General features: G+C 36.7%; 55 protein-coding genes, 2 pseudogenes and 1 other annotated feature (1 of these 58 running past the window's edge). Of the genes and pseudogenes, 47 read left to right on the forward strand and 10 right to left on the reverse strand.

Going from position 1 to position 57,671, the window contains the following annotated elements; translation table 11 throughout:
• The 7 genes and pseudogenes from tnpC to qoxA all read right to left on the reverse strand — a co-directional run.
• Positions 1-764, reverse strand: a pseudogene (tnpC, locus tag ACY9Z2_RS14585) (IS66 family transposase); the annotation flags it as partial.
• 6 nt (positions 765-770) lie between these two features.
• The gene (gene tnpB / locus ACY9Z2_RS14590; RefSeq protein ID WP_463610388.1) at positions 771-980 is read right to left on the reverse strand and encodes an IS66 family insertion sequence element accessory protein TnpB; all 210 of its coding nucleotides are present in this window, start codon (positions 978-980) and stop codon (positions 771-773) included.
• A complete protein-coding gene (gene tnpA, locus ACY9Z2_RS14595) occupies positions 974-1,297 on the reverse strand; it encodes an IS66 family insertion sequence element accessory protein TnpA (protein WP_463610389.1) in 324 nt (107 codons plus the stop codon). The genes tnpB and tnpA overlap by 7 nt, the downstream gene beginning before the upstream one ends.
• A gap of 285 nt (positions 1,298-1,582) precedes the next feature.
• A complete protein-coding gene (qoxD, locus tag ACY9Z2_RS14600; protein ID WP_463610390.1) occupies positions 1,583-1,864 on the reverse strand; it encodes a cytochrome aa3 quinol oxidase subunit IV in 282 nt (93 codons plus the stop codon).
• A gap of 1 nt (position 1,865) precedes the next feature.
• A complete protein-coding gene (gene qoxC / locus ACY9Z2_RS14605; protein WP_463610391.1) occupies positions 1,866-2,462 on the reverse strand; it encodes a cytochrome aa3 quinol oxidase subunit III in 597 nt (198 codons plus the stop codon).
• Entirely contained in the window at positions 2,459-4,408 is a 1,950-nt protein-coding gene (gene qoxB, locus ACY9Z2_RS14610) for a cytochrome aa3 quinol oxidase subunit I (protein WP_463610392.1), read from the reverse strand. Before qoxB ends, qoxC begins: the two co-directional genes overlap by 4 nt.
• Positions 4,409-4,499: 91 nt before the next feature.
• Complete coding sequence (gene qoxA, locus ACY9Z2_RS14615) at positions 4,500-5,372, reverse strand: cytochrome aa3 quinol oxidase subunit II (RefSeq protein ID WP_463610393.1); 873 nt, start codon at positions 5,370-5,372, stop codon at positions 4,500-4,502.
• A 496-nt stretch (positions 5,373-5,868) separates the two neighbouring features.
• On the opposite strand from qoxA, the pseudogene ACY9Z2_RS14620 reads away from it, so the two are divergent.
• The 10 genes and pseudogenes from ACY9Z2_RS14620 (at position 5,869) to coaD (ending at position 13,468) form a co-directional block, all read left to right on the forward strand.
• A pseudogene (locus ACY9Z2_RS14620) lies at positions 5,869-7,310 on the forward strand (NAD-dependent succinate-semialdehyde dehydrogenase).
• 176 nt (positions 7,311-7,486) lie between these two features.
• Complete coding sequence (locus ACY9Z2_RS14625) at positions 7,487-8,554, forward strand: CAP domain-containing protein (RefSeq protein WP_463610394.1); 1,068 nt, start codon at positions 7,487-7,489, stop codon at positions 8,552-8,554.
• A 117-nt stretch (positions 8,555-8,671) separates the two neighbouring features.
• Positions 8,672-8,803 (forward strand): hypothetical protein, encoded by a 132-nt coding sequence (locus ACY9Z2_RS14630; protein ID WP_463610395.1) that lies wholly within the window; start codon positions 8,672-8,674, stop codon positions 8,801-8,803.
• Between the two features lie 220 nt (positions 8,804-9,023).
• On the forward strand, positions 9,024-10,262 hold the full coding sequence (locus tag ACY9Z2_RS14635) for an IS4 family transposase (protein ID WP_463610396.1): 1,239 nt from the start codon (positions 9,024-9,026) through the stop codon (positions 10,260-10,262).
• A 378-nt stretch (positions 10,263-10,640) separates the two neighbouring features.
• Complete coding sequence (gene ylbD, locus ACY9Z2_RS14640) at positions 10,641-11,015, forward strand: spore coat protein YlbD (RefSeq protein WP_463610397.1); 375 nt, start codon at positions 10,641-10,643, stop codon at positions 11,013-11,015.
• 11 nt (positions 11,016-11,026) lie between these two features.
• Complete coding sequence (locus ACY9Z2_RS14645) at positions 11,027-11,257, forward strand: YlbE-like family protein (RefSeq protein WP_463610398.1); 231 nt, start codon at positions 11,027-11,029, stop codon at positions 11,255-11,257.
• Between the two features lie 59 nt (positions 11,258-11,316).
• Positions 11,317-11,760 (forward strand): YlbF/YmcA family competence regulator, encoded by a 444-nt coding sequence (locus tag ACY9Z2_RS14650; protein ID WP_463610399.1) that lies wholly within the window; start codon positions 11,317-11,319, stop codon positions 11,758-11,760.
• A 66-nt stretch (positions 11,761-11,826) separates the two neighbouring features.
• On the forward strand, positions 11,827-12,102 hold the full coding sequence (locus ACY9Z2_RS14655; RefSeq protein ID WP_463610400.1) for a YlbG family protein: 276 nt from the start codon (positions 11,827-11,829) through the stop codon (positions 12,100-12,102).
• Positions 12,103-12,419: 317 nt separating this feature from the next.
• Positions 12,420-12,992, forward strand: coding sequence for a 16S rRNA (guanine(966)-N(2))-methyltransferase RsmD (gene rsmD / locus ACY9Z2_RS14660; RefSeq protein WP_463610401.1), 573 nt, complete (start codon positions 12,420-12,422; stop codon positions 12,990-12,992).
• Complete coding sequence (coaD, locus tag ACY9Z2_RS14665; RefSeq protein WP_463610402.1) at positions 12,989-13,468, forward strand: pantetheine-phosphate adenylyltransferase; 480 nt, start codon at positions 12,989-12,991, stop codon at positions 13,466-13,468. Before rsmD ends, coaD begins: the two co-directional genes overlap by 4 nt.
• 161 nt (positions 13,469-13,629) lie before the next feature.
• On the opposite strand, the gene ylbJ is transcribed toward coaD, so the two are convergent.
• Positions 13,630-14,835, reverse strand: a complete 1,206-nt coding sequence (gene ylbJ / locus ACY9Z2_RS14670) for a sporulation integral membrane protein YlbJ (RefSeq protein WP_463610403.1) — start codon at positions 14,833-14,835, stop codon at positions 13,630-13,632.
• Positions 14,836-15,214: 379 nt separating this feature from the next.
• Here ylbJ and ACY9Z2_RS14675 point away from each other — a divergent pair, with 379 nt between their 5' ends.
• On the forward strand, positions 15,215-16,240 hold the full coding sequence (locus ACY9Z2_RS14675; protein WP_463610404.1) for a SepM family pheromone-processing serine protease: 1,026 nt from the start codon (positions 15,215-15,217) through the stop codon (positions 16,238-16,240).
• Between the two features lie 154 nt (positions 16,241-16,394).
• Here the strand turns inward: ACY9Z2_RS14675 and ACY9Z2_RS14680 are convergent, their stop codons facing one another.
• Positions 16,395-17,621 (reverse strand): nucleotidyltransferase, encoded by a 1,227-nt coding sequence (locus ACY9Z2_RS14680; protein WP_463610405.1) that lies wholly within the window; start codon positions 17,619-17,621, stop codon positions 16,395-16,397.
• 206 nt (positions 17,622-17,827) lie between these two features.
• Between ACY9Z2_RS14680 and ACY9Z2_RS14685 the strand changes: the two genes are divergently transcribed.
• The 4 genes from ACY9Z2_RS14685 (at position 17,828) to ACY9Z2_RS14700 (ending at position 19,996) form a co-directional block, all read left to right on the forward strand.
• Entirely contained in the window at positions 17,828-18,358 is a 531-nt protein-coding gene (locus ACY9Z2_RS14685) for a YceD family protein (RefSeq protein WP_463610406.1), read from the forward strand.
• A gap of 51 nt (positions 18,359-18,409) precedes the next feature.
• Positions 18,410-18,583 (forward strand): 50S ribosomal protein L32, encoded by a 174-nt coding sequence (gene rpmF, locus ACY9Z2_RS14690; RefSeq protein ID WP_463610407.1) that lies wholly within the window; start codon positions 18,410-18,412, stop codon positions 18,581-18,583.
• A gap of 74 nt (positions 18,584-18,657) precedes the next feature.
• Complete coding sequence (locus tag ACY9Z2_RS14695; RefSeq protein ID WP_463610408.1) at positions 18,658-19,419, forward strand: enoyl-CoA hydratase/isomerase family protein; 762 nt, start codon at positions 18,658-18,660, stop codon at positions 19,417-19,419.
• Positions 19,420-19,513: 94 nt separating this feature from the next.
• The gene (locus ACY9Z2_RS14700) at positions 19,514-19,996 is read left to right on the forward strand and encodes an RsfA family transcriptional regulator (RefSeq protein ID WP_463610409.1); all 483 of its coding nucleotides are present in this window, start codon (positions 19,514-19,516) and stop codon (positions 19,994-19,996) included.
• 422 nt (positions 19,997-20,418) lie between these two features.
• Here the strand turns inward: ACY9Z2_RS14700 and ACY9Z2_RS14705 are convergent, their stop codons facing one another.
• Complete coding sequence (locus ACY9Z2_RS14705) at positions 20,419-20,895, reverse strand: N-acetyltransferase (RefSeq protein WP_463610410.1); 477 nt, start codon at positions 20,893-20,895, stop codon at positions 20,419-20,421.
• 166 nt (positions 20,896-21,061) lie between these two features.
• Here ACY9Z2_RS14705 and ACY9Z2_RS14710 point away from each other — a divergent pair, with 166 nt between their 5' ends.
• The 32 genes from ACY9Z2_RS14710 to pyrC form a co-directional block, all read left to right on the forward strand.
• Entirely contained in the window at positions 21,062-21,946 is an 885-nt protein-coding gene (locus ACY9Z2_RS14710) for a 2-dehydropantoate 2-reductase (protein WP_463610411.1), read from the forward strand.
• Between the two features lies 1 nt (position 21,947).
• Positions 21,948-22,322: a DUF3397 domain-containing protein gene (locus ACY9Z2_RS14715; protein WP_463610412.1), complete on the forward strand. Its 375-nt coding sequence runs from the start codon at positions 21,948-21,950 to the stop codon at positions 22,320-22,322.
• Positions 22,323-22,486: 164 nt separating this feature from the next.
• Positions 22,487-24,112, forward strand: coding sequence for a bacillithiol biosynthesis cysteine-adding enzyme BshC (gene bshC, locus ACY9Z2_RS14720; protein WP_463610413.1), 1,626 nt, complete (start codon positions 22,487-22,489; stop codon positions 24,110-24,112).
• Between the two features lie 559 nt (positions 24,113-24,671).
• The gene (mraZ, locus tag ACY9Z2_RS14725) at positions 24,672-25,103 is read left to right on the forward strand and encodes a division/cell wall cluster transcriptional repressor MraZ (RefSeq protein ID WP_463610414.1); all 432 of its coding nucleotides are present in this window, start codon (positions 24,672-24,674) and stop codon (positions 25,101-25,103) included.
• A 34-nt stretch (positions 25,104-25,137) separates the two neighbouring features.
• Positions 25,138-26,115 (forward strand): 16S rRNA (cytosine(1402)-N(4))-methyltransferase RsmH, encoded by a 978-nt coding sequence (gene rsmH, locus ACY9Z2_RS14730; RefSeq protein ID WP_463610415.1) that lies wholly within the window; start codon positions 25,138-25,140, stop codon positions 26,113-26,115.
• Positions 26,115-26,486 (forward strand): cell division protein FtsL, encoded by a 372-nt coding sequence (ftsL, locus tag ACY9Z2_RS14735; RefSeq protein ID WP_463610416.1) that lies wholly within the window; start codon positions 26,115-26,117, stop codon positions 26,484-26,486. Before rsmH ends, ftsL begins: the two co-directional genes overlap by 1 nt.
• 16 nt (positions 26,487-26,502) lie before the next feature.
• A complete protein-coding gene (locus tag ACY9Z2_RS14740; protein ID WP_463610417.1) occupies positions 26,503-28,731 on the forward strand; it encodes a penicillin-binding protein in 2,229 nt (742 codons plus the stop codon).
• 111 nt (positions 28,732-28,842) lie between these two features.
• Positions 28,843-30,771 carry a stage V sporulation protein D gene (locus ACY9Z2_RS14745; protein WP_463610418.1) on the forward strand — a complete coding sequence of 643 codons (1,929 nt, stop codon included), beginning with the start codon at positions 28,843-28,845 and terminating at the stop codon, positions 30,769-30,771.
• A gap of 372 nt (positions 30,772-31,143) precedes the next feature.
• Positions 31,144-32,613 (forward strand): UDP-N-acetylmuramoyl-L-alanyl-D-glutamate--2,6-diaminopimelate ligase, encoded by a 1,470-nt coding sequence (locus tag ACY9Z2_RS14750; protein ID WP_463610419.1) that lies wholly within the window; start codon positions 31,144-31,146, stop codon positions 32,611-32,613.
• Positions 32,614-32,615: 2 nt separating this feature from the next.
• The gene (locus ACY9Z2_RS14755) at positions 32,616-33,974 is read left to right on the forward strand and encodes a UDP-N-acetylmuramoyl-tripeptide--D-alanyl-D-alanine ligase (RefSeq protein ID WP_463610420.1); all 1,359 of its coding nucleotides are present in this window, start codon (positions 32,616-32,618) and stop codon (positions 33,972-33,974) included.
• A gap of 37 nt (positions 33,975-34,011) precedes the next feature.
• The gene (mraY, locus tag ACY9Z2_RS14760) at positions 34,012-34,998 is read left to right on the forward strand and encodes a phospho-N-acetylmuramoyl-pentapeptide-transferase (protein ID WP_463610421.1); all 987 of its coding nucleotides are present in this window, start codon (positions 34,012-34,014) and stop codon (positions 34,996-34,998) included.
• Positions 34,995-36,344 carry a UDP-N-acetylmuramoyl-L-alanine--D-glutamate ligase gene (gene murD / locus ACY9Z2_RS14765; protein WP_463610422.1) on the forward strand — a complete coding sequence of 450 codons (1,350 nt, stop codon included), beginning with the start codon at positions 34,995-34,997 and terminating at the stop codon, positions 36,342-36,344. Before mraY ends, murD begins: the two co-directional genes overlap by 4 nt.
• A 128-nt stretch (positions 36,345-36,472) precedes the next feature.
• Complete coding sequence (gene spoVE, locus ACY9Z2_RS14770; RefSeq protein WP_463610479.1) at positions 36,473-37,540, forward strand: stage V sporulation protein E; 1,068 nt, start codon at positions 36,473-36,475, stop codon at positions 37,538-37,540.
• A 402-nt stretch (positions 37,541-37,942) separates the two neighbouring features.
• Positions 37,943-38,731 (forward strand): cell division protein FtsQ/DivIB, encoded by a 789-nt coding sequence (locus tag ACY9Z2_RS14775; RefSeq protein WP_463610423.1) that lies wholly within the window; start codon positions 37,943-37,945, stop codon positions 38,729-38,731.
• Between the two features lie 384 nt (positions 38,732-39,115).
• Positions 39,116-40,396, forward strand: coding sequence for a cell division protein FtsA (ftsA, locus tag ACY9Z2_RS14780; RefSeq protein ID WP_463610424.1), 1,281 nt, complete (start codon positions 39,116-39,118; stop codon positions 40,394-40,396).
• 62 nt (positions 40,397-40,458) lie between these two features.
• The gene (gene ftsZ / locus ACY9Z2_RS14785) at positions 40,459-41,616 is read left to right on the forward strand and encodes a cell division protein FtsZ (RefSeq protein ID WP_463610425.1); all 1,158 of its coding nucleotides are present in this window, start codon (positions 40,459-40,461) and stop codon (positions 41,614-41,616) included.
• A 688-nt stretch (positions 41,617-42,304) separates the two neighbouring features.
• A complete protein-coding gene (gene spoIIGA / locus ACY9Z2_RS14790) occupies positions 42,305-43,225 on the forward strand; it encodes a sigma-E processing peptidase SpoIIGA (protein ID WP_463610426.1) in 921 nt (306 codons plus the stop codon).
• A 41-nt stretch (positions 43,226-43,266) separates the two neighbouring features.
• Positions 43,267-43,986, forward strand: coding sequence for an RNA polymerase sporulation sigma factor SigE (gene sigE / locus ACY9Z2_RS14795; RefSeq protein WP_463610427.1), 720 nt, complete (start codon positions 43,267-43,269; stop codon positions 43,984-43,986).
• A gap of 125 nt (positions 43,987-44,111) precedes the next feature.
• The gene (sigG, locus tag ACY9Z2_RS14800) at positions 44,112-44,891 is read left to right on the forward strand and encodes an RNA polymerase sporulation sigma factor SigG (RefSeq protein ID WP_463610428.1); all 780 of its coding nucleotides are present in this window, start codon (positions 44,112-44,114) and stop codon (positions 44,889-44,891) included.
• A 568-nt stretch (positions 44,892-45,459) separates the two neighbouring features.
• Complete coding sequence (locus ACY9Z2_RS14805) at positions 45,460-45,732, forward strand: YlmC/YmxH family sporulation protein (RefSeq protein WP_463610429.1); 273 nt, start codon at positions 45,460-45,462, stop codon at positions 45,730-45,732.
• Between the two features lie 54 nt (positions 45,733-45,786).
• Positions 45,787-46,593: a peptidoglycan editing factor PgeF gene (pgeF, locus tag ACY9Z2_RS14810; RefSeq protein WP_463610430.1), complete on the forward strand. Its 807-nt coding sequence runs from the start codon at positions 45,787-45,789 to the stop codon at positions 46,591-46,593.
• Between the two features lie 27 nt (positions 46,594-46,620).
• Positions 46,621-47,307 (forward strand): YggS family pyridoxal phosphate-dependent enzyme, encoded by a 687-nt coding sequence (locus ACY9Z2_RS14815; RefSeq protein WP_463610431.1) that lies wholly within the window; start codon positions 46,621-46,623, stop codon positions 47,305-47,307.
• A gap of 2 nt (positions 47,308-47,309) precedes the next feature.
• The gene (locus tag ACY9Z2_RS14820) at positions 47,310-47,744 is read left to right on the forward strand and encodes a cell division protein SepF (RefSeq protein WP_463610432.1); all 435 of its coding nucleotides are present in this window, start codon (positions 47,310-47,312) and stop codon (positions 47,742-47,744) included.
• A gap of 6 nt (positions 47,745-47,750) precedes the next feature.
• The gene (locus tag ACY9Z2_RS14825) at positions 47,751-48,026 is read left to right on the forward strand and encodes a YggT family protein (RefSeq protein WP_463610433.1); all 276 of its coding nucleotides are present in this window, start codon (positions 47,751-47,753) and stop codon (positions 48,024-48,026) included.
• Positions 48,027-48,029: 3 nt separating this feature from the next.
• Positions 48,030-48,806: a YlmH family RNA-binding protein gene (locus ACY9Z2_RS14830; RefSeq protein WP_463610434.1), complete on the forward strand. Its 777-nt coding sequence runs from the start codon at positions 48,030-48,032 to the stop codon at positions 48,804-48,806.
• Positions 48,807-48,906: 100 nt separating this feature from the next.
• Positions 48,907-49,425 (forward strand): DivIVA domain-containing protein, encoded by a 519-nt coding sequence (locus tag ACY9Z2_RS14835; RefSeq protein ID WP_463610435.1) that lies wholly within the window; start codon positions 48,907-48,909, stop codon positions 49,423-49,425.
• A gap of 65 nt (positions 49,426-49,490) precedes the next feature.
• Positions 49,491-49,714, forward strand: a binding site (T-box leader).
• Positions 49,715-50,488: 774 nt separating this feature from the next.
• The gene (gene ileS, locus ACY9Z2_RS14840) at positions 50,489-53,245 is read left to right on the forward strand and encodes an isoleucine--tRNA ligase (protein WP_463610436.1); all 2,757 of its coding nucleotides are present in this window, start codon (positions 50,489-50,491) and stop codon (positions 53,243-53,245) included.
• A gap of 198 nt (positions 53,246-53,443) precedes the next feature.
• Complete coding sequence (lspA, locus tag ACY9Z2_RS14845) at positions 53,444-53,917, forward strand: signal peptidase II (protein WP_463610437.1); 474 nt, start codon at positions 53,444-53,446, stop codon at positions 53,915-53,917.
• The gene (locus ACY9Z2_RS14850) at positions 53,914-54,822 is read left to right on the forward strand and encodes an RluA family pseudouridine synthase (protein WP_463610438.1); all 909 of its coding nucleotides are present in this window, start codon (positions 53,914-53,916) and stop codon (positions 54,820-54,822) included. The genes lspA and ACY9Z2_RS14850 overlap by 4 nt, the downstream gene beginning before the upstream one ends.
• Before the next feature lie 606 nt (positions 54,823-55,428).
• Positions 55,429-55,971 (forward strand): bifunctional pyr operon transcriptional regulator/uracil phosphoribosyltransferase PyrR, encoded by a 543-nt coding sequence (gene pyrR, locus ACY9Z2_RS14855; protein ID WP_463610439.1) that lies wholly within the window; start codon positions 55,429-55,431, stop codon positions 55,969-55,971.
• Between the two features lie 248 nt (positions 55,972-56,219).
• Positions 56,220-57,119, forward strand: coding sequence for an aspartate carbamoyltransferase catalytic subunit (locus ACY9Z2_RS14860; RefSeq protein ID WP_463610440.1), 900 nt, complete (start codon positions 56,220-56,222; stop codon positions 57,117-57,119).
• Positions 57,103-57,671, forward strand: the 5' portion of a protein-coding gene (gene pyrC, locus ACY9Z2_RS14865; protein WP_463610441.1) for a dihydroorotase. The gene runs 736 nt beyond the window's last position; only the first 569 of its 1,305 coding nucleotides appear in the window; it begins with the start codon at positions 57,103-57,105; its stop codon lies beyond the right edge, outside the window. Before ACY9Z2_RS14860 ends, pyrC begins: the two co-directional genes overlap by 17 nt.

Below are 57,671 nucleotides of genomic sequence, written 5' to 3' on the forward strand. Positions count from 1 at the left end.
GCTAAAAAACGGCGGACATGTTTATTCGCACGGGTTTGCTGATAATCATACAGAATGACTGGCGAGCTTTCTCGTCTTGTACGATACAACCACATATAAGAAGTAGATGTAGCTGGACGCTCTGGTTCGGAAAGAACCTGTAACGTAGTCTCATCCGCATGTAGTATATCTTGATTGAGAAGGTGGGTAGATAGCTCATCGTAAATGATGTTTAGCTAATTGTTCGCACCATACATCATCCAATTGGCCAAGGTTTGTCGTGGTATAGAAAAACCAAATCGCTCTAGGTGCTTCTCCTGACGATACAGCGGCATACTCTCCACGTATTTTTGTGTCATCGTATAAGCCATTGCAGAAGAGGAAGCGAGGCTTCCTGGATAAACCGGTGCTGGCATCGGCGCTGTCACAATTGGGGTTTCGATCCCATTGCGCTCGCAATGACGGCAGCTATACACATAGCGAATATGTTTCTTTACCTTCGCTTGTGCTGGAATAATGTCAATTTCCCGACGCACTTCCGTGCTCATCTCATGTAGGGTCCCAGCGCAACACGAACAGACCTGTTCCTCGGCTGACAAACGATATTCGATCGTTTCCGTAGGCAGGTTTTCCAGCATCTGATCTCGTTGTCCACTCTTTTTCTTGCGTTGATAGGTAATGGTCTCGACAGTCGGTTCCTCAACCGTTGGATCTGTCGTAACCTCAGTTTCATTAAAAATGGATAATTGATCCGGGTGGATTTTCTCACTGGAGGAACCGAATCGTTCCAATCAACGATAATGTAACCAGAATCCGTTGTGTTCCCATTGAAGGATTTTTAACTTATCCCGTTTTCGATTACAGAATACGAATAAACAAGGGGAAAAAGGATCAAGTTGAAAACACTCTTTTACAATAACGGCGAGTCCATCAATGGACTTGCGGAGATCTGTGCTGCCACGTGCTAGGTAAACCCGTTCATAGTGAAAATTGGTCAGCATGGATTTTGTAGCACATGGATCACATCGGATAAAAGTGTACGGTCGGTACCAGAGCGTACCTCGACAGAAATAAATCCAACGTGAATAAAAATAGGATCCTGTCTAGAAAAGGAGTTTGTCAATCGATCTTCTACATTCACTGTCAACCATTGTGTACTAGATGAGGAAGTCTCATCTCCTTCAAATCGCTTGATCCAGTAGTACATTTGATGAGCCTTTATTTCATGTACACGACACCAGGCAGCTACATTTTCACCACTGGCTTTCCATGCATCATAACGATTTTTCCATTCTATTCTTTTGTCTTCTTTGGTCATCTACTAACCTCCCAATTAACTTCTAGGAAGATTATCGCATGGATGGCCAAGTATTAAAATGTGGGAAGTATTTGACGCTTACAGATAAATGACATGTCTATATAATATATTGCAACGGAAAGCCCTTTCTATAAGTTCATTCTTTTCATATGGTTACGGTTATACCATTTAAATTTAGAACATGAGAAAAGTCGAATATTAAGTCCGGTAATATGTATGAGCATTGACGTAATGAAGCGGTTATAATCAAAAAAAGAGAACGTCAAACGACGCTCTCCTGGATATTTAATAGCCCCAAACTAATGTTAATAAAGATCCGAAGATGGTTACTAGAGCAATAAACAAACCAAAATATACGTTCGTATAGATGGGATGTTTGTCCATTGATTCACTTGTGTGCATAAATACAGTTAGTTGCACTCCAGCTTGTGAGAATGCTGTAACTAAAAGTATAGTTATGCCCATCTCAAATGACAAGTCAATGAAATATATGGATAGAGCAACTGCTGTAAGAAGCAATGAGAAAACATACCCCATTACTTGTTTAAAAGGGAATAATTCTTTCATATTACATCATTCCTTTCAAGTAGACGAAACTGAAGATGAATATCCAAATTACATCTAAGAAATGCCAGTAAAGAGAAAAGATAAATGACTTATTACAGGTTTCGGGTGTTAACCCACGCTTTTTTATTTGAATGATTATAGAAGTGCCCCAGAATAACCCAAATCCAACGTGCGCACCATGTGTACCTAATAGCGTAAAGAGTGCAGCTGAAAAGCCACTAGTTTGAAGAGATAGCCCTTCATGCACATATTGGGTAAATTCATATATTTCAACCCCTAAAAATCCAAGCCCAAGTATAAGCGTAATGAGAAAGAAATTAATCATCGCTTTCTTCCTACCAAGCCTCATTGCGTTTACCCCCAACCCAATCGTAAAACTACTGGTTAAAAGTAATAATGTTTGGGCGATAAGCGTGTCAACTATAAAAACTTCACTACCTGCTGGGCCATTCCCAATTCCCTTAAGTAGTATAAAATATGTTGCAAAAAGTGTAGCAAAGAGCGCGATTTCAGCTCCTAAAAAAATCCAAAAGCCTAGTATATTAAACTCATTTTGTTTTGTACTATATTCTAGAGGTTGAGAATGATCTATTTTCATTTTCTTACACCTCCTGATTTTTCTTCCGTTTTTTTAATTTCTTCGACGGATATATGATACCCATGATCTATTTCAAATGAACGATAAGCCATGCAAGCGAAGATGCCTATTGTAGCGATTATAGCAACGGCCCATAAACTAAAGACAAAAGCAAATCCTAATACGAAGAAGAAACAACACATTACAAATGGCATACCACTATTATTTGGCATGTGTATTTCTTTATATTTACCTCTAAATAGCTGATAGCTTTTTTTCTTCGAATCCCAGAAAGCTTCTGATGAATTAACTTGTGGCGTAATAGCAAAGTTATATTCTGGTACTGGACTATGTGTAGCCCATTCAAGAGAGCGTGCATCCCATGGATCTGAACTATTGTCTCTTGATGCATAGCGAGTGCTATAGTAAATGTTATAAACAATTAAAATAAATCCAACCGCTAGCATTAATGCTCCAATAAATGAAAGCATATTCCAAATACCGAAACCAGTCGATTCAGAATATGTGTACATTCGGCGAACTTGACCATCTAAACCTGAGATGAACATTGGAAAGAAGGCAAGACATACACCAATTGCGATGAACCAGAAGGAAGATTTTCCAAGTCTTTCATTTAACATGAAACCAAACATTTTCGGCCACCAGTAAAAGAGACCGGCAATCATAGCGAAAACAACTCCAGGTATAATAACTAAGTGAAAGTGTGCTACCAAGAACATCGTATTCGTATATTGGTAGTCTGCACTTGCCATAGCAAGCATTACTCCTGTAACTCCTCCAATGGTGAATATTGGAATGAAACCGACCGAATAGAGCATTGGGGTGGTAAATGTAATTTTACCTTTCCAAAGCGTGAGTAACCAATTGAAAATTTTCACCCCAGTTGGAATTGCGATAGCCATTGTTGCAATTGAGTAAATACTATTCACTAATGCTCCTTGTCCCATTGTATAAAAATGGTGAACCCAAACTAAAAATGAGAGTGCAGAGATCGATACTATGGAAACTACCATTGATTTATAGCCATATAGGTTACGACGAGCAAATGTTGGAATAATCTCACTATAAATACCGAACGCTGGCAAAATTAAGATATATACCTCTGGGTGTCCCCAAACCCAGAAAAAGTTTACCCAAAGCATATCCATACCACCATTAGTTGTTGCAAAAAAGTGTGTTCCAAAAAGGCGATCCATTGTTCCCATTGCAAGTGCAACTGTTAATACAGGGAATGCAAAAACAATGATTAGATTCGTAATTAGGGCTGACCATGTAAACATGGGCATTTTCATTAATTTCATACCAGGTGCTCTCATTTTAAGAATCGTAACAATAAAGTTAATTCCAGTAATTAAAGTACCAAGACCCGATATTTGTATCGCTAACATGTAATAATTCGTTCCTGCTGATGGACTGAATTCATTTCCAGCAAGCGGAAAATAAGAAGACCACCCTGAATCGGGAGAACCTCCTAACACAAACGAGATGTTAAACAACATTGCTCCCATAAAATATAACCAAAAACTGACTGCATTTAAACGCGGAAATGCAACATCGCGTGCGCCTATTTGAAGGGGAACAACGAAATTCATTAAGGCCATTATGAATGCCATAGCCATAAAGATAATCATCACTACTCCATGAGTAGTAAAAATTTCATTGTATTCCTGAGCATTTAAAAATGTGTTCTCAGGTATTGCGGTTTGGGCACGCATCATTATCGCGTCTACACCACCACGAAATAGCATTAATAAAGCAGAAAATAGATACATAATACCTATTCGTTTGTGGTCAACAGTTGTTAGCCATTCACGCCATAAATATCCCCACTTTTTTAGATAAGTTAAACAAAAGATTATTCCTGCAATAGTTAAGGCAATAGCAACCATTGAGGCATATATCGTAAATGTAGGATTTGGTACGGCAAATCTTTCAAAGAAATCCATTTTTTGGCTCCTTTCGCTAGATACATTGATTAATAGGAAACTTCGGTATAAAACTTATAAACAATTAATTACTATTTTTCTCTGAATTCATTTACTCCATTTTTTGCTCCGTCTGTATATTTGATTTGCCTGCTCCATGATGTCCACTTGGAGGTGGGGAAAACCCTAAATGTGTGCCATTAAATGTTAACTGTCCAAGGTGCCCAGGCTCTAACAACTTATCAAACTTTTCTTCTGTGAGAGATTCGGCAGTAGCTTTTATCTCTTCAACCCATGTTTTATACTCGTCTTTGGGAAGTGCCTTTACATTAAATGTTTGTTTGGCAAATCCTTCACCAGTGAACATTGCATTCCTACCCATATATTCTCCAGGGGTTGTAGCTGCCAAATTCAATGTATTAACCATAGATTCCATCCCGTATTTCTGTCCTGCAAGCTGTGGAATCCAGAAACTAGACATTGGTCCATAGGCGTAGATTTTAAATTGTATTGGACGGTTTGTTGGAATAAACACATAGTTAACCGTTTCAATGTTTTCCTCAGGATAACTAAAGTGCCACTTCCAGTTAGATGATGCAGCATAAATAACCAATGGTTCTTTGTCTTCGAAACCTTTTGGTTTACCTTCTACTTCATATGTGCTTTGTACAGTTACTACTGATAGGAAAATGACAATTAGAATTGGAATCCCGACACATATACTTTCTACAATTTTGCTTCCTTCAATATGAGGAGGTTTATAATCCTTACTTTGTTTAGAAGCACGGTATTTTGTAAGCATAACGATCAAGAGTACGAAAACTGCTACTACAATTATCAACATTGTCCAAATAGATATCATAATGACATCTGATATTGTTGCAGCTTGTGGGCCTTTTGGATTTAAGATAGTTAATGGTTCACAACCAGTTAGCAGTACTAAACCAGTAATAAATAAACTTACTAAACCCCATTTTGTTTTCATATGTAGTCCCCTTTCTTTTATCCATATATTTATAGAATTGAATAGTTTGTGTTTATTTACACCCAAGGTACAAATCTATAGGTAATCATAAGGGAGCATATAATGTAATTCAATATAATGTGAAATACTTCACATATTGTTCAAAAGTAATTAACTAATCTGTGACAGCTTTTTAGACATTTGTTGAACAAATGATGCGAATAATTGAAGGAACCCATATCATGTTTACGATCTTTCAACTTGTGTGTTGGAGAGAACGAAAATTATAAGAATCCTCATGAAATGTGTAGTTTAAATTACGAATAAACCGATCTTTTTGTGTGTTAAAATTTAGATGTTTATGTTTAATTTTCTATAAAACTTTTCATTTAAGTTCCAAAAATCACGGTTCAGTATAATGCTGCCGTATGTTCCGCTAAGAAAAAAAGCCATAAACTGCATAGAAAAAACTTATATATGGAAAAATAAAAAAGGATAATCCAAAGGAGGGGTTTTAATGGTACAACAATTCGACTATTTAAACTATATTAATGGGGAATGGGTTGGCGATAGTTATAATAAGATTAAAGTGTTCAACCCTGCAACTGGAGAGAACATCGGATCGATCCCTGACGCTGATGAAGAACATGCAAAACAAGCAATTGAAGCGGCGTCTCAAGCGCTTCTTGAATGGTCCAAGAAGTCAGCAGCTGACCGTAGTGATGTGCTAAGAAAATATTTTGATCTCATCATGGCGCATGAAATTGAGATTGCCGAAATCATTACAAAAGAAAATGGTAAGCCATTAAAAGAATCTAAAGGTGAGGTGCAATATGCCGCATCGTTTATAGAGTGGTATGCCGAAGAAGGTAAGCGAGTCTATGGACGTACGATTCCTGGTAAGAGAGAAAATCATCGTATTAAGGTGATTAAACAACCTGTTGGTGTTGTTGCAGCAATTACCCCATGGAATTTTCCAGCAGCTATGGTTACAAGAAAACTTGGCCCTGCGCTAGCAGCGGGCTGTACATTTATCGTGAAACCATCTGAAGAAACACCTTTAACGTGTATGAGACTAGCAGAATTAGCTGAGGAAGCAGGTATTCCAAAGGGTGTTTTCAATGTCGTGAATGGTAATCCAGAAAAATTCTCAGAAACAGTTATGACCGATATGCGCGTTCGAAAATTAACGTTCACTGGTTCAACACCCGTCGGAAAATTGTTAATGAAGCAGGGGGCTGAGCAAGTTATGAAACTTTCCCTTGAACTTGGTGGGCATGCACCAGTAATTGTATGTGATGATGCTGATCTTGAACAAACCGTTGAGATGTTAATAGCCGCTAAGTTTAGAAATAGCGGACAAACCTGTATCGCAGCTAACCGCGTTTATGCTCAATCAAGTATTTACGACGAACTTGTTAGACGAATGACCGCTGAGGTTGAAAAACTTAACATTGGTAATGGATTGGAAGAAGGTGTTGATGTTGGTCCCCTAATCAATAAAGAAGGTTTGGAGAAAGTAGGACGTCATGTCAAGGATGCACAGGAAAAGGGAGCAAAGGTAACTACTGGTGGTGAAGGCAAAGCAGATCCTCATAAAGATACTTACTTTTATAAGCCGACTTTATTAGCTGATGCAAATCATGACATGGTTATTATGAACGAAGAGACTTTGGACCGGTTCTTCCTATTGCAAAATATGACCATGATGATGAAGCAATAAAAGCAGCAAACGATACATCGTTTGGTCTAGCTGCTTATTTCTTTACACAAAACATATCAAGGGGGACCCGTATCTCAGAAGGACTTGAATATGGCATTATTGGATGGAATGATGGTATTCCATCAGCAGCACAAGCTCCGTTTGGTGGTACCAAACAAAGTGGGTTTGGTCGTGAAGGTGGGCAAGAGGGTATTGAGGAATATCTAGAGGTGAAATATATATCTCTTAGTATCTAATTATGATGAGCTAAATAGGATTTCCCCATTACCAATTTTATATTTCGTGTACCTTATCCTATAATCATAATAGTAGTTTATATCTTATGTAATTTCATGCTGTGCATGTTTTACTATATTGGACATATAGTTAATGTATACATACTCTAGATAAAATACGAGAAGGAGAAGTAGACATGCGACTATTCCGAACGATATATATGCTTTTACTATTAGTTTTTAGTGGATACTTTATATTAAATATTTATGATGTCACTCCTAAAGAAGCTGTAATGGACATTGGTGAAAAACTAAATAACAAAACAAGCTTATTGAAGTCGAAGTCGGTACCAGAAAGAAACCCATTTTCGATTGAATTAGAAGGTGAATTATATCACTGGATAGGTAAAAACACTGATCAATTAACGAAAGAGTTGGGGGAGCCCGTTCGGAGAGATTTAAGTGCTTATGGTTATGAATGGTGGGTATATACAGACGAAACAAAGCAACATGTTCAATTCGGTGTAAAAGATAATACCATAACAACTCTGTATGCAACGGGAAGTAACTTATCTTTATCGCCCATACAGATTGGACAATCATATAACGAGGTGGCCAAACAATTCTCTTTTAACAGTGAAGTAACATTACACCAAGGAATTTCATCTTTTACGTTTAAATTAGATGATAAAGAGATGAGCATGCGTCCGTTAGTAAAGTTAACGGATAACGTTTTTTTGCAATGTTATTTTGATACATTTACTTCAACCTTATCGTCGATTAGGGTGATGACTGGAGATGTATTGTTAAAGCAGCGTCCTTATGCCATTGAATACCGTGGAGAGCTACCTGAAGCACCTACTCCCACTGATAAGGAGTGGGAAAAGATTGAAAGTGGTATGGAACAACAAATTTTTTCCATTACCAATGTAATGCGAACCCAGCATCAAAAATCCCAGTTAAAGTGGGGAGAAGCAGTTAGTGAAGTAGCCTTTCTCCACAGTAAAGATATGGCTGTCAACAACTATTTTTCCCACTATGGATTAAATGGAGACGGTTTAAAAGAACGCTTAGCGGCCAAAGAAGTATTTTATCTTGCTGCAGGTGAAAATATTGCAGCGCAATATCCAGACGCTCCAGCTGCGATGCAAGGCTGGTTAAATAGTAAAGGACACCGAGAAGCGTTGTTAGATGAAAAATATACACATTTAGGTGTTGGAGTTTATCACTTCTATTACACACAAAACTTTTTACAGAAGCCATAAAAAACCTGAAGGGTTAAATTATCCTTCAGGATTTTAAATTTTTGGTGAGAGTTAACAATATCTTTAGATATATTAATTGATTCGCAGTTGAAGTAAACTGCGAACTAATGAAAATTTATGATTAGTGTAACAGCAACGTTGATTTCTACTGCGGACAAGGCTAGTGAAGTAACATTTTCGAGCGTACTGGAAAGGATGCATGCAGGATGGCAGCTAGCGGACACACGATCCCTTATTTGTGAAAAATAAGGGTAAATGCGGTTGTTATCGGACACAGGATACCTTATTTAGTAAAAAAGCCTGATTTCAACCTGTTTTTGCCTAAATAAGGTATCCTGAGTCACTAGCCTTGCAAATGTATCCACAGGCCGTATATTCATGAAAATATAATCTAGACAAACCAAAAAAAATCTCCTATTGTAGAAGCTAAGCCCACGTTATCCGTGACTTCTACAAAAAGGAGATTCTTATGGATAACATTAGTATATCAAATCAATCCGTATTAAGTAAATGTTTATCTTTATTACCTATTAATACATTATCAACGGCTTTTCTAGATTTGGGAGTGAAAAAGCTGACCACCCCTAATCTAATGAGAATTTTCATCGCTGCTCAGCTAGGGAATTGGGCTTCCTACACGGAAATGGAGGAACAAATACGGGCAAGAAGAGATTCCGAAGATCTTTTTGGGCTTTCTGACATAAGCGGTTCTCAGCTTTCTCGACGGATGAACACTTTACCTACCACGTATACGCAGCAATTATTTTTCATGGCCGTAAAGAAACTTTACGAACTTACTGCCCATAAAAAAGGGCACCCTACATTTGGGAAGCTGCATGTCATTGATTCGTCTTCCCTTCACCTTGGTGGCATACTCGGAAAATGGGCTTATGTCACGTATAACCGAAGTCAGGTTAAGTTTCACACTCGATTAGTTGTTGCGTCCCTTGATGAATCTTTTCCCGATCGTGTTATTCCATCTACTGGAAATGTGGATGACCGGGAGGTCGTCACGTCGTTGGTGACCGATCCAAATGCCACCTATTTATTTGATAGAGGGTATGTAGATTATACGAAAATGGACGAATGGATAGATCAGAATTTTTGCTTCGCGATGCGTATTAATGACAAAAATAAAGCAACGACACTAGAAACCTTTGAGGCAGATAGCGAAAAAGTAACGATGGACGCAAAAGTGATACTAGGGAGTAAAAGCATTCAGATGAGGAATGCCATCCGTTTAGTTGAATTTACAGATGAAGAAGGTCGTTTTTACCGAATCGCTACAAATCGTTGGGACCTAAAAGCAGAAGAAATTGCAGCATTATATAAATGTCGCTGGATGGTCGAACTCTTCTTCAAATGGTTGAAGCAACACGTACGTGTTACCAAACTTCAAAGTACCAAACCGCAAGGTATTTGGAACCAAATTTTCTTTGCCATGACTGCATATTGTCTCGCTTTGTATGTTCGAACCATAGAAAAGACCAAGAAAACCACGTGGCGTGTGCTAGAGCTCCTCCGAATTTACGGAGAACAGTCATGGCATGCGTTTTGGAACGTATTACATCGAAACCCAAAACGACCCTCAAAGGGTAGACAAAAAAGCAATAAACCTAGAAGTCCAGTAAAATTGGATGATGGTGGCGTGGCTTTTGTAAAACAAGTTGGAGAAAGACGTTCGAAAACAGTAAAATATAATAAATAAACTACCAAAAAATGGATAACTGGGCTGATTTACTGCACCCAATCCGCTTTTTGGGTTTTTATCAGAAAAAAGAGAATGGTAAATTTTTACATAACATATTATAAAAGGGATATCGGTAAGATACCCCCTTTTTGTTAGATATGTGGATACATTTGCAAGGCTAGTGATCCTGAGTCCGGTTAACCCATGAAACATACCCGAAAAGTAAAAATAAGGGCTTCTGTGTCCGCTACCTGAGAAATGCCTGGTCAACATGTCTAGTTCGCAGATTACTTTTAACATACATGCAGTAACTTCTAGATTTATGTTAATTAGCACAAATACTTTTGGTGGGCATAAACTATTAACAACAGTAATTCAAACCTGAGGTGACCTGAGATGAGTGATAAAGAATTAGATTCATCTATAGTAGAATTCCGTAAATTTTTGAACGATCATCCTAAACTTATCCAAGAAGTCAGAAAGAGTGATAAGTCCTGGCAACCATATTATGAAAAATGGGTTTTACTCGGTGAATCAGACCCTTATTGGGATAAATATAAATCCACGAACAAAAAAGAAAGCAATACTTCCGGTATTATCGAGAAGCTTCAAAAATGGACGGAAAACAAAGATATCGATCAAATACAAGAAAAGGTTAAAGACTGGAATCAAACCATTACCGTTATTCAAGGGATGCTCAATCAATTTCAAGACAATAATCAGGGGAATTATTATCAGCAACGCTTTAATGAAAATAAGTACAGAGATTGAGATGTGATGTTATGGATCGAAACAGCTATCATTATTTAAAATCACAACCTGCGTTACGAAACTTTATTAGACATAACCCTGAATGGTATAGATACCTTTCAAGAGAACCAAACAGAATAAACGAAATTGAAAAGGAAGCGAAAAAGTTTTATGGTAAATCATTACCCCAGCAAATTGAAAAAGCTAGCAATCACATTTCTATGATTAAGATGTTAATCCAATTAGCAGCAATGGATGATTAAGTCGTTTTAGCATTTTCATTACAGTAGGAAAGTGATAAGATGGTAGTGGGGGTGAAGATATGCTAGGAACAATGGAGATTGTTGATATACTTGATCGATCAGAGGCTCTTGGTAAAATGATTTTACAGTCAGATGTAATGGAAGCATACAACAATTCTCAAAAAGCTTTACAAGAAGACGACGAATCCCAAAAGCTTATTAAAGCTTTTACAGATATAAAAGACCAATATGAGGATGTCCAACGATTTGGTAGGTATCATCCAGATTATAGTACCATCATGAAGAAAGTTCGCTCCACCAAACGTGAAATGGATATGAATGATAAAGTGGCAGCATTTAAAATAGCTGAACGTAATCTTCAAAAATTACTAGATGAAATTAGTAAAAATGTTGCGATGAGCGTAGGGGATATGATTAAGGCTCCAAAGGATGGTGCAGCACTCTCGGATGGCGGATGTGGATGCGGTTCGGGTAGCAGTGGTTGCGGCTGCAAGGCTTCCTAACTATTGATGTAGCAACTATTATCTGATACACTAATTTTCAAATCATGATGTGAGCGAGGAAATGGTATGAGAACAGAACGACAGGGTTTAATTGTTTGGTTTCAACATATGAAGAACCTTAAACAGATAAGAAGATATGGTCATCTATTGTATTCATCAAAAAAGCTTAAATACGCTGTAATTTATGTAAATAAAGATGAGATGGATGATATAGAACATAAGCTATTAAAATTGCCATTTGTATCAAAAATTGATCGTTCCTATAAACCATTTATTCGTACAGATTATGAAAATGCTAAACCAGATAAGGCAAAAGAGTACGATTATAAAATGGGAATTTAATATAACGGATTCTATGTCCGTTTATGCATGTACAAGTCAGCTATACAATCAGTGCAAAGAAAAAACCTGCAGACAACAGATCTGCAGGTCTTTTTGTTTATTAAAAACAAAAAGTAAAGGGAGAGGAGAAATCAGAAGAAGAACTTATGGGGAAGTAAGTCTTCTTCTCACCGTGAAACAACCAAGCAAAGCGTTTGCTGTTTCATTTTTCTAGTATGTACACGATGAAAAAATATATACAAATCAACCATAATTTTTCTAAAAAACTTTTTTGTGGTAGGATTAATGTCGAACAATGTCTTTTTGAGGTGATTATAATGCGGGTAATTGCGGGTACATATAAAGGTAGACAACTTAAAGCTGTCCCGGGAAAACAAACTAGACCTACAACGGATAAAGTAAAAGAAGCGATCTTTCAAGTACTTGGTCCTTTTTTTGATGGGGGTGTATGTCTAGACTTGTTTGCTGGAAGTGGATCATTGGGAATTGAAGCTTTGAGCCGTGGAATGAACCAGGCAATTTTTGTAGATAAAAACGCGAAAGCTATTTCTACTATTCATGAGAATATTCGAGAGTTGCAGTTGGAAAATGTAACGGAAGTTTTTCGTACCGATGCTAATCGGGCGCTTCAAGCTGCAGCTAAAAGGGATTTGAAATTTGATCTAATCCTGCTCGATCCACCATATAAAAAAGCTAGCTATGAAGAATTATTAAATGAAATTGCAATGCATAATCTTTTAAATGAAAACGGACACATTTATTGTGAGCATGATAAAGGTGACGTTTTACCAGACAATCATCCTGCTTTCTCGATGGTGAAACAAGCTACATATGGAGGAACAATTGGAGTAAGTCTATATAAACACAATTTGAAAGGAGAGTTAGTATGAGCAGTTTAGCGGTTTGTCCAGGTAGTTTTGATCCGGTAACTTTCGGTCATCTAGACATTATTCAACGAGGTGCAAGTATTTTTGATGAGGTGATTGTGGCGGTATTTAATAATCAATCAAAAAATCCATTATTCTCTGTTGAAGAAAGAGTATATTTGTTACAGGAATCAACAAAGCATCTTCCGAATGTCACCGTAGATGCTTGTGATGGACTTTTAATTGATTATGCTAAGGAAGTAAAGGCTAATGCAATCTTACGAGGTTTGCGAGCTGTCAGTGATTTTGAATATGAAATGCAAATTACCTCGATGAATCGAAAACTAGAAGAAACGATTGAGACATTTTTTATGATGACAAATAATCAATATTCATTCTTAAGTTCAAGCATTGTAAAAGAAGTAGCGAAGTATAAGGCAAACGTCACCGATTTGGTGCCTGAAATTGTAGCACAAGAATTACATAAAAAATATAAATAAAAAATGTTGTAGGAGAAGCTAAATTATTTCGCTCTCTTACAACATTTTTTTGCACTGATAGGAGTATAAGTTTTTATGGTTAGCAGTATAAGGGCAACTAAGGTTTTCGCCATAAATCTTGGCGATAAGCAAAGATTTCTAAGTCTATAAATTAAACTTTTCTAAGAATACCTACGTTGAAATAATATAATACACATAAATGCTATGGAAACAATGGTTATGATAGGTCCGTATGTTTCTAAGTTGTTTAATGCAATCTGCCAAAAACTTTGGTGGATATTCCCCGAAACCGGCATATCATCAGTATTAATTGTTTTTTGATTAATGTATAACGGTTTGTACAATAGGAAAGCAATAATACTTGCAAAAAATCCATGTAAAATCCTCGCAAAAAAGTAAGGGGAGAATCGTAAATCTGATTTTGCTAGAATACTGGCTACTTGTGCTTGTACCGAGAAACCGTTAAAGCCTAATATAAAACTAACTGCGATAACTTGAGCAAATAATGCATCTACATTAGCTTCCGTTATCAGGTCGGAACCGATTGTAATCTCGAATAAACCGGAAAATATTGGGGTAGCTAATTCCATGGGCATAGAAAGTATATGTAGGATTACTTTTAATCCACTAGCAATTATTGGGGAGAGTCCAATAATATATAATAATTTAATAAAAACGGAAAAAATAATGATGAAACCACCTACCATCACCAGGGTTTTAATGGAGGTTATCACAGCATCACCAAATATTTCACCAAATGGTCTGGAATCGGAAAGTCTGGTTTCGTGCATTTCTTTAAATGCTCGAATGAGTGATACTTTCTTTTTTTCAGGTTTTTGTTCTACCTCTGAATCTTTTCTGCCATAGAAACGCATACATATACCTACAAGGGCGTTTCCTCCGTAGTGGGCAATTGCTAGTAAAATTCCTAGTTTTGCGTCATAAAAAAATCCTACCGCAATCACTCCAAAAATGAATAAAGGACTGGAAGCATTTGTAAACGAAACCAATCGTTCCCCTTCTAATCTCGTTAATTGCTTTTCTTCACGTAGACGAACAGTAATCTTAGCTCCTGTTGGGTAACCACTGGCCATGCCCATTGCCCAAGCAAAACTTCCTACTCCTGGTACGTTAAATAGAGGCCGCATAATTGGTTCACACAATACCCCAATAAATCGCACAACGCCAAAAGCTATAAGTAATTCAGCTGTGATAAAAAAAGGTAGTAATGATGGGAACACTTTTTCAAACCATACATTCAATCCCCGTAAGCTTGCTTCAAAGGCTTGATCCGGAAAAGTGATTAATGCAAATGTCATAAATAAGGTTGTCCCAGCAAGCAATATAGTGATCATCGTTTGTTTCAATTTAAAGCCCCCTATAAATTGAGCTCATCCTGTACATATTTTTTTGATAGTAGTAGAATGATTTTAGCTTGTTTCTGAATACACATGATTAGGTAAGTCCAGTAGTTTTTGTTAGTCTAATAACAAATAATGGATACAAGCTACTAACACTATACGCTTTCGGTACTCACATTTATGCTAATATTTTTGAATGAAATGGTTTAATTTGCATAAACGGGCAGTATTCCTATATTTCCAAAAAAGAGTATTTGAATTTTATATGGGGAATATAACCTACCCTTAAAAGTCCGATTCGTTCAACTATCATTTAGTTATGTGAGGTAAAAACCTCCACTGAATGAAGGTTTACTTTATCGTTTGGTAGAAAAGGAGTTTTTTAATGAAATTTACAAAACGACATTTGGTTTACTTAATAATAGTAGTTGTAATTGCTTTTTTCCTATCAACCTATAAGCTTCCATATTATATTTATAAGCCGGGAGATGCTGGTGCATTAAATCCAATTGTAGAAGTTGAAGGTGGATATGCGAGTGAGGGCGATATGCATTTAGTTACGGTTAGGGGTGGTCAAGCGACTCCAATACAATATGCTATGGCAAAAGTTTTACCACACCATGAGCTTCATCCAATTGAAGAGATTAGACCAGAAGGGATTTCTGAGAAAGAGTATTTTCATTTTCAACTTCAAATGATGGAAAGCTCACAGGAAGCTGCGATAGTTGTTGCATACACTGCGGCAAATGAAGGCATTGATATCCAATATAATGGTGTTTATGTTGTTTCCGTTATAGAGGGAATGCCGGCAGAGAAAAAACTTAAAATTGGGGATCGTATCGTTGGAATTGATGGTAATTCAATTGAAAAATCAGAAGACCTAATTAAGTATGTCGAGGGTAAAAAAGCAGGAGATACGTTAACATTAGAAATTGTGCGTGGCGAGGAAAAGATTACCAAAGAAATAGAGCTTCAGGAATTTGAAAAATTAGAAGACAAAGTAGGAATCGGGATTCAATTAGTTACAGATCGAGGAGTTGAAGTTGATCCTGACGTAACTTTTTCAAGTGGAAACATTGGTGGACCAAGTGCTGGTTTAATGTTTTCCCTAGAAATTTACGATCAACTAAAGAAAGAGGATTTAACGAAAGGGTACCAAATTTGTGGCACTGGTGAAATTGATTATGAGGGAAATGTGCAGCGAATTGGAGGAATTGATAAAAAAGTGATTGCAGCTGATGATGAAGGGTGCAGTGTATTCTTTGCACCGAATGAAAATGGAGCTGAAGATTCTAATTATGAGGTAGCCAAAAAAACTGCTGAGGAAATTGGAACAGATATGAAAATAGTTCCAGTAGACACGTTTAAAGATGCCTTACAATACTTACAAGAATTAGAACCAAAAAACTAGTTGGGACACTCCCAACTAGTTTTTATTCAAAAGATAAGAATGTATAAAATCTGTCCAGCGCAAGCGGACTAGACACTCGAGACATAAGCAGTCTACTTCTCGGTGTGGTAAAAATCACCACACTGTAGCGTAACGCTTATGCTTGTCGTGTCTTTCAAGGCGCTTCCGCTTTTCTTATTATAGGTGGACTAATTTCCTGAGTGACAAAATCCCGTTGCATTGATGGTTGTAATACACTGTAATAGGCGTTACTTGCTTTTTCTTCGTTAACTAGCAAGGGGTTGCTTAGCCGAGTCAATTGCGAAATAAGTGGAACATTCATTTCTTTTTTTTGTTGATTTAAGTACGCTTGTCCTTGGCTTGTCATTCCTAGTAAACGAACGTATGGGACAGATTCTTGACCTTTTATATAATCGATGTCAGTCTTTTTTGTATTGCATAGTATATGAACAAAAATACGTTGAATTCTTGTCCATGTATATCGCTTTGTTTTAATAGCATCAATCCACTCCTGTATCGTTTGAACATGCTTAGCGTTTTTTTTAATACGGAACTCTAGACCTTCGTCTACGCCGTGAATAGCAGCAAGCTCTGTAAGGTCCATGGTCATTACACGGTAATGAAGTAAAGCAAAATAGTTTTCCCAATTATGCCATAGAGTGGTTTTATTACGATAGGAGTCTAATTGTTCTAAAGTTCCAATCGGCATTGTTGATGAGCTATTATCAGCAATGTGATTATCTTGAAATAACTGCTTCCGTATGCTCGTTGCGCTTGCAATCGAACTTGAAATGGTTTGATCATGATAACCACTTTTCGTCCGTTTAACAGTGAATGGTTTAATGGAAAGATTATGATCTAGTATTGTTTTTACATAGCTAAATCCAAGTATATTATTTGGTTGTGACAAATCAATCGTATCAGTAGCTAAGCCAATGGAAGAGTATGCATAACGACTAGCTTCCGGGAAAGAAAGTCCGTCCGCTAAGTATCTTTGTAAGGTATCCTGGAAAATAGTTTCTTTTTCTTTAAAAATTTCATAGCTTTCCATAAAATTAGTGGTAGTTCCAGATTCACTTCCAAAACAAATAGACGATACGCCAATTTCGTTTAATGTATGTATGGAACCCTTGGCGAATAAGTCACTGCTTTGTACGGCGTAAACAAATGGAAGTTCAAGCACGATGTCAATACCGCTTGCTAGTGCTGCTTTTGTACGATGAAATTTATCTATTATTGCTGGTTCACCGCGTTGCAAAAAATTTCCGCTCATCACAGCAATCATACAGGTTGCATTTGATTCTTTTTTTGCCTCGCGTAAATGGTGTAGATGGCCATTATGAAATGGATTATATTCTACTACTAAACCACATGCATCCATTTAAACATCTCCTAAGTATTGATTAGCTAACATTGTACCAAAATTTAGGTTGAATCGCACTTAAAAATTAGAGTTGATTAGTTGGACCATAAAGTGGAATAATAGGTAAGAAGAATAGTAAAAGTTTTTTAAGTGTGTAAAGAAAACATGTTGACAAAAGTGTATTTTCCTTTTAAAATAACTCTTGTTGCCTAGAGGTGATAATTATGCAAATTGCTATAGGAAAAATTAAACAAACTTCTTATAATGAACCCTATCACTTTGAAAGTGAAGAGGATGTTTCGGAGTTAGAAACATTAAATAATGACATACGTGAAATTGGAAATGTTCACGTAGAGGGTGATTGTTATATACAAGGAAATAAAATTATCTCTAACTTCACCATTAAGGGAGAGATGATTTTACCATGTGCGAGAACACTAGTGGATGTTCCTTTTCCTTTTGCTATAAAAGCAGAAGAAGTATTTAGTTTATCTACTTACTATGGAGACGAGGAAAAAGAACAAGAAATTCATCCGATTAGTGGAGAAACACTTGACTTAATGCCATATATAAAGGAAAATATTTTATTAGAGGTTCCTTTTCGAGTATTTTCTAATGATAAGGAAGCACAAGAAAACGCTCCTTTTAAAGGTAATGGCTGGGAGCTTGTATCTCCTGATGAAAAGAAGGAAACAATTGATCCTCGTTTTAAAAAATTGGAGCACTTATTTAATGATAACGACAAAGAAAAATAAGAATAGGATTCGTTCAAGTTTTGCTTTCGTCATTTGAAGGAGGTGTAAGTCATGGCAGTACCTAAAAGAAGAACGTCTAAAAAAGTGAAAAACCAACGTCGTACTCATAAAAAATTACACGTACCTGGCATGGTAGAATGTTCAAATTGTGGTGAATTAACAAAATCTCACCACGTATGTAAGTCTTGTGGACATTACGACGGGAAAGAAGTTAAAGAAGCTTAAATGATGAAACAGACCGCGAATATAGTGGTCTGTTTTTTTACACTATAAGAAAGTATTTAAAAGTAGGGATTATTGTGTATAATACGATAAGCTATGAAACATTTGCAGAAGGATATAGTAAAATTACGTTGAACCGACCGAAAAAGCGTAATGCTGTTTCAATCGAAATGGCAAAGGAATTAAGAGAAGTACTAACACAAGCTAGAGAGACATCAATCAAATTTTTAGTCATTACTGGGGCAGGGGACCAAACGTTTTGTGCTGGAGGAGATTTGCATGATTTGCATGGAGATTTGACACCTGCCGATGCCTTTCACCATTTATATGCAATGAAAGAAGTTCTTTATGATATTGTATCATTTCCGGTTCCAACAGTTTGTTTATTAAATGGGGATGCAGTTGGAGGCGGATGTGAAATCGCTACAGCCTGTGACTTTCGTATTGCTAAATCAGGTACATCATTTGGTTTTGTTCAAACAAAATTAGGAATTACACCAGGATGGGGCGGTGGTGCTCTTTTATATGAAAAAGTTCATCCTAGCTTTGCCTATTCATGGTTAATGGAAGCAGAAAAATATGATGCAAACTACTTAGTAAATAAAGGATGGATACACAAAATCGTCCCTTCAGAAGATTGGAATGAACAATCATTCTTATCACCATATACTTCAAAATCATTAGAACAAATGCAAGCATTGGATAAACAATATAAGAAAAAAGTCGGTATACTTGGGTTATCCGCATTGATGGATGATGAAGTGAGGAATTGTGCAAAACTATGGGATTCAAAAGAACATATCGAAGCGGTTAATCATTTTTTAAATAAAAAAGAATAGAATAACTAAAGATTCTTATTGAAAATAGTAAACGTTTAGTCTATCATCGCTATCTTTCGCATACATTTATAGCAAATAGTTAAGGAGTGATGGTATGAATCGTACGCGTCAGGATGCTTGGTCGAGCGATGAAGACGTAATATTAGCTGATACGGTACTAAAGTATATTCGTGAAGGAAAAACACAACTAGAAGCATTTAAGGATGTGGCAAATCAATTAAACCGTACTTCAGCTGCATGCGGATTTCGATGGAATGCGACCATTCGGAAAAACTACCAAGATGTAGTGAATAGTGCAAAAGAAGAACGAAAGAACAGAACACATAGTAATGTAAGAGGTTTGAGCGAAGGACTTGAACAGAATAAAGATACCATAGAAACAGCAATCTTATTGTTGGAAAATATGAAATCATCCTATTCCAAAGAGAATAGCAACCAGTTCAAGGAACAAGCAAATGCTCTGAAGAGATTAGAGGAAGAAAACCTTCGATTGAAAACGAAATTACATCGGTATGATGAGGCATGGAAAGAAATGGGTAATCTTTGGAGCTGGGTAAGCACTACTGTGAAAAAATAAATGAAGCTAATGTAAAAAGCATGACTGATGAACAACCATCAATCATGCTTTTCGTTCTCTAACTGCGGTCCTAGTAGCTGCCATCATAAACAATGAACACTTCACGTGTCAAAACATGCACGCTTCAGTTTTTTGCTTATGCATCCGCTTCTAAGCAGTCGCCTTCGCTTTTCTTTGTCTAGCTACGGCTCCTAGCGCCTAGCAAATAGCTAGTCAGGATGAACGTAGGGGGAGAACACCCTACTTTTCACCTACCTATCTATTTGTACGCAGCTAAGCAGTCGCCTGCGCTTTTCTTTGTCTAGCTACGGCTCCTAGCGCCTAGCAAATAGCTAGTCAGGATGAACGTAGGGGGAGAACACCCTACTTTTCACCTACCTATCTATTTGTACGCCACTAAGCAGTCGCCTTCGCTTTTCTTCTTAATTTTTCTTTTCTTCTACTCCTGCTGGCATCCAAATGTATGGATTTTCACCAAAATCTCTTTCCATTTCATATTTAGCCTTTTGGAATCCCATTTCTTCCCAAAAACCTTGCGAGTTAATTCTAGGATTTGTTTTAATTGGTAAATTATCATTTTTTGCAAAATCCACTAATGCTTTACCGTAGCCTCTACCACGATAGTCAGGAAGAACTTCTAATTTCCACAGCTCTAAATAGTCTTGCGGTGGGTTAAAGTATGCATCATACTTCGCTTTTACTTCATATAAGCTCATTCTTGCGACAAGGTTGTTACCAAAGTAGATACCGTAAAATGGTGTCTCACTGTCATTCTCTACGATGTTACTTTCTAAATCTTCAAGCATAGAAAGTTCCTGGTTTCCATATGCTTTAAACTGCTTAAACTTTTCAAGTGTTTTATAATTAATTAATAACTTTTCAACCTTTACATGCTCCATTGTCCATCCCCCTTACATATCAAAAAATTACTATATATAATCTAATTATAATATAAACAATTTCATAATGAAATGAACAACACGAAAAGAATATATATTTTCGTTACAAGACAGCATTTGTTTGCTACAATTATTTGATAGAAGCCTTGGATGGGAGAAATATTATATGAAAATTGGAATTATTGGTGGAGGCTCGATTGGACTGTTGGCTGCAGGATATTTGTGTGCATATCATGATATAACAATCTACGTTAGGAGACATATACAAAAACAAAGATTACTTGATCATGGTTTATTTCTAGCAAATCAAAAAAACTCCTGTCACGTCACTGCAAAACTGTCTACTGCATTAGGCGAAACTGAAGAAGATTGTATAATTGTTTGTGTTAAACAACCCGAACTGGCTACGATACTCCCCATGCTCTCCCAAATAAACGATAAAACCCCAATAATATTTTTGCAAAATGGTATGGGGCACATTGATTTATTGGGTGATCTCACTCAACCTACCTATATCGGTATAGTTACGCACGGTGCCTTGCGGAAGTCGGATCATATTGTGGCACATACAGGTAAGGGAATGATTAGACTAGCAGGTTACAGTGGTCAACGTTATCAATTAACAGAATTAATTCAGTCATTAGATAATGAGAAATTTCCATTTCATGAAGCGGATAACTGGTATAAAATTTTATCAGAAAAGCTTGTCATCAACGCAGTTATTAATCCTTTAACTGCAATATTCGCTGTACCTAATGGTGACATTATTCGGAATAAGCATTTAACTATGTTAGCAAAGGAATTATGTCAGGAAGCTTGCTCGGTACTCCAGCTAGATTATATGGAACAATGGAATCATGTAAGAACTGTCGCAACAAATACAAAAGAAAATGTCAGTTCCATGTGGAAAGACCTTAAAGAATATAAAAAAACTGAGAATGAAGCTATTTCCGGCTTTTTAATGAAAAAAACAACAAAATCAATTCCATATACAGCATTTGTTTATCACAGCATGAAAGCATTGGAGGTAAAAAAGGGGATTTCAGAGTAAAATGTGGAGTGTTATTACATATTTGATAGCGATTGCTGTGATGATTCCATTTTTCATCACTTGGCTAATTTATAAAATTAATCGGATGATGCGAAAACCTAGATTGTATGCATTCCATAAAGCAGTTAACTGGTCTACTTTTCTTTATGTTGTTTCAGTCATGATGATGAGTAAAGTAATTTTTAATCATTACTATATAGGCTATATTATTGTTTTTTATTTAATTTGTTTAATCATAATCATTGTAGTGCAACGTGTTAATTATACAGAAGTAGATATAGCTAAAGCGTTTAAAATTGTATGGCGATTTAGCTTTCTTTTATTTTCCTTCTTGTATATAATTCTGATTTTAGTAGGCATCATTAATCAACTGTAAGTTAAATAAGAAGTGTTAATTCTTTATTCTTTTTTCGATAGAAAAGTTAACCTTATGAAAAGACCACAACGATCAATTTAAAACAGATTTAATGAAATCCTGTTGAAGTTTAGGTAGAATACAAAGTGCACGAATTTGATTAACTTTAAAGGAGCATGTACTTTATGCGCATTGAATCAATTAATATACCTAATCCAAATAAATTAGTGGCTGATTATAGATCTTCAAATGAAACGATTATGCAGTATTTTGATTATAATCCATTCGAGTCAGATGTATTTCAGGATCGTGTGAACGATATAGATCAAAAACATGTTAATCGAAATGAACTAGCAGATATACTACATAAAATGAATAAAAAGTGGAATGCTCCTTCCAGTTCTTTAGCTAGAATAGAACAGTTAAGAGATGATCATAGTTTGGTTGTCATCGGTGGACAACAGGCAGGATTATTAACAGGACCAATGTACACGATTAATAAAGTGATCTCCATTATTCACCTGGCACGGCAACAGGAAGAACTGCTACAAGTACCAGTTATACCAGTTTTTTGGATTGCTGGTGAAGATCACGACTTTGACGAAATTAACCACGTCTTCCTTTCTGATGCATCAAGAATGAGAAAGCATAAGCTTGCGCAATATATTACGGAAAAGAAAGCTGTTTCGAACATTGCGCTTGACAAAGAGCTTGCGATAAAGTGGGTTGATCAACTTTTTGGTACGCTAGATGAAACGGTTTATACAAAGGATCTCTACAACCGTATAACAGAATATGTGGAGACGTCAGAAACATATGTAGACTTCTTTGCACAATTAATCTTTGATTTGTTCGATCAAGAAGGCATTATTCTGGTAAACTCCAATGACAGTGAATTGAGAAAATTGGAGAGTAGTTACTTTGTTAATCTTATTGAAAATCAAGAAGAAACGACTAAAGCAATCAATGATAATGTGGATGAAATAACAAAGCTTGGTTATTCGCTATCGATTGATACAGATTCTCGGGACACGAATATCTTCTATCAGAATGGTGAGGAGCGTGTTTTGTTAGTTGTTGATAAAGACGGAAACTGGATTGGTAAAAATCAAGAAGTCTTATTAACAAAAGAAGAAATACTTTCCATAGCTAAAAACAACCCTGAGCTATTGAGTAATAATGTAATGACGCGTCCACTTATGCAAGAAATGGTTTTCCCTACATTAGCCTTTATCGGTGGACCAGGAGAGCTGAGTTATTGGTCAGTGCTTCGTGATGCATTTCATATACACAATTTAAAAATGCCACCAGTTATACCGAGACTTTCATTTACGTTTATTGAACGTCAAATTGATAAGTTGTTGCATAATTACGATATTTCACCTGAATTTGCAATAAAAAATGGCATAGAGGAAGTAAAACAGTCCTGGCTTGCCTCGAAAAGCAATCCGCCTATCGAGAAATTAACCGAGGAACTTAGACAAACCATTACTGAAGCACATCAACCAATACGTGATTTAGCAAAAACAATTCGATCAGATATCGGCGATTTAGCTGATAAAAATTTGGAGTTCTTGCTTCGGGATGTAACGTTTATCGAAAAAAGAATGGGAAAAGCAATAAATGATAAGTTCACTAAAGAGATAGGTGAGTTTGATCGATTACAACTTGCTTTACATCCACACGATGGGTTGCAGGAGAGAGTTTGGAATCCATTGCCATGGATAAACAGATATGGAAAAGACTTTATTACAAAGCTGTCTAAACAATCATGTTCCTATGAAAATGTGCACTTTATCGTTTACCTGTAGACCGCATATAAGTTATATGAAACTAAAAGCCAGCTACAACTGATTTTGCCGGACTTCAGTTCTGTTTGCTTCATCTTTATCGTTGCGGACACAAGAGCCTTTATTTTGGAAAAACAATGACTTTCATTGAATTTTTTCGTAAATTAAGCCTTTTGTGTCCGCTTTTTATTTGATTTAGGCGGCCAATTATAAATTACGTCTTCTCCATTCACGTAGAATTTGAAATTTAATTTTCGTAACGAGCATATTTTACCAACCGAAATTACTCCTAATTAAGGTTTCTGTCACTATGAAAACACCTACTAAAACTTCCCACCACTTTCTACCACCTTTATTAATATAAACCGAAAATTGGTTATGGATATTTCTATATACCGTTGATTTCATAGGGTTCATCAACGAGGTATAGGGATATTTTTTGTTTAAAAAATCGGCAAAAACACATGTTTGCGGAGACTTTTTTACCATTTTAACGATTAATTGAAAAAAAGTTAAAAAATAGAGTGGTGAATAGTGGGGGGATGTGGTAACATGTTTATATGAAAGTGGGGAGAACCATATGTTCATGGGAGAATTTCAACATAACATAGATACAAAAGGACGTATCATTGTGCCTGCCAAGTTCCGTGAAGAGCTTGGGGAGCGTTTTGTTGTGACCCGAGGATTAGATAAATGTTTATTTGCCTATCCGATGAATGAATGGAAGCTTCTTGAAGAAAAACTAAAGAAACTCCCACTAACAAAAAAAGATGCTAGAGCATTCACTCGATTTTTCTTTTCTGGAGCAATTGAGTGTGAAGTGGACAATCAGGGTAGAATAAATATTCCACAACCACTTCGAAATTATGCGGTATTAAGTAAGGAATGTGTGGTAATTGGTGTCTCAAACAGAATTGAATTCTGGGCTAGCGAAAATTGGGATGATTACTTTAATGACTCCGAGGAATCGTTCGCTGAGATTGCTGAGAATCTCATGGATTTCGATATTTAATACGTAAATTTATGGAACAAAAGCAGGTGTATTCATGTTCAACCATTACAGTGTATTAAAAGAAGAAACGATTAACGGATTAAATATCTTTCCTGATGGTACATATGTAGACTGTACGGTTGGTGGTGGAGGACACGCTGAACAGATTGCAAGTAGACTTTCTGATAGCGGATTATTAGTTGCCTTCGACCAAGACAAAGACGCTTTATACGCTGCTAAAGAAAAACTTCTAGCATATCAAGACAGAATAACTTTTATCCACAGTAATTTTAAACATGTAGAAGAAGAACTTATGAAAAACGACATTACAAAAATTGATGGCATTCTTTTTGATCTAGGAGTATCGTCTCCACAGCTTGATCGTGGAGAAAGAGGATTTAGTTATCAGCATGATGCACATCTAGACATGCGAATGAACCAAGAACAATCATTAAACGCTCACGAAATTGTTAACACATGGCCATATGAGCAACTTGTTAAAATATTTTTTGCTTATGGTGAAGAGAAATTTTCGAAGCAAATTGCTCGGAAGATAGAGTCATCTCGTGAGAAAGATTCGATTGAAACAACACATCAATTGGTTGACATAATTAAGGATGCAATTCCAGCTGCTGCTAGGCGAACAGGGGGGCATCCGGCAAAAAGAATTTTTCAGGCATTACGGGTTGCTGTTAATGATGAATTGGCTGTTTTCAATGACGCTTTGCATCAAGCAGCACGAATGGTTGATGAGGGAGGTAGAATCGTTGTAATTACCTTCCAGTCACTTGAAGATAGAATTTGTAAACAAGCATTTAAGAAATGGAGTACAACAAAGCCATTTCCAAAAAACTTACCGATTATCCCAGAAACACACGAAGCACCTTTTAAATTGATTACAAGAAAACCAATTATTGCAAACGATGAAGAACTGGAAGAAAATCGCAGATCACGTTCTGCCAAACTGAGAATTGTTGAAAAAGTGAAGCCATGGAATGAAGAATTTGCATATAAGGAAGGGTGGAAAAAATAATGAGCGCAAGTCATGCCCGCAGTTGGGAAACACAAACTACTACAGCACCAAAAAGAGACAAACAAGTTGTAATTAAGGTAAGAAAACAGAGTTGGATTACAAAAGGTGAAAAAATTTTATATTCACTAGTCGGAACATGTTTGATTATTGCTGCTATGTATATGGTTTATTTTGCCTCTTCCACTGATTCCATTAACAGAGAATTACAAGCACTTGAAAACCAGGTACAGAAGCAACAAGTTTTAAATGAAGGACTAGTTTTTGAGAAAAAAGAGTTGAGTAGACCAGAAAGAATCGTTAAAATAGCTAAAGAGAATGGATTGCAAATTCAGGATGCAGAGGTAAGACAAGTTAGTGCACTAAACAATTAAGCAGGGTGGATTTGTTATGAGAAAAAATAAGACGACACACTTTATGGCAGGAATTTTAATTCTTTTTTTCGTTGGAATTTTTCTTACATTAACTGGTAGATTTATGTACATACAAGCTACTGGAGAAGTAAATGGTGTTTCATTAGAAGAATGGGCGGATCGGAAGCGAACAACAGCTTATCCTCTTGATGCTGAACGGGGAAAGATTTTAGATAGCAATGGCATGACACTTGCTTATGATCGACCTACATTTAAAATATATGCGATAGTAGATGAATCCTACTCAGAACACCTAGAGGAGCCACAGCATGTCAAAAACCCAGAAAAAACTGCGGACAAGCTGGCTCCTCTATTAGATATGGAGGAAGCTGAAATCCTTGATAGACTTAAACATGGGATTAAGGAAGGTTTATTTCAGGTAGAATTTGGTTCAAATGGAAAAGAACTATCACAGGATTTAAAGGAAAAGATTGAGAAGCTTGATCTACCAGGGATAAAGTTTGAACAAAGTTCTAATCGGTACTATCCGAATGGAATGTTTGCATCACACATTATCGGATTTGCCCAAAAGAAGGATGGGAAAATTACTGGAATAGCAGGAATGGAACGGCAAATGAATGACGTTCTAAGTGGAAAAGATGGTCACATTTCCTATAAACGCGATAAATTTGGAGCGAAACTATTAAACCCAGATCAAGTGATAGACGAGCCTGAAGATGGTGACAATGTCTATCTAACTATTAATCAAAAAATACAAACACTGCTAGAGGATACGTTAACACAGGTAGTTGAAGAATATAATCCAGAACGTATTACTGCAATTGTCATGGACCCTAAAACGGGTGAAATTGTAGCCATGAGTAACCGACCAAGCTACAATCCAAATAACCCAGCAAACGTTGAAAACTGGTATAACGATGCAATTTCAACTCCATTTGAACCTGGATCAACCATGAAAATTTTTACGTGGGCAGCTGCTATTAATTCAGGAAATTATGATGGCGATGCATGGTATAAATCTGGTTGCTATCGAGCACTTTCAAATATCAAATCTATTTGTGATTACAACAATGGTGAGGGTTGGGGCACAATTACATTTAATGATGGCTTTAGACATTCTTCCAACGTTGCAGCAGCAAAACTTTTATGGAAACATATGGGCCCAGAGACATATTTAGACTATTATCGAAAATTTGAATTTGACGAAAAAACCGGAATTGATCTTCCTGGTGAAGTGACTGGTCGACTAGTTTATGATTATCCAATTGAAAAAATTACAACCTCATTTGGACAGGGTACTACTGTTACACCAATTCAACAAATGAAGGCTGCATCAGCAATTGCCAATGACGGTAAAATGGTGAAGCCATATGTAATTAAAAAAATAGTAGATTCAAGTACTGAAAATATAATTAAAGAAAAGTCAGCAGAAATTGTTGGACAACCAATTTCAAAAGAAACAGCCGATAGGGTAAAAGAGTTAATGGGTACGGTTGTTACGGATGGTACTGGTCAAAATTTTAAATTAGAAGATTATACGGTGGCTGGTAAGACTGGTACAGCACAAATTCCTAACCCTGATGGACCTGGGTATATGACAGGTCATGACAATTACATCTTTTCATTCTTAGGGATGGCACCAAAGGATGATCCTGAATTAATGATGTATGTATCTGTTAAGCAGCCTGAACTTGAAGGTCAGGTTGGATCTGTTCCTGTATCGTTTATCTTTAAAAACGTTATGAAGAATGGATTACATTATTTGAATATTAATCCGGATAAAGAAGTTACCGATCAAGTAAAAACGGTAAAAATGCCTGACGTCATTGGTAAAAGTACATCCGACGTGAAAAGTACATTAACAGAGCTCGGACTTAGCAATGTTCAAATAATCGGTAACGGAAATGAAATAGTAAAATCGAGTGCGCAAAATGATGAGAAAGTATTAGAGAATGATCAAATACTATTAATTACTGATAAACCTACGATGCCAGATATTACGGGCTGGTCTATGCGAGAGGTTTATAATCTAGCAGATTTAATTGGACTTAAACTCGAAACGATGGGTAATGGTTATGTTGTAAAACAAAGCATTAAGAAGGGTACTGCTCTTAAGAAAGATGCTTACTTAGGTGTTGAATTAAAAGTACCTGAGTTTGACCAAAAAGAACCCAAAGCTGAGAAAGAAAGTATACAAGAGGAGCAAATGGAAGAAAATGCTACCGACGAAACAACTGAAGAATGATAGTGATCGATAGTCTCCGTAAACAATTATAAGAGCCATTAGACAGTGTTCTATTTCGTTTTTTCTAATCATATAGTGGATACAAGCCTACCTACGAGAAGGGGATGTAGTATGAAACGTGTATCTACTGTATTAGTGAGAAAACGAATAGTCGCTGTCTTTTTAATTGGTTTGCTTGTTTTTTTAGCAATTAATATTCGACTTGGGTATGTGCAATTTATACTTGCCGATAAGCTGATTGATAAGGCAAATGAATCGTGGAGTAGAGACATAACTTTTGAAGCGGAACGAGGGAAAATTTTAGATGTAAATGGTGAGGTTCTAACAAAAAATGTATCAGCCCCAACTGTAGTTCTTGTACCAAGCCAAATACAGGATAAAGAAGATACAGCTGAAAAGTTAGCAAAGGTGTTAGATATTTCGACCAAAGAGGCGTATGAATATGTAACAAAGAAAGAAAGTAAAGTTAATATTCGACCCGCAGGAATAACAATTAGTAAAAAACAAGCGAAAGCATTACAAACCTATAATATGGAAGGAGTATACCTTGCAAAAGACTCTGAGCGATATTATCCGCAGGGTGCTTATTTATCACATGTTTTAGGATTTACAGGGATTGATAACCAAGGATTAATGGGGCTTGAGCTTTATTATGATGAAAAGCTTAGCGGGACACCTGGAAGTCTTTCCTATTATTCAACTGGAAAAGGGAAAAGATTGGATGAACCTGCTGATGTTTATGATCCTCCAGTTGATGGATTAAATTTAAAAACAACAATCAATTCAAAGGTCCAAACAATTATGGAGCGGGAACTTGATTTAGCAGTAGCAAAATATTCTCCTGATAGTGCAATGGCTATTGCTGTGAATCCAGATACAGGTGGAATAATGGGGATGGCTTCACGTCCGAATTTTAAACCAGGTAAATATAAACAGTTTGACCCGACTATTTACAGTCGTAACCTGCCAATATGGAGCACATATGAACCTGGGTCCACATTTAAAATCATTACATTAGCAGCCGCTTTAGAAGAAAATGCAGTTGACTTAAAAGAAGATACATTTCACGATGATGGCGATATTTCAGTTGATGGTACCGAGCTTCACTGTTGGAAAGCAGGTGGTCATGGCCATCAAACATATCTAGAAGTAGTACAGAATTCATGTAACCCTGGTTTTGTAAGTCTTGGTTTGAAGCTAGGTGAAGATAAATTGTTTTCGTATATTAAGGATTTTGGGTTTGGTCAAGAAACAGGTATAGACCTACAAGGAGAAAGTAGTGGAATACTATTTAAACCAGAGCAAATCGGTCCTGTGGAACTAGCAACAACAGCATTTGGTCAAGGAGTTTCCGTTACGCCTATTCAGCAAGTAATGGCGGTCTCAGCAGCTGTTAATGGTGGGGATTTATATGAACCACATATCGCGAAAGCGTGGATCGATCCTGTCACTAAAGAGGTTGTAGAAGTGATTGAACCAAATCTGAAGGAAAGTGTCATTTCTGAATCAACTTCAGAAGAAGTTCGCCACGCATTAGAAAGTGTTGTTGCTAAGGGGACTGGTCGTCCAGCTTATGTGGAAGGTTATCGTGTAGGTGGAAAAACTGGTACTGCACAAAAAGTAGGGCCAGATGGAAGATACATGCAAAACAATTATATTTTATCATTCATCGGCTTTGCACCTGCAGATGATCCAGAAATTGTTGTTTATGTTGCAATCGATAATCCAAAAAATACTGTTCAATTTGGTGGTGTAGTTGCAGCACCAATTGTTGGTAACATTATCGGTGACAGTTTAAGTGCAATGGGAGTCGAAAAACGTACGGATGGTTTAGCTAAGAAGTATCAGTGGCCTGATGAACCAAAAGTATCTGTTCCAGATTTAATAGGGTTAGAAAAAAGTGAGCTAGCGACGTACCAAACGAATTTAGCAATCAATACAAGTGGTTCGGGAAAATATATTGTAGACCAAGAGCCGAGCGCTGGTACAAAAGTAGAAAAAGGATCCGAAATTAGGATATATTTATCAGATGAAAAATAAAGAAAAACTGGTATAATGAATAAGTATGTAAAAAATAACTTTGAAAATAAATGCTAAATTTTAAAGTAATGCCAAATACTTTTATCAACAATCTAAAAAGTAGTAAAAGTAATGAGGTTCCTAAGCTAACACTAGCGGAAGAAATACACGAAGACTCCATGAAAAAGAAAAGCACTTTTTCTGCGTGCGATGCCTTTCAGGGAAGCATTCCTTGTCCTGTGGGAAAGCGAAGTGTATTTCTGAAGCGATATTACGTCGCATCTAACTTAAATGCGACACTGACAGTGTTAACTTTTCGAAATTAATAAGAGGGTGTAACCACCCTCTTAAATATTGTTAGCTATTAGAATACATATGAATAGGATGAATGCGATGAAACTGAGAGAAGTCATTTCCATCTTACCATTCTATAAAGCTATGTATCTAGCCAACGACATAACATTCAATGAAATAAAAATGGATTCACGTGAAGTAAATGAGGGAGACCTTTTTGTTTGTATCAGTGGTTTCACTGTTGACGGACATGATTTTGTTGATGATGCAATTGCTAATGGAGCTATTGCATGTATCACGGAAAAAGAGATTTATCGATCAATCACTACAATAATCGTTCCTGATACCTTACGAGCACTCGCTATAATTGCTGCACACTATTATGATTATCCGACTACGAAAATCCCACTCGTTGGGATAACAGGAACAAACGGTAAAACAACGATAACGTATCTGATTGAAAAAATTTTCAATGAATACAACATGAAAACTGGAGTCATCGGAACAATTCAGATGAAAATTGGCGATGATATTTTTCCCGTTGCCAATACAACTCCAGACGCATTATTTTTGCAAAAAAGCTTTCAGAAAATGCAAGATTGTAATGTAGATGCAGGTATTATGGAAGTATCTTCACATGCATTGGATTTAGGAAGAGTATATGGATGTGACTTTGATATTGCTGTTTTCAGCAACTTGTCGCAGGACCACCTCGATTATCATAAAGATATGGACGATTATTTACGTGCAAAAAGTCTTTTGTTTGCTCAATTAGGGAATACTTATGATAAGAGCCAACAAAAGTTTGCTGTTATTAATATAGACGATTCTAACCACGATATAATTAAACGAAGTACTGCACAACCTATAATTACATACGCCTGTAAGAACGATGCAACGATAACTGCAACAAATATTTGCTTGGAAGCGAGCGGCACCTCATTTTCACTAAATACACCAATTGGCCAGATCACAATTAACAGTATGCTAATCGGTATGTTTAATGTATACAACATGCTTGCTGCTGCGGGAGTAGCCCTTGCATTCCATATACCATTACATATAATAAAAACTGCGTTGGAAAAGATTACTGGAGTTAGTGGTCGCTTTGAGGCGGTACAGAGTGATCAACCCTTTACAACTATCGTTGATTACGCACATACACCAGATTCGTTAGAGAATGTATTGCAGATAATTACCGAAATCGCAAAAAATAATGTTTATGTAGTAGTCGGATGTGGCGGTGATCGTGATCGAACAAAGCGATCGATAATGGCTTCAGTAGCATTAAAATATGCTACAAAGGCTATTTTCACTTCAGACAATCCGAGGACAGAAGATCCTAAAACTATCATTCAGGATATGGTTACCGGACAAACCGAAAAACATTATCAAATTATAGAAGACCGTAAAGCAGCTATTCAGCATGCTGTTAACCTTGCTGAAGAAAACGATATTATTTTAATTGCTGGAAAAGGACATGAAACCTATCAACAAATCGGTCATACCAAATATGATTTTGATGACAGAGAAGTAGCAAAACAAGCCATAAAATCTAAGGGGAAATAGAAATGTTATTTACTACCAACTGGATTTCTACTCTATTTAAAGACCATAAAGGAGTAGTAAAAGATACAATACAAATTAATGAAATTGTCACAGATAGTAGAAGGAAGTCTCGAAAATCATTATTTATTCCAATCGTTGGAGAAAATTTTGACGGACATGACTTTATGAAGCAAGCATTTGAAAATGGAGCAGTGGCTGCAATTTGGAGCAAAGATAAACCACTGCCTAAGTTTCTGCCGACAGATTTCCCTGTTTTTTTGGTAGAAAATACGTTAGTAGCCTTACAGCAATTAGCTACCTCATATCGGGAAGAAATTAACCCAATTGTTATTGGAATTACTGGATCGAATGGAAAAACAACGACAAAAGATTTGGTAGCTTCTGTTATGCAGACTTCCTTCAAAACGCATGCGACAAACGGAAATTTTAACAATGAAATCGGACTTCCGCTGACGATTTTATCGATGCCAAGGGAAACCGAAATGCTTGTACTCGAAATGGGAATGAGCAATTTTGGGGAAATCGAACGCCTTTCGAATCTTGCACGTCCAGACTATGCGGTTATTACAAACATTGGAGAATCACATATTGAATATCTAGGTTCTCGTGAAGGAATAGCGAAAGCAAAATCCGAAATTGTTACTGGAATGAGTAAAGATGGATACTTACTCATTGACGGTGATGAGCCACTATTAACGAATCTGCATAATCGGGAAAAATTATTGTCGTGTGGGTTTACAAACCATAATGATGTGGTAATAGAAGAGGTGACAATTTCTCATAATCACACGGATTTCACGCTAACGGAAGATAGAAATTTTAGTGTGCCATTATTAGGGAAACACCATGCTTTGAATGCCACTTTTGCTGTTACATTAGCAAAATTACTTAACATTCCTGATAACAAAATTCAACAAGCGCTAGGGTCACTTCAATTAACTTCGATGCGTTTTGAAAAAATTACTGGCAAAAATGGTGTATCGATTATTAATGACGCATACAACGCTTCACCAACTTCGATGAAGGCTGCTATTGAAGTAATAAACCAAATGAATGGTTTTACAACTAAAATTTTGGTACTAGGTGACATATTAGAATTGGGCGAGCAGTCAAAAGCATTCCATCAATCAGTTGCAGATACCATTACTGATTCTATTTCCGTGTTATTTACAATAGGTGATCAAGCGAACGTGATCACTGACACGGTACAATCTAATGTTAAGGGAATTACATGTAAGCATTTTAAAACCCAAGAAGAACTAGTTCATGACTTGGAGAATTATCTAAATAACGATACACTTATATTATTTAAAGCTTCACGAGGAATGCAATTTGAAAAAATGATTGAAAAATTGAAGTAGAACAATTTTGGACGGTCATGTTTGAGGAGGAGAAACAATGAATATAAATGCACTTTTACTAACTATCGCAATAGCATTCTTAATTACCGTCCTTTTATCTCCGGTATTTATTCCTTTTTTAAGACGCTTGAAATTCGGACAAAGTATACGTGAGGAAGGACCCCAATCACATGTGAAAAAGACAGGAACACCTACAATGGGTGGAATTATGATCGTAGTTAGCATCGTTATTACTTCGCTGATTATGGGTTCCAAATATTCATTTCAATCCATAAGTTATGAATTATGGTTACTACTGTTTGTTCTTTTTGGCTACGGTTTATTAGGATTTTTAGATGATTTCATTAAGGTTGCACTAAAGAGAAATCTAGGTCTGACGTCTAAGCAAAAAATGATAGGACAAGTAGTCATTGCACTCATATTTTATTTTATTTTGCAGATGAATAATTTCAATACAACTATTCAGGTTCCTGGTACTAATTTAGAATGGGATCTTGGATGGGGATATGCACTATTAATTATCTTTATGCTTGTTGGTACATCCAACGCGGTTAACTTGACAGATGGACTCGATGGGCTTCTAGCAGGAACTGCATCAATTGCTTTTGGTGCTTTTGGAATCCTTGCATGGACAGGATTCCCTCAAAATGAAGTAGCCATTTTTGCTTTGTCAACGGTAGGTGCTTTATTAGGATTTCTAATTTTCAATGCTCATCCTGCAAAGGTCTTTATGGGTGATACTGGTTCGTTAGCACTTGGGGGTTCGTTAGCAGCAATTGCGATTTTGACAAAAATGGAAATTCTACTAATAATTATCGGTGGAGTTTTTGTGATCGAAACCCTTTCTGTCATTATTCAAGTAATATCATTTAAGACAACTGGTAAACGTGTATTTAAAATGAGTCCTTTACATCACCATTATGAATTAATGGGGTGGAGCGAATGGCGAGTTGTAACAACTTTCTGGTTGGTTGGATTACTGTTTGCGGCACTTGGTGTCTATATTGAGGTGTGGTTAACATGAATAAGTTGAGTCATTTTAATTATTCACATGTATTAGTTCTTGGATTAGCGAAAAGCGGGACAGCTGCTGCTGAGCTGCTTCTACATAATAAGATAAATGTTCGTGTGAATGATAAACTTTCACAAGAGTCTGATGATGTTGTGTTAAAACTAAGGGAAATGGGCGCTGAAGTAATTGTAGGCTCTCATCCACTTTCCGTCTTAGAAGATATCGATATTGTCATAAAAAATCCAGGGATACCATATGATAACCCTGTTGTCGATGAAGCATTATCACGTAATATTCCAGTAATAACAGAAATCGAATTAGCTAGTAAACTAGCTGAAGGAAATGTAATTGGTATCACTGGTTCAAATGGTAAAACAACTACAACAACTCTCACTACCAATATGATTGCTGAAAGTAATTTACCTGTTAAGGTGGCTGGTAATATAGGTAAAGTAGCCACTGAAGTTGCTCAATCTCTAAAAGAGAACGAATCATTGGTTTTAGAGCTATCATCTTTTCAACTAATGGGTATTAAAGACTTTAGACCAAACATAGCTGTATTATTAAATATTTATGAGGCACACCTGGATTATCATAAAACCTTTGATAATTATAAGAAGGCAAAGTATAACATCTTTCAAAATCAAACGAGTGAGGATTACTTAGTATATAATGCTGATTCGCCATTGATCCGTGAAGCAGTAGAGCAAGCAAAATCAATTAAAGTACCATTTTCTCTTTCGAACAGAGTTGAAAATGGGGCATGGGCTGATTCTGAAAGCATTTATTATAGGCAAGAAAAAATTATCGATAAAAATCAAGTTATGTTAGTCGGTGATCACAATATTGAAAATATGCTAGCAGCAATTTGTGCGGCCAAGTTAAGCGGTGCAACAAATGAAGGAATTCGAAAGGTATTAAAAACGTTCTCGGGTGTTGAACATCGCTTTCAATTTGTTGCGAATATTAATAATCGGCTATTTTACAATGATTCAAAGGCTACAAATATCTTAGCTACCAAAAAAGCATTGTCGGCATTTACGCAGCCTACCATACTATTAGCTGGCGGTCTCGATAGAGGAAATGAGTTTGACGAATTACTACCGTATCTAGAGCATGTAAAAGGAATGGTGTTGTTTGGTCAAACGAAATATAAACTGAAGGACTTAGCAGTGAAGGCAGGTATCGAAATAGTCGAATTGGTTGATGATGTGACTGCTGCCGTTGATAAGGCTTATTCTCTATCTAATCCAGAGGATGTCATTTTACTTTCTCCTGCATGTGCTAGCTGGGATCAATATAAAAGTTTTGAAATAAGAGGGGACATGTTTATCCAAACTGTGCATACATTAGAGTAAGGGCATTTTCTATCAGTCTATACTCGAATATACTATCTATCATAATGCCCTAATTTCTACGCATTTCGAAATGGGGTATTTTTTTGTTAGAAAAAATAAACAAACCGCAAAGTAAGCCGGATTATTTAATGTTAGGAATCGTGATCGCGTTATTAATTATTGGAATCGTTATGGTTTTCAGCTCTTCCTACGTTTGGGCAGATTACAAATACGGCGATGCATTTTTTTATCTTAAAAGACAGTTATTATTTGTTGGTGTTGGGATTATTGCGATGATCTTTTTCATGATGACACCATATGGTATTTGGAAAAAGTATGCCAAAACTATTCTTCTCATATGTTTTGTAATGTTAGGGTTGGTACTAGTTCCAGGTATTGGCCTAATCCGTGGTGGGGCACAAAGCTGGATTGGAGTCGGAGCATTCAGTATCCAGCCATCTGAATTTATGAAACTAGGTCTTGTTATGTATCTCTCGACATACCTGACGTTTAACCAGAAGAATATTACTTCATTTAAGAAAGGTTTCTTCCCCTCAATTATATTAGTGTTTACTGCTTTCGGGCTAATAATGTTACAGCCAGACCTCGGTACTGGTGTCGTTCTAGTTTTAACATGCATGGTTTTAATCTTTACTGCAGGTGCTAAATTAACTCATTTTTTTGGACTAGCTAGCATTGGGGTAGTTGCATTTCTACTACTCATCATTTCTGCGCCATATCGGATTAAGCGAATAACAGCATTTATTAATCCGTGGGAAGATCCACTTGGTGATGGGTTTCAGATCATTCAATCATTGTATGCAATCGGACCTGGTGGATTAATGGGTGTAGGATTAGGTAATAGTATACAAAAATATTTTTATTTACCCGAACCACAAACAGACTTTATTTTTGCTATTTTAGGAGAAGAACTAGGCTTCATAGGTGGAAGCTTCGTGATCATCTTGTTTGTCTTGTTATTTTGGAGAGGAATTAAAGTAGCCCTAACTACACAAGATGAATTTGGTAGATACCTAGCATTAGGGATTACTACCATGTTGTCAATTCAAGTGATGATAAATATTAGCGTAGTAATTGGTTTAATCCCAGTTACAGGAATAACACTTCCATTTCTAAGTTACGGTGGTTCTTCCTTAACGTTAACCCTATGTGCAGTTGGTGTGCTATTAAATATTAGCAAATCTACCACAATTTAGTCGAATAGTGATAAAAATCTGTTAGTACAAGCAAAAAAGCATTTTTTCTAGGTAATGTGTACTACATATTTCTATACGTTATATGATATAATTCATGTAACAAAATGAAACGGCACTCTAGCATCAACGCCTACCCCCTCGAGGTCCGAAGATCAAGCCTCTTTGTGGCAAAAAGCGCCACATAGAGGCTTGACTGAAGCTTTTCGGAGGTACTCAAGGCGGTTGCACTTTTCTTGTCTAGCTTCAACGCCTAGACACTCGAGACATAAGCAGTTCGGTTCCGTGTGGCAAAAGCAACCACACTGCACCGCTCTGCTTATGCTTGTCGTGTCTTTCGAGGCGTTTGCGCTTTTCTAAGATGCCGTTTTCTTCTGTTAATATGTCATAAAGGAAGAAATAGGAATGAGTAAAAAGAACGTTGTTTCAATAGAGGATCGCATCCCGAAACTGAAACAAGCTCGTAAAAAGAAAGCGAATAGACGGTTAATATTCTATCTTTCTATTTTTTTCTTATTGGTATCGATTATTGTGTATTTGCAATCACCTTTAAGCCATGTACATACAATCAAAGTAACTGGTAATACCGCAATATCAGACGAAGAGGTTGTTAATGAAATCAACGTAACAACAGATACGAATATTTGGACGATTGATGAATCTAAAATTAAAAAAGCGATTACTAAAAATCCAATTATCGATTCTGTTGAAGTTAACAAACATTTACCTTGGACATTGGAAATAAAAGTTAACGAGTTTACCCGTGTTGGTTACGTTAAAAAAGAAAGCAACTTCTATCCTATTTTGGGAAATGGTAAGGTGTTAACCAAAATGAAAAGCGAATCTAATATAGGGGACGCGCCACTACTATTAGGTTTTGATGACGAAACGATAATGAATAAAATGACAAATGAATTAAAACAACTACCGCAGAACATTCGTAACTTAATTTCAGAAATACACTGGAAACCGAAAGAAGGCAATAAGAATAAGATTGTTCTTTATATGAATGATGGTTATATGGTGGATGGAACAATACGAAATTTCTCTGAAAAGATGAAAGTTTATCCTTCAATTGTAGCCCAGCTCGATCCAGCGAGCAAAGGAATAATTCATATTGGGGTAGGTATATATTTTGAGTCTTTCGATGATAAAAAGAAAGACAAAGAAATTGTAGAAACTAGTGCTGAATAATGTGAAAATCTAATTGAAAATAATTAATTGGATAGGAAAGACACATACACGTCGGTTCTACCGAAGAGTTTAGTGTGGAATAAAATTCACTTCGAAATAAAAAGAAATACGTTATTTTTCATTGGCAGGTAAGAAAGTATTAACCCTAACTTACTGCATAAGTACAACGGATGCTTTCGCAATAAAGGCTTGGCGATAAGTTAAGTTTTCTAAAAATCTAAAAAAAACTAATGAAAATAAAAGGATTTCTATGTTTATTGTAGAATTACTCATTATATATTTTATTTTTACCGTGTATTACGATAGAATTATAGATTATAATGTTATATGCAAAAAGTTGAAATTAGTTGAAAAGGCTTGATAGGAATTGGGAGGTGCCTTTCTTTGAATCAGAGTGAGATTTTAGTTAGTTTAGACATAGGGACATCAAAAATAAAAGTTATTATTGGAGAAGTTGTAAATGATTCACTAAATATTATTGGAGTAGGATCAGCAAAATCAAACGGCATGAAAAAAGGTGCTATTGTAGATATCGATCAGACTGTTAACTCGATTAGAAATGCTGTAGAACAAGCTGAACGAATGGTAGGTATGGAAATTGATCGTGTCGTTGTAGGGATAAACGGTAATCATATTCAATTACAATCTTGCCATGGTGTAGTAGCTGTACAGAGCGAAAATCGTGAAATAGGAAATGAAGATATTACACGCGTAATTGATGCGGCCCAAGTGTTATCTATTCCACCTGAACGAGAAATTATCGACGTAATACCAAAACAATTTATAGTAGATGGATTGGATGAAATAACTGATCCACGTGGGATGATTGGTGTCCGATTAGAAATGGAAGGAACCATCATCACGTGCTCAAAAACAGTTTTACATAACATATTAAAGTGTGTGGAACGTGCAAATTTACAGGTAGCAGATATTTGCTTGCAACCACTTGCATCAGGGGCAATTGCTTTATCTAAAGATGAAAAAAATCTTGGCGTCGCTTTAATTGATGTTGGTGGTGGATGTTCAACTGTATCAATTTTTGAAAATGATCATCTAATATCGACTAGTGTGGTTCCTTTAGGCGGGGATAACATAACAAAAGATCTATCAATTGGACTGCGGACTTCTACGGAAGAAGCAGAGGACATCAAGTTGAATTATGGACATGCTTTTTTTGACGAAGCACAAGAAAATGAAACATTTGAAGTGTCCATTATAGGAAGCAATACGAAACAGGTATATAACCAATTGCAAATTGCTGATATGATCGAAGCGAGACTTGAGGAAATCTATGCTTTTGCAGAGCGTGAAATTAGAAAAGCTGGTTATCAAGGACTACCTGGTGGATACGTACTTACAGGTGGAACCATGAAAATGACTGGAGTCTTAGAGCTTGCACAGGATCTATTTCAATCAAATGTAAGAATGGCTATTCCAGATTACATTGGCGTTCGAGAGCCACAATTTACAGCAGGTGTTGGTATCTTGCAATTTGCTTACCGTAATGCGAAAATACAAGGGAAAGAACTATTTCCAGCAGTAATTGAACACGCACACGAACCAAAGCCTAAACGAGCGAAAAAACAACCTACTGCAAAGGAACAAACTGAGAAACCAAAAAAGGAATCTGGAATTGCTAATATTTTTAAATACTTCTTTGATTAATATAGTGTTCCATGAATAACCGATAATACACTCTTGTAATTTGTAAATTAGGAGGAACGAAAATGTTGGAGTTTGATACGAATATGGATCAGTTAGCAACGATAAAAGTTATTGGTGTTGGCGGTGGAGGTAGTAACGCCGTTAATAGAATGATAGAGCATGGTGTTGAAGGTGTTGAGTTTATCGCAGTAAATACCGATGCACAAGCATTAAATTTATCTAAAGCAGAAACAAAGCTACAGATTGGTGGAAAATTAACACGTGGATTGGGTGCAGGTGCTAATCCAGAAGTTGGCAAAAAAGCCGCTGAAGAAAATAAAGAACAAATTGAAGAAGTACTGCAAGGGGCGGACATGATCTTTGTTACTGCTGGAATGGGTGGTGGAACAGGAACTGGTGCTGCACCTGTAATTGCTAGTATAGCAAAAGAGTTAGGCGCGCTAACAGTTGGTGTTGTTACTCGTCCATTCACATTTGAAGGCCGTAGACGCTCAACACAAGCTGTTTCAGGAATTGACGCATTAAAGAATAGTGTAGATACATTAATCGTAATTCCAAACGATCGCTTACTAGAAATTGTCGATAAAAATACACCTATGCTAGAAGCGTTCCGTGAAGCGGATAACGTACTTCGTCAAGGTGTACAAGGTATTTCTGATTTAATCGCAAAACCTGGTCTAATCAATGTTGACTTTGCCGATGTTAAAACAATTATGTTTGATAAAGGTTCTGCATTGATGGGAATCGGTGTTGCAACAGGTGAAAGCCGTGCAACAGAAGCAGCGAAAAAAGCGATATCTTCTCCATTACTAGAAACGTCAATCGACGGAGCGCATGGTATCTTAATGAATATTACCGGTGGAGCAAACTTAAGTCTATATGAAGTTCAAGAAGCTGCGGACCTAGTAACCTCTGCTGCAGACAATGAAGTAAACGTTATATTTGGATCTGTTATTAATGAAAATCTGAAGGATGAAATTATTGTCACTGTAATTGCAACTGGATTTGATGAGAATCAAAAGGTTAATGAAACGCCTAAACAGCGTCCAATTATGAATCATAGACAACAGCCTTCACCAAGACAATATGATGAAGCACCTAGAGAGCCACAACATCAACAACAGCAACATCAGCAACAACAACAGCCAAATCGTGTAAAGCAAGAAGAGGATACGTTAGATATCCCAACTTTCTTACGCAACCGTAATCGAAATAGATAATTAGATATTTTAAGAAGCAAATGTGTTGGATATATTTCCAGCATGTTTGCTTTTTTTGTTGATGCTAAATCTTTAATTTGTGACATGGTGGCAGGTACTGCTCGATAATGGACACAAGATCCCTTATTTTTACTTATTGCACCTGTTTTATGGGTTAAGCGGACTAAGGGGACTGAGGATGCCTTATTTGCCTTTTTTAGCTTTATTTTGAGGATTATCGGACACACGATACCTTATTCAATTAAAAGACATGATTTTTAACTGTCTTAACCCAAATAAGGAATTCTGAGTCCGATAACAACCGCATTTACCCTTATTTTTCACAAATAAGGAATCGTGTGTCCGCTAGCTGACATCCTGCATTTAATTATTCCAGAACACTCAAAAATTTTTCTTCCTAGCCTTGTCCGAAGCGGAATTTAACGATGTAGTTAACATAAACATGAATTTCCACTAAATCACATTTCACTCAACTATGTAGATCAATTAACAAAAATACTTATGAATATAGACTTGTGTATTTTTCCTAAATCTATCTACGACAATCCCCCCGATAAGAGGTTAAAAATAGCCCTTTTTTGCATACAAGAAGTGACAGACTTTTTTAGTGGTGCTCCCTTATACTTTTACTAATCATTGAAATAATCACCTTGAAGATGAATTTATTTAAGTGGAAAGGAAGGGAGAAGTGACAATATATGTAGATGTTGTTTGGCTCTTAAATTTTCTATTCGATATGATGCTCATTTTGCTAACACTCAAATTAGCCAAGGAAAATACTAGTAAAAAGAGAATTGTTTTAGGATCCTTTGTTGCTTCTATGATCGTTCCAATATCTATTTATTTTCCAGATTCATTAATTACTAGTGTGATTGGAAAATTCTTTTATTCTATTTTGATTATAGCTTGTGTTTCTCACTTTCGTTCCATGTATCAACTGTTTCGATTGCTCGTATTGTTTTACTTTGTCACGTTCACAATTGGAGGGGGAATGATAGCTTTTCACTATATGCTAGATAGCCCATTTAGTGTGAACGCAAATGGAGTCCTAACTTTTAATAAAGGTTACGGTGATCCAATCAGTTGGCTTTTTGTTCTCATTTGTTTTCCAATTGTTTGGCGATTTACGAAAAAAAATATGGACAAGCACGCTGCGGAAAAAATCAAATATGATCAGCTTTGTCCGGTAACCTTGGAAATTAATCATACAAAGTTCCAAACAACAGGCTATATCGATAGTGGCAACCAATTAGTTGATCCTCTAACAAAAACTCCTGTCGTTATCTGCGACGAACCGTTTATGAACCAATGGTTTACAAAAGATGAATGGAACGCAATTAAGAAGGCATGTGACCTTTTAGACATTGATTCTATACCAGATAAGTGGATAGATCGTATTCGAATCGTGCCCTTTCAAGGAGTGGAAGGTAAGTCTAATTACATGCTTGCAATCAAACCAGATCATATAAAAATTTTATATGATGAACAGGAAATTATGACAAATAAGATTTTGATAGGAGTTCAATTTTCTGATTTAACGAAAGATCAACGTTATCATTGTCTTTTACATCCTCAAATAATTAAATTTGCTGCTGTGCATTCAGCATAATAATCATAGTGTTATTCATTTACAAAAGGAGCGGATTTACGTTGAAAATGTGGAAACTTAGAATACAGCTATTATGGTATAACCTATTAATGAAACTTGGTTTCAAGGCCGATGAAATTTACTATATTGGTGGAAGCGAGGCATTACCACCACCATTATCAAAAACGGAAGAGCAATCATTATTAAAACGATTACCTAACGGAGACAAGGCAGCACGTGCTGTCTTAATCGAACGAAATCTTCGGTTGGTCGTATATATCGCACGTAAATTTGAAAATACGGGAATTAATATCGAGGATCTAATTAGTATTGGAACAATTGGTTTAATTAAAGCAGTAAACACCTTTAAACCTGAGAAACAGATTAAATTAGCTACCTATGCATCCCGGTGTATCGAGAATGAAATACTAATGTATCTACGGAGAAATAATAAGTTAAAATCTGAAATATCATTCGATGAACCACTGAATATTGATTGGGATGGCAATGAACTATTGTTGTCAGATGTTTTAGGGACAGACGAAGATATCATTACGAAGGACCTCGAGAAAACAGTAGATAAAGATCTACTGAAAAATGCGCTGTCACACTTAAACAGTCGTGAAAAACAAATCATGGAATTGCGCTTCGGACTAATTGGTAAAGAAGAAAAAACGCAAAAAGATGTAGCTGATATGTTAGGTATTTCACAATCATATATTTCCCGATTAGAGAAAAAAATTATTCGCAGGTTAAAAAAAGAATTTAATAAAATGGTATAGCCTTACAACCAGTTGAAATCCACCTCATTTTTGACACTTTTTGTCGTTTAGGCTTTGCATAAAAAACCTTCCACGCGGAGATACTGTGCATGAACAGCATCGCTAACTGGGAGGGTAGAATCTATATGATTAGACATAAAGTGGAGATATGTGGTGTTGATACATCGAAATTACCAGTGTTAAAAAATGAGGAAATGCGTAAATTATTTGTAAAAATGCAGGATGGTGATATTTCTGCACGTGAAGAATTGGTGAACGGTAATTTACGTCTAGTATTAAGTGTAATACAACGATTTAATAATCGTGGTGAGTACGTTGATGATCTTTTTCAAGTAGGTTGTATCGGTCTTATGAAATCAATTGATAACTTTGACTTAGGTCATAATGTAAAGTTTTCTACTTATGCAGTACCAATGATAATTGGCGAAATTAGAAGATACTTACGTGATAATAACCCTATCCGGGTTTCACGATCGTTACGCGATATAGCATATAAAGCTCTACAAGTTAGAGAAAAGTTAGTAAATAAAACTTCTAAAGAGCCAACATCAAAAGAGATTGCTGAAGAGTTAGGAATACCTCAGGCAGATATAGTATTTGCACTTGATGCAATTCAGGATCCAGTATCATTATTCGAGCCAATTTATAATGATGGTGGGGATCCAATTTTTGTACTAGATCAGCTAAGTGACGAATCGGATAAAGATTCCACCTGGGTTGACAAGCTTTCGTTAAAAGAAGGTATGCATCAACTAAATGAACGAGAAAAAATGATAGTAAATAAACGATTTTTCCAAGGTAAAACACAAATGGAAGTTGCTGATGAAATAGGTATTTCACAAGCTCAAGTATCGCGTTTAGAAAAAGCAGCGATTAACCAAATGAATAAGCAGATGTTTGAATAAGACTTTTCCGTAAACTATGTTGCTCTAAGCTCTGTCATAATTGAAGTAAACTGCGAACTAGTGAAATTCATGCTTATGGTAATAGCGATGTTGATTTCCGCTGCGGGCAAGGCTAGTGATGTAACATTTCGAGCGTACTGGAAAGATTGCATGCAGGAAGTAGCTAGCGGACACACGATCCCTTATTTGAATAATATAAGGGTAAATGCGATTGTTATCGGACTCAGGATTTCTTATTTGAATAAAAACAGGTGAAAATCATGTTTTTTAGCTGAATAAGGCATCGTGTGTCCGATAATCCTCGAAATAAAGGTAAATAAGGTAAATAAGGAATCCTCAGTCCGATACCAAGCAGCGTCCCTTGACGTACTATAGCTAGCCCCCTGCTTAGTTCGCAGTTTACATATTTTGTACCACAATCCAATATAAATAAAAAATATAGACAGTAGTAACAGCAATAGAAATACGAAAATGATGAGAGAACAGGTATCACTTGATATCTGTTCTTTTTTGTTATGGATTATTTTTTTGCGAATCTCCGCATATAGTCTAATAAGGTGGTGGTAGAATGATTAAGCTATCAGAATTACAAATGAAGGAAATTATTGTCATTGAAAATGGTACGCGTTTGGGACATATTACTGACTTGGAAATTGATCCGGTACGAGGAAGGATTCTTGCTTTAATCGTTCATATTAAAGAGGGGAAAAGTGGTATGTTCGCGAAATCAGGTGAAATGATTATCAGCTGGCAGCAAATTACTACGATCGGGGCAGATGTAATACTTGTTCGTTTAAAGGATACTCCACTTCTGATTAGTAGTGACACAACTATCGATTAATACTCTTTCAAAATGTGATAAAATGAGACAAAAATATTTATGGAGGTATTATTGGTGGAAGTATTTGAACGGGAAAATGAATCATTTTTTATATTACAAAAATGGAATAAGATAGAGCCTTCGTTAAAGGTTGGTTTTACTACGAAACAAGGTGGAGTGAGTAAAGCTCCCTTTACATCGTTAAATTTAGGGCTACATGTATCAGATAATAAACAACATGTACTCGAAAACCGAAAGCTTCTTGCTGATAAAATTGGCATACAGATGGATAATTGGGTCTGTGGCGAACAGGTTCACGGTACGTATGTTCAAGTAGTTGATTCTACTGTCAAAGGTGAAGGGGCTTTTAACTATGAGGATTCCCTTTCTGGTGTTGATGGACTTGTTACGAATGAAAAAGGTATTTTGTGTACAGCATTCTTCGCAGATTGCGTGCCGTTATTCTTTTTCGATCCAAAAACGAATCTAATTGGAATAGCTCATGCTGGATGGAAAGGTACAGTTAATGGAATTGGGAAAAAGATGGTTGAAAAATTAACCACATTAGGGGCAAATATTGATTCACTTCTAGTTGCAATTGGTCCATGCATCTCTAAAGATGCATACGAGGTAGATAACCATGTAATTAAAAATTTGACCCAGGATCAGAAGTTGCGTTCCACTGAGGAACGTAAAAATAATCACTATTTATTAGATTTGAAGCAGCTAAATGTGGAAATCCTTTTACAAAGTGGTGTTTTACGTCGTAATATAGATATAACAAATTACTGCACGTTTCACGATGAGGATTTCTTTTTCTCACATCGACGTGATCACGGTAAAACTGGTAGAATGCTTGGTTTCATTGGCTTTCAACCGTGATTGGCTTTGAAAGGGGACGTTACTACATTGTTAGTAAAAGACAATTTAAAACAAATTCAATCTACTATACATATGGCATGCGAAAAAGCTAATCGTAGCCCAGAGGAAATTACCATAATCGGGGTGACGAAATATGTTACAATAGAACGAACAGAAGAAACTATACAGGCTGGAATTGAAAATCTTGGTGAAAATCGTTTGGAAGGGTTCCGAAAAAAATACGAGCATTTTAATGATCGGGCGAAATGGCACTTTATTGGAACGTTGCAATCGCGAAAAGTTAAAGACGTCATTGATAAGGTGAACTACATCCATTCGTTGGACCGTATTTCTCTTGCAAAAGAAATAGACAAGCGTGCGGTAGAGCCAGTTGATTGTTTTATTCAAGTGAATGTATCTGAGGAAGAATCAAAACACGGTCTCGCAATTGATGAAGTGGATGCTTTTGTTGAAGCTATTTCCAAGTATCCCAATGTACGTGTTGTCGGATTAATGACAATGGCACCACATACTGATAATCCCGAAGTTTTGCGTGAGACGTTTCGTTTACTTCGTAAAAAGAGGGATCAAATAGTTGATAGACAGTTGACCTATGCACCATGTACCTATTTATCAATGGGAATGAGCAATGATTTTGAAATTGCTGTCGAAGAAGGGGCTACTCATATACGCATTGGTTCAAGTTTAGTTGGATCAAATACTAGTGAGGTGTAATCATGAGTTTAAAAAACAAGATTAAGACATTTTTTACGATGGATGACGAATATGAATATGTGGAAGAGTATGAACAGGAAACAGAACCTACTTCAAGGTCCGAGCAAAAACAATCCAGACAAAATGTTGTAAACTTAAAAAGTATGCAGCAGTCAGCGTCTAAGGTTGTTCTGAGTGAACCTAGATCTTACGGGGAAGCACAGGAAATTGCCGATAACCTTGTAAATAGACGGGCAGTCGTCATTAATTTGCAACGGGTTGAACGTGGGCAGGCAAAACGGATTGTGGATTTTTTAAGCGGGACTGTTTATGCCATTAATGGTGACATACAAAAGCTTGGTGCTGATACTTTTTTATGTACACCTGACAATGTGAATGTATCTGGTACAATAACCGATACATTGTTTGAAGATGACGAATTCGAAAAAGGATGGTAGCACTTAATGAACACACTGTATACGATAATTTATTATGCTTTGGAACTATATAGTTTTGCAATTATCATTTATATCTTCATGTCTTGGTTTCCTGGTTCTCGCGATACGGCTATAGGAAATTTTTTAACGAGTATATGTGAACCGTTTTTAGAACCATTTCGAAAAATCATTCCACCACTTGGTATGATTGATTTATCTCCAATTGTAGCTATTTTGGTGTTATATTTGGCTAGAGGATATGGGTTACCTGTATTTTTTAATATGCTGGCAGGTCTATTTTAAGTAATGGATATCTATCAGCACTTTAGAAAGGAAGAACACCCGTTCATTGACCGGGTTTTTTCGTGGAAAGAGCAAGTTGAGAGATCCTATCAACCAATTTTGACAGATTTTCTTGATCCGAGGGAACAACAGATAGTGGAAATGTTAGTGGACACGAATGAAAGTGAATTACAGGCAAAATTATTTGGTGGTGGAAATTTCACTGAACGAAAACGTGCAATCATTGCCCCGTATTATGAAGAAATAAAGCTCGAAGACTTTGGTATTTGTTTGATGCAGACAAGCTACCATGAAAAATTTATTACGATTGGACATCGAGATGTAATGGGCTCTTTTTTATCGCTAGGAATTAAGCGAAAAAAGCTTGGTGATATTGTTGTTCAGAATGGCATGATTCAATTGATTGTTGCAGATGATATTGCTACTTACGTGCTAGCAAACTTAACTGCAATAAAAAAGGCTACGATTACATTTGAAATGAAGTCATTGAGTGAACTAAAAGAGAAAGAATACAACTGGATTGAAGATGATAGGCTCGTCTCATCAATGCGCTTAGACACGATTATAAAAGAAATTTATTCTATCTCTAGACAAAGTGCTGCAACTAGTATTAGTAAAAAACTAGTAAAGGTCAATTATCGGGTTGTCGAAGATCCTTCATTTACAGTCAGAGCAACTGATTTACTTTCTTTTAAGGGAAAGGGAAGAAGTAAGATTGTCAGTATGAATGGGAAATCCAAGAAAGATAAATGGAAAATTACGATTGCAAAGTTAAAATAGTTTCATCATTCATGCAGGATTTTAAGGAAAAGTGTCGAATCAAAAGTATAGGTATAGTATTCAATGTTATAGGTATATATTAAGCAGGGAGGTGGCCAATGTGCCATTAACACCATTAGATATTCACAATAAGGAGTTTACAAGAAGTTTTCGAGGTTATGATGAAGACGAAGTAAATGAATTTCTAGATCAAGTAATTAAGGATTACGAGATCGTAATTCGCGAGAAAAAAGATTTAAAAGAAAAAGTGGATCAATTGAATGAAAAGCTTGGACATTTTACCAATATTGAAACGACATTAAATAAGTCTATTTTGATTGCGCAAGAAACAGCAGAAGAAGTAAGAGGAAATGCTACGAAAGAATCGAAATTAATCATTAAAGAAGCAGAGAAAAATGCCGATCGGATCATTAATGAAGCATTAAACAAATCTCGCCGAATTGCGATGGAAGTAGAAGAACTAAAGAAACAAGGGAAAGTTTTCCGCACAAGACTTAAAATGCTTGTTGAAGCACAGCTCGAAATGATTGATACAAATGACTGGGATCATTTATTTGATGTCGATCTTGGGGATGAAGATGTTGAAATAGGGGAAGAACTAGAATTAGCAGAAAAATAATTCTTAAGTCTTGACGTTTATTGCAATTTTACATAATATAATACAATAAACTTGTTTTTTATATGATATATACATGGACGGAGACAGTATAATTGTCTATCTGGTTTTAGCGAGCTGGGAATGGTGAAAGCCTAGTACAGAAGATAGTTAGAAGATCACTCCTGAGTATCCAATCGATTCGTTCGCGAGGAGAATTGGACGTTTCGTTCACGTTACGAACTTCGAGTGAATTTAAATGAATGCTATTTAAATTTATAAGGGTGGTACCGCGAGTCTTCTCGTCCCTTTCTGGGATGCAGAGGGCTTTTTTGTGTTATAGGCTATTTCTAAATGATAGATGTCTTTGGCGAAAAGGATAAATGTTGCGAACTAAACACGATGTGATGACTAGGCACTCTTTGGTAACGGACACAGAAGCCCTTATTTTTACTTTCCACGCCTTTTTTGTGGGGTAAGCGGACTCAGGATGCCTTATTAAGGTAAAAACAGGTTAAAATCAGGCTTTTTGTACTCAATAAGGTATCCTGTGTCCGCGAACGACCACATTTACCCTAATTTTGTGCAAATAAGGTATCTGGTGTCCGCTAATTTTAGTTTTTCTACTAGTAGTTTTCTTATTTTCATTAATAAGTGGATGTTTTTCAACGTATCCGTAAAGTGCGAACTAGTCACAATTCCAATTATCTGATAACAGCAACGTTGATTTCCGCTGCGGACAGTCGCTTTCCGCGGGCGGCTGGTGAGCCTCCTCATGCTTTCGCACTCCGGGGTCTCACCTAGACCTATTAATCCCGCAGGAGTCGACTGCCCACAGCGAAGATCAACTGGCTTACTAATGGCTAATTATTATGCATTATTGATAATCAAACAAAAAATAAATAGGAATAATGCACAGATTTAGCGGAGGAAAAACACGAAGACTCCTTTGGGAAAGCGCAGTGTTTTTCCGTAGCGATAGCCAGTTATTATAAATTTTCACTAGTTCGCTATTTACATCAACTGTCTAATTGATTAATATGATTGTTTATTTAATTTTAGAGAAAAGTAACAAGGAGGAAATAAAATGGATTATAAAGACACATTATTGATGCCAAAAACAGATTTCCCGATGCGAGGTAATTTACCAAATAAAGAACCACTTCGCCAACAAGAATGGGTAGAAAATAATATTTATGAAAAAGGTCAAGAACGTACGAAAGGTCGTCCGCTGTTTATTTTACATGATGGCCCTCCATATGCGAATGGTGACCTGCATATTGGGCACGCTTTGAACAAAATTCTAAAAGATTTTATTACACGTTATAAGTCCATGACTGGATATCATGCACCGTACGTTCCTGGTTGGGACACACACGGGCTACCAATTGAAACAGCGTTAACAAAGAAGAAAAAGGTAAAACGTAAAGAATTAAGTGTCGCTGAATTCAGACAAAAATGTGCGGATTATGCAATGGAACAAATTGATAATCAACGCACTCAGTTTAAACAACTTGGGGTTCGTGGTGATTGGGATAATCCGTACATTACGTTAACAAAGGACTATGAATCAGCACAAATTCGTGTATTTGGAGAAATGGCGAAGAAGGGCTATATTTACAAAGGATTAAAACCAGTTTATTGGTCACCTTCTTCCGAATCAGCGCTTGCGGAGGCAGAAATTGAATACCAAGACAAACGCTCGCCGTCGATCTACGTAGGATTTGAGGTTACGGATGGAAAAGCCCTTTTAGATGGTGGTGAAAAGTTCATTATCTGGACAACTACACCATGGACAATTCCTGCTAACCTTGGTATTAGTTTACATCCTAAATTTGATTACGTTGTTGTCCAAGTTAATGATGAGAAGTACGTTATTGCAGAGGAACTACTAGAAGCAGTTTCAACTGAACTAGAATGGGAAAATCCAAAAGTTGTTAAAACGTTTAAAGGTCAAGAAGCGGATAACATCGTAACGAAGCACCCATTCTATGATCGTGAATCAATCATTATGTTAGGAGACCATGTAACAACGGAAGCTGGTACTGGATGTGTTCATACCGCGCCAGGCCATGGTGAAGATGACTTTTATGTTGCGAAAAGATACGGGCTGGAAGCACTATGTCCGGTGGATGACAAAGGTGTATTTACGAATGAAGCACCTGGTTTTGAGGGATTATTTTATGATGAAGCAAACAAACCAATTACGGAAAAATTAGAAGAGGTTGGTGCGTTACTCAAGTTAACCTTTATTACACATTCGTATCCACATGACTGGCGTACGAAAAAACCAACAATTTTCCGCGCGACTTCACAATGGTTTGCATCAATTAAAGATTTTCGTCAGGATATCTTGGATGAAATTAAGCGAATTAATTGGTATCCAAACTGGGGTGAAACACGACTTCATAACATGGTGAGAGACCGAGAGGATTGGTGTATTTCCCGTCAACGTGCTTGGGGTGTACCGATTCCAGTATTTTATGCGGAGGATCAAACCCCAATTATTACAGAAGAAACGATTGCACATATTTCAAACTTATTTGCTGAACATGGTTCGAATGTTTGGTTCGAACGAGAAGCTAAGGATCTCTTGCCTGAAGGATTTACGTCTGAGCATAGCCCAAATGGAACGTTTACAAAAGAAACGGACATTATGGATGTGTGGTTTGACTCAGGTTCGTCACATGAGGCTGTACTGATGGGCCGTGAGGATCACAAGCGCCCAGCAGACGTATATTTAGAGGGGAGTGACCAATATCGTGGTTGGTTTAATTCGTCATTATCTACGTCTGTTGCAGTGACTGGAAAAGCACCATACGAAAATATCATCAGTCATGGCTTTGTGTTAGATGGAAATGGACGTAAAATGAGTAAATCACTTGGAAACATTATGAGTCCAGCAAAGGTACAAAAACAGCTTGGTGCGGATATTCTCAGACTTTGGGTATCTTCAGTTGACTATCAAGCAGATGTACGTATCTCCCAAGATATTTTAAAACAAGTATCTGAAGCATATCGTAAAATTAGGAACACATTCCGATTTATGCTAGCGAACCTTGCTGACTTTAATCCTGCAACAGATAGAATCGATGTGAATGACTTACAGGAAGTAGATCGTTATATGCTTCACCGTTTACAGAACCTTATTAAGAGTGTTCGGTCCGGCTATGACAAATATGAGTTCTCAACGATCTACTCGCAAATTCATAATTTCTGTGCAGTAGATTTAAGCTCATTCTATCTTGACTTTGCAAAGGATATTTTATATATCGAGGCAGCGGATAATGAACGACGTCGTAGCATCCAAACGGTATACTATGATATTTTAACAACACTTGTTCAATTGCTGACACCGATCATTCCACACACTGCTGAAGAAGTTTGGGAATATATTCCTGGTACAGAAGTGGAAAGCGTTCAGTTAACGGATATTCCTGAGCCTGAAGCAATCTTTGATACAGATGAAGTATTAGATAAGTGGAATCACTTTATGCAGGTTCGTGATGATGTATTAAAGGCATTGGAAGAAGCGCGTAATGAAAAAGTAATTGGTAAATCGCTAGAGGCGAAATTAACAATTGTGCCTAGGGATGAAAAAACAAAAGATGTATTAGCGGGGATTCCACTCGTACACCAGCTACTAATTGTTTCGGATGCTGATGTAGTGAACGAAGCAACTGGAACAAAAGAATACCGCCATGTGGATATTAAAGTAGAAAAACATCCGGGTGAAAAATGTGAACGTTGCTGGATTGCCTCAGAAACTGTTGGCGAGGATGCAGAACATCCTGAATTATGTACACGTTGCGCAGAAATTGTGAAAGAAAATTATTCTGCATAGTCGAAAGCACATGTGCTAGTATAAAATAACACTCAGATTTGATCTGGGTGTTATTTATTTTCTAACGATTAATGATGCTCAGTAATTTTGTATACAATTGCAAGATATTCGGACAAAATAGGAACAACTTATCGAAGGCAGAGGAAGGTTTAATGTGTTATTATTAGAAAAGATATTTGATGAATCGGGGGAAAGTTAATGTACGTGTATTACATAATCGCAGCAATTATCATTGCGCTTGATCAGTTTACCAAATGGATCGTTGTTAAAAACATGGAACTGTATGAACAGATTATCATTATTGAAGGGTTCTTTTCCTTCACTTCACACCGAAATAAAGGTGCTGCCTGGGGGATTTTACAGGGCAAGATGATCTTTTTTTACATCGTAACGACCATCGTGGTCATCGGTGTCATTTATTATATGCAAAAATATGCAAAGGACAGTAAGTTGCTCGCTGTTTCATTAAGTTTTGTACTAGGTGGAGCAATCGGAAACTTTATCGATCGCCTTTTCCGTGGTGAGGTAGTCGATTTCTTAGATTTCATTATTTTCGGCTATGACTTTCCAATTTTCAATGTGGCAGATTCATCACTGGTAGTTGGTGTTGGACTCGTCTTAATTGCTACCTACCGTGACGAGAAGAAAAAGAAAGGAACCAAAAGCGCATGACAGTAAATCAATTTGAGGTAAAAGCTGAACAAAACAAGACAAGAATTGATAAGCTCTTAGCTGAACAAAACTCGGACAAATCAAGGTCCCAAGTTCAGACATGGATAGAGGAAGGCTTTGTCACCGTCAATGAAGAAAAAGTGAAAGCAAACTATAAATGCCAAATAGGGGATGTAGTAGAGTGGTCTGTTCCTGAACCAAAACCTTTAGAAGTGGAAGCTGAAAATATTCCACTCGACATTGTTTATGAAGATGCAGATGTAGTCGTTGTAAATAAATCTAAAGGAATGGTTGTCCATCCATCAGCTGGACATGCTGGGGGAACACTCGTTAATGCTTTACTTTACCATTGTGGCGATCTCTCCGGAATAAATGGCATTGAACGTCCGGGGATTGTTCATCGAATTGATAAAGATACAAGTGGACTACTCGTTGTTGCAAAAAATGACCAAGCACATGCTAGTCTGGCTGACCAATTATCGAGTAAATCAGTTGAAAGAAGATATGAGGCCATTGTTCATGGAGTAATAGAACATGAAACTGGCATGATCGATGCGCCTATTGGTCGTGATCCAAAAGATCGCCAAAGAATGGGAATCGTTGAAAACGGTAAAGGTGCAATTACCCATTTCAGTGTATTGAACCGTTATACAGATTACACCCACGTAGAGTGCAGGTTAGAAACAGGGCGTACACATCAAATTCGTGTTCATTTCCGTTATATTGGCTTTCCATTAGTAGGGGATCCAAAGTATGGACCACGAAAAACGTTAGATGTAGCGGGACAGGCATTACATGCTAAGTCATTAGGCTTTAACCATCCTAGAACGAATGAATGGATGTCCTTTGAAGTGGACGCACCGAAAGTTTTTAATGATGTTCTCGGATATATTAAACAGCGATAGAGTTAGGTTAGAACACCATTTCAGGAATTTTCCTGAGTGGTGTTTTTATTTTGCATTGATACAAAAGTATAAGTTTTATGGATATCAGTATAAGGGCAACTAAGGCTTTCGCCATGAAAGCTTGGCGATAAGCCAATTATTCTAAGAAATTATTCGAAATGAGCTATAGTAACATGGATGACCATAATTACGCTTAATGAGAATAGAGAATCTAACAAAGAAATTTTAGAAGAGGCATACGGTGTTATTAGAGTAATTGGAATAAGCATTAATATAGGTGTAATTTGTTATAGAAGTAATTTAGAAATCTATTGACACAATAACAAGAGTTTGTCATAATAAAACAAATGAATAGAACCTTTAATGTTAGTCCCGTGAGGCTAAAAAGGAATCGGATCAGTTGTACTTGTAGAAAGTATATCCAAATCCCTTTTTTCCTCATGGAGAAAAGGGATTTTTTGGTAGGTAAGAAAGTATAAATCCTTTCTTATCGCATAAGTGCAACTAAGGATTTCTCCATAAAGGCTTGGTGATAAGCCAAGTTTTCTAACATTCGACAGGAAAAATTACAGCAATAAGTCCAGTTATTTAAGGTGGTGAAATAGCATGCGAGAGAAGACAGTTGTTTTAGACCAGCCGGCAATTAACCGAGCGTTAACTCGAATTGCGCATGAGATTGTGGAAAAAAATAAAGGTGGAGAAAATATTGTTCTCATCGGCATCAAAACCCGAGGAATTCCAATTACAAAACGTCTCCAAGATAAAATCAAACAGATAGAGAATATCACGGTACCGGTAGGAGAATTAGATATAACCCTTTACCGGGATGATTTAGAGAAAAATACAGCTAGTAATGAACCAGAACTAAAAGACACGAACATCGACGTAGATGTAACGAATAAAAATGTTATTTTGGTTGATGATGTACTTTTCACTGGTAGAACCGTACGCGCTGCGATGGATGCGGTGATGGATATTGGTAGACCTTCACTTATTCAACTAGCCGTGTTAATCGACCGTGGCCATCGCGAACTACCAATTCGCGCTGACTATGTTGGCAAAAATATACCAACATCCGATAAGGAAGTAATTGTTGTACAGTTAGACGAAACTGATCAAACAGAACAAGTAAGTATTTATGAAAAATAGAATATCGAAACCTTTAACTAAATCCAGAGAGATTTAAAAGGTTGTCAATGTTGCGTGTGACAAACCACACGTATACCTCTTTGCGACCTTTTGCAAAGAGGTTTTTTATTGGCAGTTAAGAAATTATTACTGCAAAAGTGCAACTAAGGCTTTCGTCATAAAGGCTTGGCGATAAGCCAAGTTTACTAAGAGAAGTTATTTTTAAAAGTTGTTTAGATAGGACTCAAAAGAATAAGGGAGGTTTAGCAATGAAACACTTCGTATCAACCAAACAACTAACAACAGAACAAATTTTAACCATCATCAGGCTTGCAGAAAGCTATCGTAAAGAACATCCAAAGCTAGACCAACAACTATTTGCAGCAAATCTATTTTATGAACCAAGTACACGAACAAAAGTTAGCTTTCTAGTAACAGAGAAAAAACTTGGAATGGAAGTACTAGATTTACAAATGGAAGCTTCGAGCGTGACTAAAGGGGAGTCATTATACGATACGGTAAGAACTTGTCAATCCATTGGTGCAAATCTAGCAGTTATCCGCCATCACGATGATATGTGGTACGAAGAATTGATTGATCGCCTCCCAATTCCAATTATCAATGCAGGAGCAGGAAAAGGAGAACATCCAACACAATGCATGTTGGATTTACTCACGATTTACCAAGAATTTGACCGTTTCGCCGGCTTGAACATTGTGATTGTAGGTGATATCAAGCATAGTCGGGTAGCAAGGTCAAACGCCTACGCGCTAAAAACTCTCGGCGCAAATGTATATTTTTCAGCAGCACCAGGATTTGAAGATACAACACTTGATTTTCCGTACATTTCAATCGATGAAGCTGTAAAAATGTGTGACGCACTCATGCTCCTACGAATTCAGCATGAACGACATGAGGGAGGAAATTATGAATCTACCTCTTTTCTTGAACAGTTCGGTCTAACAATAGAAAGAGAGAAAAAGATGCAGAATCATGCGATTATTTTACACCCGGCACCATTCAATCGAGGAGTAGAAATCGCAACCGAATTAGTAGAATGTGAGCGTTCGAGAATATTCAAGCAAATGAATAATGGTGTTTATATCCGAATGGCAATCATAATGACACTTTTAAAGGAATGGGGAATGTACAATGGCAATCTTACTTAAAAACGCGACACACTTAACCGAAGCTGGTGAAAACGTAACGACTGACGTACTAATTGAAAATGATCAAATTAAAAAAATGGCTCCGAACATGGATGAGCAGGTAGACAAAGTAATCGACTGTACAAATCAAATGATTTTTCCAGGGTTTATTGACGTACACATTCATTTGCGCGAGCCAGGTGGTGAGCATAAGGAAACGATAGAAACAGGTACGAAAGCAGCTGCTCGGGGAGGATATACAACGGTCTGCTCAATGCCGAATACAAATCCTGTTCCAGACGATGAAGAAACGGTTCAGGCATTATTCAATCGGATCAATGAAACGGCTACCGTACGTGTTTTACCATACGCGGCAATCACAAAAGGATTAAAAGGCGAGGAGTTAACCAACATCAAGAAAATCGCTGACATGGGCGTGTTTGCATTTACCGATGATGGTGTAGGCATCCAAACAGCTGATTTCATGCTTCGGGCGATGAAGGAAGCTGCCGCCGTTAATAAGCCAATTGTTGCACATTGTGAAGATAACTCGATTGTATATGGTGGTGTGGT

This window comes from Virgibacillus sp. GM2-2 (assembly GCF_055329585.1).

Excerpts from the sequence above, each read along its gene's own strand:
- tnpB (WP_463610388.1), bottom strand. The coding sequence starts at position 980 with ATGCTGACCAATTTTCACTATGAACGGGTTTACCTAGCACGTGGCAGC.
- tnpA (WP_463610389.1), bottom strand. The coding sequence starts at position 1,297 with ATGACCAAAGAAGACAAAAGAATAGAATGGAAAAATCGTTATGATGCA.
- qoxD (WP_463610390.1), bottom strand. The coding sequence starts at position 1,864 with ATGAAAGAATTATTCCCTTTTAAACAAGTAATGGGGTATGTTTTCTCA.
- qoxC (WP_463610391.1), bottom strand. The coding sequence starts at position 2,462 with ATGAAAATAGATCATTCTCAACCTCTAGAATATAGTACAAAACAAAAT.
- qoxB (WP_463610392.1), bottom strand. The coding sequence starts at position 4,408 with ATGGATTTCTTTGAAAGATTTGCCGTACCAAATCCTACATTTACGATA.
- qoxA (WP_463610393.1), bottom strand. The coding sequence starts at position 5,372 with ATGAAAACAAAATGGGGTTTAGTAAGTTTATTTATTACTGGTTTAGTA.
- ACY9Z2_RS14625 (WP_463610394.1), top strand. The coding sequence starts at position 7,487 with ATGCGACTATTCCGAACGATATATATGCTTTTACTATTAGTTTTTAGT.
- ACY9Z2_RS14630 (WP_463610395.1), top strand. The coding sequence starts at position 8,672 with ATGATTAGTGTAACAGCAACGTTGATTTCTACTGCGGACAAGGCTAGT.
- ACY9Z2_RS14635 (WP_463610396.1), top strand. The coding sequence starts at position 9,024 with ATGGATAACATTAGTATATCAAATCAATCCGTATTAAGTAAATGTTTA.
- ylbD (WP_463610397.1), top strand. The coding sequence starts at position 10,641 with ATGAGTGATAAAGAATTAGATTCATCTATAGTAGAATTCCGTAAATTT.
- ACY9Z2_RS14645 (WP_463610398.1), top strand. The coding sequence starts at position 11,027 with ATGGATCGAAACAGCTATCATTATTTAAAATCACAACCTGCGTTACGA.
- ACY9Z2_RS14650 (WP_463610399.1), top strand. The coding sequence starts at position 11,317 with ATGCTAGGAACAATGGAGATTGTTGATATACTTGATCGATCAGAGGCT.
- ACY9Z2_RS14655 (WP_463610400.1), top strand. The coding sequence starts at position 11,827 with ATGAGAACAGAACGACAGGGTTTAATTGTTTGGTTTCAACATATGAAG.
- rsmD (WP_463610401.1), top strand. The coding sequence starts at position 12,420 with ATGCGGGTAATTGCGGGTACATATAAAGGTAGACAACTTAAAGCTGTC.
- coaD (WP_463610402.1), top strand. The coding sequence starts at position 12,989 with ATGAGCAGTTTAGCGGTTTGTCCAGGTAGTTTTGATCCGGTAACTTTC.
- ACY9Z2_RS14675 (WP_463610404.1), top strand. The coding sequence starts at position 15,215 with ATGAAATTTACAAAACGACATTTGGTTTACTTAATAATAGTAGTTGTA.
- ACY9Z2_RS14680 (WP_463610405.1), bottom strand. The coding sequence starts at position 17,621 with ATGGATGCATGTGGTTTAGTAGTAGAATATAATCCATTTCATAATGGC.
- ACY9Z2_RS14685 (WP_463610406.1), top strand. The coding sequence starts at position 17,828 with ATGCAAATTGCTATAGGAAAAATTAAACAAACTTCTTATAATGAACCC.
- rpmF (WP_463610407.1), top strand. The coding sequence starts at position 18,410 with ATGGCAGTACCTAAAAGAAGAACGTCTAAAAAAGTGAAAAACCAACGT.
- ACY9Z2_RS14700 (WP_463610409.1), top strand. The coding sequence starts at position 19,514 with ATGAATCGTACGCGTCAGGATGCTTGGTCGAGCGATGAAGACGTAATA.
- ACY9Z2_RS14705 (WP_463610410.1), bottom strand. The coding sequence starts at position 20,895 with ATGGAGCATGTAAAGGTTGAAAAGTTATTAATTAATTATAAAACACTT.
- ACY9Z2_RS14710 (WP_463610411.1), top strand. The coding sequence starts at position 21,062 with ATGAAAATTGGAATTATTGGTGGAGGCTCGATTGGACTGTTGGCTGCA.
- ACY9Z2_RS14715 (WP_463610412.1), top strand. The coding sequence starts at position 21,948 with ATGTGGAGTGTTATTACATATTTGATAGCGATTGCTGTGATGATTCCA.
- bshC (WP_463610413.1), top strand. The coding sequence starts at position 22,487 with ATGCGCATTGAATCAATTAATATACCTAATCCAAATAAATTAGTGGCT.
- mraZ (WP_463610414.1), top strand. The coding sequence starts at position 24,672 with ATGTTCATGGGAGAATTTCAACATAACATAGATACAAAAGGACGTATC.
- rsmH (WP_463610415.1), top strand. The coding sequence starts at position 25,138 with ATGTTCAACCATTACAGTGTATTAAAAGAAGAAACGATTAACGGATTA.
- ftsL (WP_463610416.1), top strand. The coding sequence starts at position 26,115 with ATGAGCGCAAGTCATGCCCGCAGTTGGGAAACACAAACTACTACAGCA.
- ACY9Z2_RS14740 (WP_463610417.1), top strand. The coding sequence starts at position 26,503 with ATGAGAAAAAATAAGACGACACACTTTATGGCAGGAATTTTAATTCTT.
- ACY9Z2_RS14745 (WP_463610418.1), top strand. The coding sequence starts at position 28,843 with ATGAAACGTGTATCTACTGTATTAGTGAGAAAACGAATAGTCGCTGTC.
- ACY9Z2_RS14750 (WP_463610419.1), top strand. The coding sequence starts at position 31,144 with ATGAAACTGAGAGAAGTCATTTCCATCTTACCATTCTATAAAGCTATG.
- ACY9Z2_RS14755 (WP_463610420.1), top strand. The coding sequence starts at position 32,616 with ATGTTATTTACTACCAACTGGATTTCTACTCTATTTAAAGACCATAAA.
- mraY (WP_463610421.1), top strand. The coding sequence starts at position 34,012 with ATGAATATAAATGCACTTTTACTAACTATCGCAATAGCATTCTTAATT.
- murD (WP_463610422.1), top strand. The coding sequence starts at position 34,995 with ATGAATAAGTTGAGTCATTTTAATTATTCACATGTATTAGTTCTTGGA.
- spoVE (WP_463610479.1), top strand. The coding sequence starts at position 36,473 with ATGTTAGGAATCGTGATCGCGTTATTAATTATTGGAATCGTTATGGTT.
- ACY9Z2_RS14775 (WP_463610423.1), top strand. The coding sequence starts at position 37,943 with ATGAGTAAAAAGAACGTTGTTTCAATAGAGGATCGCATCCCGAAACTG.
- ftsZ (WP_463610425.1), top strand. The coding sequence starts at position 40,459 with ATGTTGGAGTTTGATACGAATATGGATCAGTTAGCAACGATAAAAGTT.
- sigG (WP_463610428.1), top strand. The coding sequence starts at position 44,112 with ATGATTAGACATAAAGTGGAGATATGTGGTGTTGATACATCGAAATTA.
- ACY9Z2_RS14805 (WP_463610429.1), top strand. The coding sequence starts at position 45,460 with ATGATTAAGCTATCAGAATTACAAATGAAGGAAATTATTGTCATTGAA.
- ACY9Z2_RS14820 (WP_463610432.1), top strand. The coding sequence starts at position 47,310 with ATGAGTTTAAAAAACAAGATTAAGACATTTTTTACGATGGATGACGAA.
- ACY9Z2_RS14825 (WP_463610433.1), top strand. The coding sequence starts at position 47,751 with ATGAACACACTGTATACGATAATTTATTATGCTTTGGAACTATATAGT.
- ACY9Z2_RS14830 (WP_463610434.1), top strand. The coding sequence starts at position 48,030 with ATGGATATCTATCAGCACTTTAGAAAGGAAGAACACCCGTTCATTGAC.
- ileS (WP_463610436.1), top strand. The coding sequence starts at position 50,489 with ATGGATTATAAAGACACATTATTGATGCCAAAAACAGATTTCCCGATG.
- lspA (WP_463610437.1), top strand. The coding sequence starts at position 53,444 with ATGTACGTGTATTACATAATCGCAGCAATTATCATTGCGCTTGATCAG.
- ACY9Z2_RS14850 (WP_463610438.1), top strand. The coding sequence starts at position 53,914 with ATGACAGTAAATCAATTTGAGGTAAAAGCTGAACAAAACAAGACAAGA.
- pyrR (WP_463610439.1), top strand. The coding sequence starts at position 55,429 with ATGCGAGAGAAGACAGTTGTTTTAGACCAGCCGGCAATTAACCGAGCG.
- ACY9Z2_RS14860 (WP_463610440.1), top strand. The coding sequence starts at position 56,220 with ATGAAACACTTCGTATCAACCAAACAACTAACAACAGAACAAATTTTA.